Below are 57,671 nucleotides of genomic sequence, written 5' to 3'. Positions count from 1 at the left end.
CATGTTCCACACTCTTTTCTTGGCCTCCAAAAAGGTTCAGAAAACCTAAAGGCTGCTTTTTCATGATTCATCATCATAATAAAAGAATAGACCGATCAGATCGGCCTATTCCATGTTGCCTGAAGAAACTGTATTAGTCTTGGGAAATTCCTTTTTCCTCAAAGTATTTAGCCGCTCCCGGATGCAGTTCGATACCCATTCCTTGAAGTGCATTCTCAGCACTGATCAATTCACCTTTTGCATGGCTGATCTTGTCTGTGTTTTCAAAGATCGCTTTTGTGATCTCATAGACTTGATCTTCGGAAAGGTCAGAGCGTGTAACGAGCATAGCGCGTACAGCTACAGTTTCGATATCGCTGTCAAGCTTGCTGTAAGTACCGCCTGGAATCGTATCTTTCGCATAGTAAGGATACTTTTCGATAAGCTCATCGGCTTTTTCAGAGCTTACAGGGATGATGGTAACATCCTGAGTTGCAGCAAGTCCCTCAACCGCACCTGTTGGTGTACCGGAAGTGATGAAAGCTGCATCGATCGTTCCATCCTGGATCCCTGTAGTGGAATCATCGAATGAAAGATTGCGTGCACTCAGGTCATCAACTGTCAGTCCGTGAACTTCAAGGATCTGTTCGGCATTCAGCAATGTACCGGAGCCGGCTTCCCCGACAGATACCACTTTCCCTTTCAAATCTTCAACAGATTCAATGCCTGAATCCTTTGTTGTAACGATCTGGATCGTTTCAGGATACAGTGTACCGATACCTTGAGCATTTTCAACTTTGTTATCGGAGAACATTTGTGTCCCTTCTGTTGCATAGGATGCAATGTCCGTTTGAGTAAAGGCAACTTCAATATCACCTGATTTAATGCTCGCCATGTTCTCGGCAGAAGCACCAGATGTTGATGCCGAGGATTCTATTCCTGTTTCATCCTGGATGATTTTCGCAAAAGTTCCGCCAAGTGGATAGTATGTACCACCTGTACCACCTGTTGCAATCCCGATGAAGTCTGCTTCTGTTTCTCCGTCTTCACCAGAACCGCCGCCGCTTCCTCCGCCGCAGGCTGCCAATATCATAGCCGCTACAAGAAGCAAAACAGCACTGAATGATAAACTTCTCTTTTTCATGTCATTCACCCCTATAATTTTTTTATTAACAAAGATAGTTTAACACAATTTGTAATAATATTGTAAATAATTTAACTTTTCGAATATTAACCGACATTGGTATTTATGCAAGTTTGAATACCGCTGACCTCTGCACTGTAATCGAGTTCACCGCCGCCGCTTCCAGCAAGTCCGCGTATCATACATATGTATTATCCTTTTGTATTATGAATATTATTACATAAAATGCAAACTCCATGCTCTGCCTAGTACATTCTATCAAACCTTTGCTAATTTTTAAAATTATTACTGCAGAATAGTAGGAGAGACCCCCAAATAACCAGTATTATACTGGTAAAATCCGTAAGAGGAGTGCAGGATTCGCGGGCTCTCCGGTTAGAAGGGACTTTGGCCCCTTTATTGGCTGTGGACGCAAGAGAAGCACTACTAGTGGAAGGATGCGTTGTTCAAACTGAACGCCGCATATCAAAACTAAAGGAAAGACCCGAAAAGTATCGGGCCTTTCTATCACATCACTCTCTTGGGAAACCATCATCCGGACGGTTCGGCTGGTTATCGATCGTTCCATCTTCATTCATGGAAGTGGTCCAGTCGTCTCTTTGGCTTTCCTCAGCCTTTCTCTTCGCCTTTTCTTTATCGACCGAGATATCGGACAGGTTATTTTCCATTTTGCTCAGGTAGTTTGCTGCAAACTCTCTGCCTCCGAGGCCGAAAGACAGGCCAAATGCCAGTGCCAGGCCGCCAAGGACCAGGATGAACGCAGAGTTAACGATGGATTGGGCGATGCCCAGCTGATCAAGCGCCATGAAGAATGCCATGATGATGATCGCATATTTAGCAATTGTGGCAAGTACATTCTTGTTGTTTCCATTCAAAATGCTGGATAAGACTTTCTTGGTGATATTTCCAAGATAGAGTCCGACAGCAAGGATGACGACCGCGGCAATGACGCTAGGGATATAAGCAAAGACTCCTGTTGCCAGGGTCACAAGGAATTCAAGTTCGACGATTTGCAGTGCTTCCACAATGAACAGCAGCGCAACAACGAAATGAACAATGTAACCAAGAATTCTCGTAATGGTAAAGGAATTGGTTGTTTCATCAGGCTTCCAGCTGCCGACCTTCATATTGCTCATTATAGAATTGATGCCCAATTTATTCAGGAAGCTGGTTGTCCACTTCCCTGCCATACGGCCGGCCCATAGACCTACCAAGATCAAGACAACCGCCACGGCAATATTCGGAAGCATCGTAAGAACATCGTTAAGCATGTCGATGGCCGGTGCAGAAATTCCTTCTATATCAAGCTTGTCCAATGCGGCAATCACAGTCGGGATCAAAATCAGGATGAACGCGATATTCCCAACAATGGATGATAGAGATGTACCATTCATTGTCCTTGACAATCCTAGGCGTTCTCCCAGGCGTTCAAGTCCAACTGCATGAAGGAAGTTCGTCACGATGGTGCGGACAAGCTTTGCAACGAAATATCCGACAATTACAATCAGTGCAGCTGCAAGCAGTTTCGGAATGAACGCCAGCATGCTGTTCAGCATATCTGCGAACGGTTCGGAAACCCCTGTTATATCCAATGCTGACAGTACTGCAGGCAGGAACAACAGCAGGACCAGGTAGAACAGGACTTTGGCTGTTTTGTTGATGCCTTCATGAGCATCTTTCTCGGTATCCGCAATATTCCATTTTACCAGCAGGTGATCGAAATTAGCTGCATTTCCAAGCTTTCGCACCCCGTATCTCACAATCAATGCAAGTGCATAAGCAAACAGCAGGATCAGTGCCGCTTTCAGGATGTTATCAATCGCACCGAATATGGAGTTCATTACATTCACTAACGGCTCAGCGATCAAATTCAGGTTCAGAATGTTAAGTACTATGATGAAGACAATCAGCAGTAAAATCCAATAGACGATTTTGCTTATGATCTTTTCAGATGAATATTTTCTATTAGGAAGGTGGGAAAACAACTTGTCATCCACTCCGGATTTATTGAGCAGTTTGTAAACCGCCTTTTCAACCCCTTTGGCGACAAGCCATCCAATAAGAAGAACGACTAATGCAAGAATAAAATCCGGGATTTTCCCTAAGAATCCCTCAAAGTTATACCAGTTCATATTGTTCATTCCTTCAACTCCTTTGTCTTTTTCTACCCTCCTTTTCCCAATCCGATTATTCACTAAACAAAATCCTGTTCCAGTTATATGGGAATAGGAAAAATTTAAATGCCGCTGGGACATCTTTTGAAATTATTGATTCCAGTCGAAATAAACGAAAATAAAACCGCATGGCATCAAGGTTATATACCTGACGTCATGCGGTCCATTCATGTTATTAGGTTCTATTTTCAGCCCCGATCCTTGCGAAGAGAGCTATTCATCAAGGTTTTTCCCCATCTTCCTTTGATTTTCGACCGTTATTCCAATCGTTCATTGACTAATTCGAATTCAGGGATGATGTCCGATAAAGGGACTGCCTTCGCTTCGTCCAAATATAATGGAATATACTCCTTCAGGACATCGACCATCTTATTGCCGGATATTCCGACATGGCCGATCGCTATGATTTCCTTATCGGTTTTCAACCGTCTCATGATTTGGTCTGCTTGCTTCGTGATGTGCTGTGTCGTATAGACATGATCGAAGAACAATTCATTTTCCAGATATGGTACGCCCAATTCCTCTGCCAGTTCAGGCACGACGCTTTTCGGGGTTGTCCGGCTGTCCAGGTAATAGAGCCCGCGCTCCCGGCAGACTGTCAACACCACTCTCATCACCCGCTCATCGGCTGTAGCTTTGGATCCCATATGGTGGTTCATCCCGACAGCAAATGGCACTGAATCGATCGCCTCTTCAACCCTTTTTCTAATTTCTTCGTTACTGAGGCCTGTTGTGACAGCTCCCGGTCCAAGCCAGCTCTGCTTGCCACTGACAGGCTCCATCGGCATATGAACGATCACTTCATGGCCGAGTCTGTGCGCCAGTTCAGCATCTTGTTTTGTGGTTTCCATTAATGGCATCACGGCTACAGTCAACGGGATGGGAAGCTCCAGCATCTCCTTTGTACCCTTCATGTTATTTCCGAAATCATCGATGACAATGGACAGCGAACTAGTTTTCAACCCCGCTGGCGGTGCTGCTTCTTTTGCTGATGCAGCTCCTGAGGTAAACATGGCAGCAAGCAAACTGAATACAATGATTTTTTTCATGATCTCGTCCTTTTTTAGCTTAGTATGGCAAAGACACGGAGGATTTATCAGGTCTTTTAGCATCAGGAAAAAAATGAAAATAAAAGAGACGTTGATTGGAGTCAACGTCTTGATCATATTTCAGCTGTTAAATTGACAGTTAGGGGAACATGGCCTGTTTCCGTACGAATCGCAGCCGCAGTACTTCCCTGCGGTTCATCTCATCTGTCAGCTTTGTCCTGCTCCCGTATCTGGTCAAGCGGAACGAAAACTTCCAGGTGGCGGTATAAATTTTCAAACTCGACCGGAAGCAGCCCGCCGAATTCGCCATCGATATTCAGCTGCACTTTATCCTTGGAGTAAACTTTAATCCTGTTTGCCTGTGTGTAAATGACATTCGGGTCTTTAATATGGTCGCCCCTTACTGCCAGGCTCGCTATCCGGATGAACTCGGCAAGGTTCGTTTTTTTCAAGATCAGCAGAGAGAACATTCCGTCATTGATGGAAGCGTCGGGAGCAAGCTTTTCAAACCCGCCAACTGAATTGGTAAGGCCGATGAGAAACAGCATGGCTTCTCCTTCAAATAGCTTGCCGTCATATTCAATCGTCAGGTCGGTTGCTTTGATGGAAGGAAGCATTTCCATGCCCTTCAAGTAATAAGCGAGCTGTCCAAGCACTGTCTTCAGTTTGCTCGGCACCTCATAAGTCAGCTCGGTGATTCGTCCGCCGCCGGCAATATTGATGAAATACCGTTCACCGTTCATCCGCCCGATATCAACCGGGATGGTATCACCCTTGATTATGATGTCGACCGCAGCCCCTATATCCCTCGGGATATGAAGCGCCCGTGCAAAATCATTCGTCGTGCCCATCGGGACAATTCCCACCCGCGGGCGGTATTCCTGTTCCGCAAGGCCGTTGACGACTTCATTCAATGTCCCGTCGCCGCCTGCGGCTACCACTAAATCATATCTGCGTTCAACTGCTGTGCGGGCTGCTTCCGTCGCATCTCCTTCACAAACAGTCGCATGGCAGGAGGTTTCATAGCCAGCCTGCTCCAATTTAATCAGCACTTCAGCCAGGTGTTTTTTGAAAAGCTCACGTCCTGAAGTCGGATTATATATGATCCTTGCTCTTTTCATTCCCCATCATCCTATCTCGATATTTCAAAAGCTATAGAAGCTCAACATTCTTTCCTCAATTATAACACCTATACTACTACCCCCGGGGCGGAGTTACAAACCGCTCCACGGTACATATGAATTTAATGCGCACGCAACCGAACGCATCTACCGAAAATATCATACCTCTTTTCGGCCAAAAAAGCTAATAGTCCTTTATACTTTTCCTTTCTAACATACGGAGCCTTCACAATGAATAAAATGTCATATGCCATAAGTTACAAAGGAGGTAGCGTATCAATGAAATTTCTTATTCTCCTGCACGTGCTTTCTGCCATCATTGGAGTGGGACCGACGTTCTTTGCGCATGTTCTTGTCAGGAAAAAGCAAACTGCCGAGCACCTGAGACACTCTTTAAAGATGTCCGCGCTCCTTGAGAATTTCCCGAAAATCGGAGGGAGCCTCGCTGTCATTACAGGACTGGTTCTTTACTTTGTCGGGGAATACGGGGCATTCACCCAGGTATGGCTTCTCGGTTCCTTGATTCTTTATGTTCTCATCCAGATTATTGTGATCGGCTTCGTCACCCCTCAAAGCAATAAACTGCAAGAGTGGCTGGACGCCCCGGAAAACAAGGATGTGGCGGGGGAACTGCCGGAGGAAGCCCAAGAATTGTTGAACAGGATGAACAGTTACTTTTATTTCGCCTCCGCCCTCGGTATCACCCTGTTCATCTTCATGATCCTTAAACCTTGAAATTCGTTATTCGCTTTACCGCTTTAAAGCACCGGGGGACAGTCCCCTGTTACTTTAGCGTAACAGGGGACTGTCCCCCGGTGGATTAACGTGTTAATTCACTAAAGTGAATTCCAATCGCCGTCGAATAACATTATTTCTACAATGAATTTAGATATTTCCAGGGAAATTTGTCTATTACTGTCCACTCTCATGTTAATGTTATCTGCAACTACCCTTTCAGCATTATCGACTCCAGCTAATGCACACTCCGAAGCGTCGCCCTTTCCCCTCTTCCTATCTGCTCTCCACTACAGAAAGGCCAAATGCATTCCTGACGACGAGGTCATAGGTGCCGTCTCCAACAGTGTAGGAACCGCTCCTCCCCTCGTCCTCTGAATAAATTTCTTCGGCGGCGTCTGCTTCTCCCGCCTTATCGAACTTCCATTTTTCATCATCTTTAATGTCTGTGATGTTCTCTGCAAGAAGGTGGATGTCACTTCCTTCTGATAACATCACCTTCACGTCAGAGCTGTCTGTCACTGACCAATTGCTCAGCAGCTGCCTCGGCTTCATTGTAATCGCTGCGCTGTTCCCCGAGACCTCAAGCCCTGCTTTTGACGGAACGACCAACGTTGCGTTCATCACGCCGCCGTTTTCGAATGGAGCAGAGGCAGCCGGAAGGCCTTTGAGCGTAATATACAAGCTATCGCCAATTATTTTTTGCTGCAGATAATCATCAGGAGAGCTCAGTTTATTTTTTTGATCCGTAAAGGTAGAGCGATAGGTTCCGAAAAGGCTGATTTCGTCACCGGTCCCTCCTTCAATAGTCAAATCATGGTTGCCCGTATCCACCACAATGCGCTTGATGTCCTTGCCCATGCTTTGCGTGAAGGCTGGAATTTCCATCGTTCTCTCCTCCGCTGTCATGTAGCTCTTCACCGCTCCCAGCATTCCCGTTGCCTGTAAAACGGTCAAACCGATCCCGGCGGTTCCGATTACAGCTGCGAAGATGATACTCAGCAGATCATATTTCACCCTGGCATTCTCCTGCTTGGTGAAAAACAAATAGAACAGCATTTCACCCCCAAGGATCACGAGAATGAACGGCCACCAGCCTGACATGACATACGCTGCGTCCCAATCAAAGATTTGCGTCAGAAGCAGCATCATCCCTAAAATGACCAATGCCGCTCCCATGGATATCGATCCTACTCTCCATACTCTCATTGTGAAGCTTCCCCCTTCTTCTTGCTTCCTGTCAACAGTTTGATTCCCCCTCCGATTAACAGAATGCAGACGATGGCAGTCTGCACATAACGTTCAAACCAGAAATACGCATCCACCTTCATGTATTCATAAATGATCGGCTGAAGGGCAGGAAGGGCGATATTGGTCAGTAAATAATAAACCCCGAGAGCGACAAGGCCGATCCCGACCCATTTCTGATGATTCACAAGATACGAGATGACCGGCACATCCTCGACCGGCTCCCTGCCATAACGGGATGCTTTCTGAAGGCCATCAAAAAAGCTGTAAAACCAGATGATCGGCACGAGGAAAAGAAAGATCCCCAGCCTCATTACATCCATGATGTAAATCGAGAACAGAAAAGCTGCCATCAATTGAATCCCCCTGCGTTGATACCCAAGGTAAAGATGGCCAGCTCCGGGAAAAATCGAGAGCATTGTAGCAAGCGACTTCGATTTCTTCCCTTCTTCCCTGCGGCTTTCGAACTCTTCAAGAATGGATTGGTCGACAAGTGCCTCACCGCGCTGTTTCTTCGCGAGCTGCTGCATGCTGTCAAAGAAACTGTATACCCACAGCACGGGCAGGAATGCCAGGAAGACAAGGAATTCTCCGCGCGATGACAGGACCGTTACGAAGATTACCATGACCGCCATTCCTAGGAAGGCCGCCAGCAGCGTCACTCCCCTGTTCATCAGTCCAAGCTGGAAGTGTCCGAGTCCCGGTACCAGTGACAAGATGATTGTGAAAAAACGCTCGGATTCAGGGGCAGCCTTTTGCTCAATCCCGCCATCAGCACGTTTATACAGCTTGGAAGCGGTGATGGCTGTATCGATCAGGTTGACAAAATAGATAAGCAAACCGCCTAATAAAGGCACAAATTCAAATCCTGATACTGAATAGTAGGAGGTTGCCAAGAACAGGGTCAGCACCGCTGCCCCTATCACACTCCCTGCATAAAACAGTCCCCTGAGCACCTTGCCAAGATAAAGCAAGCCGACTCCCGGGAAAAACGCCAATAAAAACGCAATAAGCGGATTCTTTTTCATCCGTTTCCTTCCTCTCTTGTTTGATTTTCTACATTGTTAATTAAATCTGTTGTTTTGTTCATCAGCTCATTTGTAAAAGATGGGCGAGAAGATCGTTCAAACTCTTCTGCGAAGCCGATGAGCTGCTGAAATATTCCAGTGTACATAAGAACAATCGTCATGGCAGCCGCAACAGAATAATGAAAAGCAGCGTTCTGATAGAATCTTTGTTTTTTACCTGCTCGAGAATCATCCCGCTCTTTATACTGCTCGACCTCATTCATGATGTCCTCTGTGAACCGGGCTTCGTCTGAAAATTCCGGGAAGGAAGTTCCGCCTGCCTCTATAGCTGCCAGATAGATTTCCATGCAATCATCGCAAGAATATAAGTGTTCTTCATACTGCTGCCGGACTTCTTCCGCAAGACCATCCCCAACGTATTTCTGCCATTCTTCATAAGTGACATGCTTCATCGAAAATCTTCCTCCTTCCAATGTTTCCTCATCCAGAGTCTTGCCCTGTAGAGCTTGGTTTCAATTGTCTTCACTTCAACCTGCTGTTCCTCTGCCATTTTCTTATACGATTTCTCCTCTATGTAATAATCATAGATGACCTTTCGATGGCTTTCCGGCAGTTCCCCAAGTCTCCGCCTGACCAGCAGCCGCAGCTGCTTTTCCTCAAACATGGCTTCTACTGATCTCAGGCCTTCCCGCCGGATGCCCGCTTCCGCTGTGTATTCCGGGTTCTCTTCCATTTCTTCATGTCGGCGGGCGGCTTTCCTCTTGCAATCTATCGCATGGTTCACGGCAACTCTGGTAATCCATGTTTTCAACCCTTGATTCTCGTACTGGGAGAGAGAGGTATAGATCTTGACGAACACTTCCTGGGACGCATCCTCTGCGTCCTTCTGATTGCGCAGGATGCTGTATACGGTCTTGAACACGTGGTGTTTGTATTTTTCAATAAGGACCCGGAATGCATGGTCGCTTCCGTTTTTTACTTTTTCAACAAGCGCTTGCTCCAATACTCTCTCCCCCCTTTCGATAGGCTCCATATTAATAGACGAACAAACTCATGCTTTCCCCTACACTTTTATAAAAATATTTTTTATTTATTTTCCAGGCGGGTATGAGCATGATGATGGAGATGCAGGGTGACCATGCTGTGAAGACGCCGGATTGTCTTGATCAGCAGGGAGAGCCCTCCTTTCTTAGCAGGCTTGGCGGTTAAAAAAAGGCCTTTCGGAAACAAAAAAACCTGCCAAAAGGTTTTCCTTTTGACAGGTTCAGGTGAAAATTTTTATGTTGCGCTCCTGCAGGAAGTCGACACTTTCCTGTATGGACTCTTTATCAAAATGATATATTTCATTCACGGTGTTTATCCATTTATCGATATCACGCATTTGATATTCGCGGATATTGCGGTAGGTCATCGCTTTAATCGTACCGTTCCGCAGGAAGTAACAGGTGTTGCCGTGAAAGCGGACAGCTGTGATTCTCCTCATCACGACATTGTCTTCGCGGTCCTGATAGGAAGCCTCGATATCACGGTCAAGATCTTCTTCATCAAGCGGCAGCCAGATGATTTCTTTTTTTACAAACGATTTTCCATTTGATTTACGGTCAATCTCATAAAGGGCCTGATCCTTTTGAGTAAAGGTGATTTCCTCACCGAAACCGTGAAGGACATGCTTTCTTCTCGATTCGAGTTCGACCGGCTTCATGATAGGTGAGCCGTATCCGACATCAGCATAAAGCTTCTTTCCTTCAATGTCCACCATGATTCCGAGGTGTCCCGGCGTCACGCGGACAAAATGGATGGAGAAGCCCAGTTCACGCAAAAGGCGGCCGAAATTGATATTCAGCGTATAACAGGTTCCGCCCCAGCCGCGGTTCGTGAGATTATGTACGAACTGATCCAGGCTGGGCACAAGTTCCCTGCGCTGATTGAAATAATGGAATTTGCTGAACGTTTCATATGGGATCCGGATCAGGTGGTGCTGGATAAGCCTCTGCAAGTAGTTGATGCTCGGCCGTTCAAGTGTCAGGTTTAAATACGAAAGATATTGGTTTTTGATTTCTTCCACATTATCACTCTTTCATTTCCTCGTGTTCTGCACAAGGGGGTTACAAGCTTTTATTTCCCTCTATAACTAGAATTCAATCACAGGTTCTCCGGTCTATGATTATTTCATGCTATTTTACCATTTCATTTTTACACAAGCATTGCTTATGCTTTAAGTTCTTGGTGCAGGGACCAATTCCCTTTATTTGTTTTCTATTTTTGAGGAATTCCCTTTAAGGATTGCTTTCTGTGAAAAATAGCTGTACCGGACTTTTCCTATGGACCTCCCTGAACAGGAAGACCTGCTCGTGCTCAACCCGGAATCTGTAAGTCTCCCTCTATTAAACGGAAGCAATACCCCTTATAAAAGGCTGCTTTCGCATATATCGCTGCTTTTGGAAAATCCCAAGGGCCGGATTTTTTTCCTGTATTTCAAGTTTTACTCTTTAAAAAGAAAGAGCAGCTCTTTTCTTTCCTTATTAACGGGGTTTTTACAGCTATTTACCAGGATATTAATTGAAATTTATATTAAATAGCTACACAGACCTTTATAAAAAGAAAAAACGGCCATATGAGGGCCGTTTGACTATATGGGTATTGTTATTGATTCATGCGCTCGAAGTTTGTCTCTAATGTCTTTTTCATATCGGAAGTGAAGCCTTCTTTCATTTGCAGGCGTTCACTGCGGAAGTAATCTACCACTTCTTCGTCGAACTCGATTTCAATCAATTCGCGCAGATCCCATATCCTGAGGGCCGCCATGATGGAAATCAGGTGAGCGACTGTCAATGACTTCTTTTTGAAGTTAACCAGTTCATTGATCGTCGCGACACGCAGGCCAGTCAGGCGGTGCAGGTCACCTTGTGTCATTCCGCGTTCCTTCAGAATTTTCCCCAGCTTGATATTGACCTTGTGGGGAAACTTATCGAGGGTTTCAATAACAATCGTATTCGTTTTTTGATGGATCATGCCGTTACCCCCTACCAGTATTCTCTACTAGAATACCGCGATTTCCGTAATTCGTGAAGAGGGAAACAGTTCCATTTCGCTGCAGCACTTTACCGCTTTAAAGCACCCGGGGACAGTCCCCGGGTGCTTTAAAGCGGTGACGCACGAAAGGGGACAGTCCCTCTTCGTGCGTCACCGTGTTACTGCGCGAAAGGGCCGTTCCCGGGGGGAACGGCCCTTTCTGCGCTTTACAGATGCACTTGGTTCATCAGTGTCGTTTTGATGCTTTGGAAGACTTCCTGCCAGATGGCTTCATTTTCTATATACTGAGCCGTCAGCCTGCCGATCATTTCTTTCTGCGCGAGCGGGAAGGATTCATGGTCACGAGGCGGCAGTTTCGCTTTTTCCTCGTCCACCAGCTGCTGGACGACAGGAGCCCTCGGACCCCAGACCGCTTCTTCGTTGAAATCGCTGTCCAGAAAGATGAATATTGGAATGGCACGCGATGTTCCATTTGTCAGATACTGATCCATCAATTCCAGATTTTCATCCCGATTCAATGTCCGTACGTCCATATCGGCTGCTTCAGCCATCTTTAATAAGATCGGGAGGTTGACCATTGCATCGCCGCACCAATCCTCGGTCAGAACAATGACCTTCAGTTTCTGGGAAGCAAGCTGCTTCAGGTTCTCCTTTTCACTGTCCGGTACGGAAAATCCATCATAGACCTTCTGCAGATTCTCTTGATGGGTTTCCATTGAATCTATATACTCTTGAGGCGCCTGCCCCTTTTCAAACCATTGCTTAAGTTCCATTGTTTTCCTCCTTGTGACTCATCCTGCTGTGTCCACCCTCTTAGCTTATTTCTCTTTTGCCTTTTTAACAAGAAATAATACTAATTTTTTTCAAGTATTGTTTGTAAAAAATATGCCTGCAAGCATATAATTGAATATAAGAATGAACTACATAAGCCTGACTGCAGCATAGACTGCCAAAGATCATGTTAAGAATCATCGAGCAAGCACCTCGATCAGCTCCGATTCAAAGTGGACAAGCCAGAGGAAGGATGCCATCCAGCCTTTTGGATAAACGGTCTTTCAACTCAGGGTCGCTCCGGCGGGTCATGGATTTCCCGGTTCCCGGCTGCCCGATCACACCCTGGACATCAAAAAAAGAGACTGCAGCAGCGGCAGCCTCCCTGCTATTAACATTTCTGAGAGCTTTCAACAATACTTTTGAATTTTGCGTAATAATACTTCAGCTCGGTTACGCTATCTGCCTCCTTTATTTTTTCCAAGTAGGTCTCTGCTATGGAATATTGCTCCGGGGGCAACTTAACTGTTGTTTTCTTCTCTTTCTTGGACTTCGCCAACAGGTTTCACCTCGTTATTATTCTTTGAAGGTCCTCCTATAGAAGAGGTCGTCTCGAGCTGATATTTTGAAAGCTCTTGAATGTATTCTGATTTTGTCCTTTCCAGGTTTTGCTCGATTTTTCTCGTGATTACCGAACTTCCACCAATGCCAGATAATAAACTGATATAAATCACATACCAGACGGGTACAGTTTCCACGACAGGCAACACGGATAAATAACCGGCCAACACCCCAATGATAATATCCTTTGAGGATCCAAAGACATAGTGCTTCTCTCCATCTTCATCAACGAGAATACGGGGAAATGTAAAGCGGCCACCTTTGAAAACCAAAATATGTCCTAAGCCACCAATACCTCCCATTAACATCGGTAACAGTATCAATTCAATTAAGGACATTACATCCACCCTCTGGAATGATTTACTAATAGTATACATTATTTACAGAATTTTCTGAATAGAGAATTGGACGCAATTTTGTCCCGGACCAAGGAGTGTGCCCTATGCGTAAAATTGTGCTGAAAGTCTCGTCACTCGACAAGCTTCGATTTCAAAATTACCTCGTCTTGATGCAAAAGGCGGAGAGCAGAGCAGAAGCTGACATGTATTTTCGCCTAGCTAAAAAAATCATCCATAAAAACTGGATAAAAAAATTTTAGAATACAACTTTATAACTTTGATACAGCATGAAGAATGCTCCCCCGATCAAGGCAAACATAATAAGCATAAGCAGATGCCTGAATTTGTAAGCAGCTGGATGCCGGTATTCCCGGGGATCTTTCCACTTGGCCATTTCCTTTGGAAAATGCCAGATCAGCAGAATGACAGCCGGTATGGCCCCCATCACAATAAAAGCAGTAAACAGAACCTGGTTGAATACTTCCATACTTCCCTCGCTCCAAAATGACTTCAGGACCTCGCCTATTGAAACGAAGAATAAAAGGATCAGGATACCATTCGAGGTAAAGTGGTCAGTGAATGATCTTCCCTCTTTGATGCCCTTGATGATAAAGAACGGGACAAGAAACAGGAGCAATACGGCAAACAGCATATAGATCAGCACTTCCCCTGTCATTCCTTATCCCCCTAACCGGTATTTCTTTTCACGCGGACGCAGTGCTCATCTTCCCTGTCATTTCTTCCAGCTTCCGGATGATTGCCTCTTCGCAATCCCCCTGCAGCGCGATCGTTTCAGCTGCATGCTCTGACAGCTCCTCATGATAGCCTATCATGACCGCATGGCTTGCATGCTGAAACAACGAAATATCATTGGCGTCATTGCCAAAAGCGATATAATCAAATTCCCCGATTCCCATGGCTTTCAATGCGCTCCACTTATCGATATCCCTTGGAGAAATATCGATCACTCTTTCGTTCCGATGCTTATGGAGGGTGACATCCAGCTCCGAAAGTTCTTCGGCCATTTTTTCAAAATCTGACGCTGTCAGGATCAGTACCTTCATAACCGCATACAAACTTTCAAGTGACACGGAATCAGCGAGGTTTGCCTGGTCGAGATTGGCGAGTATTGGATGATTTGCGGGTCCTGTGTAGCAATAATCCCAATCCCCATCTATCAAGAATGTCGCTTCGTACTTTTCAATCAACCCGGTAATCTGTTTGACCTGCTCTGTTGGAAAAGCCTGCGAATAAATTAGTTCACCATCACGGTAAATCATCGAACCGTTCCCGCCGATAAGCATGTGCGTATGAAAGCGGGGATGCAGGACCGGCAGCATGTCGCGGATCGGCCTTGCAGACGCAAAGATGACCTCATGCCCGCCTTCCGTTAATTGTTCCAATGCGTCCATAAGGGGCTCCGTCACCGGCTGTCCTTTAAAACAAATCGTCCCATCCAAATCAAACACGAATCTCATTGAGTAATCTCCTTTGTGCAATTATTATCTGTAAGTATTTTGAGTTTTTGCTGATGAGGCTTCAAAATCTCAAGGATTTCGGGCTTACTGCTTTTCTCAAATTGGTAATTCCACTGGTACATCTTCTTCAGCATGCTCCATGTTTGTTTGTAATTCCCTTGTTCAAACCCAAGCTTCTGAACCGTGAACCGTTTAAGGATACGCCAGTTCCTGACAGCCATCGGTGTGTCCAGAAAAATGATGAGATCGGCTTCCTGAAACCCCCTCGTTGTCCAGGTATGGTGAACCCCTTCAACAATCCAATTTTCCTTAAAGATGATCCTGTTAAACTCTTTGTCCCTGACTTCCGGTTTGTTGCGAATGTCCCCGTTTTCATGCCTATGCCAGACTACATTGTCCAATTCATAAACAGGGATGCCCAATTGTAAGGACAACCTTTTTCCGAGCGTCGACTTTCCGCTTCCAACCGAGCCGATGATATGTATTTTCATTAATTCTCCTGTTTCTTTATTTTATAAAAATTACTTTCTCTTATATTTCGAGTTCATTCTGAATAATTCCTTCTTTAAATTTATGTTAACCATTTTATATAATTAGGTTGACACAAAACGCTATTTTACTATATTCTATTTTCAGAAAACAAATAGGAGGATACATACTATGAAACTCAAAGCAATCGACATCACCATGGCTGCCATGTTTGCCGCACTCATGGCAATCGGCGCCAATCTGACTTCCATGCTTGTCATCGGGGGAGTGCCGATCACATTGCAGACATTCTTCTGCGTTCTGGCCGGTTTGATCCTCGGCAGCAGGCTAGGAGCGATTTCCATGACGGTATATGCTCTTGTCGGATTAGTCGGCGCACCGGTATTTGCAGGATTCTCCGGTGGTCCCGGGGTTCTATTAAAGCCCACTTTCGGATTCATTCTCTCTTATATTCTGGTAGCCTATCTTGTCGGTAAAATGGCAGAAGCAAAGCCGGGTAAAAAAACCTATATCCTAGCTGCCCTAGTCGGGATGGCGGTCAACTACATTCTCGGCACAAACTGGATGTATGCAGCCTACATCTTCTGGGCTGGTGCACCTGAAGGATTTTCCTACGGAATGGCTTGGGCCTGGATGCTTGCCCCTCTGCCTAAAGATATCATTTTATCTGCTTTTGCAGGGGCTGTCGCTCCGCGTTTCATTTCAGCCATACGGAAAAATACCAGTACAGTGAATAGTAGAGCTGCATAATCCATTATCCGGAAATCATTTTCCGGATTTTTTTATAAAGAGAGTTTTTTTAAAAAGGATGTTTTCGTCTCTATTGTTGCTTTCGGATAAATCCCAGTGCAGGATTTTTTCCCCTGTATTCAAAGGTTTTACTCTCGAAAAAGAACCAGCCGCTTTTTTCTTTCCAGCTTATCGGGGTTTTTTACGGCGATTTACCAGGACATCATTTGAAATTTATATTGAATAGCAACAAAGTTTACGAAAAGAGCACTTAAAAAAGCACCCTCGTTCACTTAGGCCCAGCGGCTCTCGGTGCCCCGGTGGTGCGGTTTTTCCGAAAGCATCAGCTGATGAGATTATAAAAAGGGAGTGGGAATGTATGGTGAATTGGAATGAACTTGCTGAACGTGTGATAAATGGATATGAGTTGACTGATGAGGAAGCTTTATCGATTTTGGAATGCCCTGATGATGACCTGCTTCTTCTGCTTCATGGAGCATTTCAAATCCGCAAGCACTACTATGGTAATAAAGTGAAGCTGAATATGATCATGAATGCCAAATCCGGCCTTTGTCCCGAGAACTGCGGCTATTGTGCCCAGTCTTCTATCTCCACTGCCCCTATCGACTCATACAGAATGGTCAATAAAGAGACATTGGTTCAGGGGGCAGAACAGGCTCACAAGATGAATGTCGGGACCTACTGCATTGTGGCAAGCGGCCGCGGGCCCAGCAGCCGTGATGTGAATACAGTCATCAGTGCAGTCGAGGAAATCAAGCAAACCTACGACCTCAAGATCTGTGCCTGCCTGGGCATCTTGAAGCCGGAACAAGCCAGACGGTTAAAAGAAGCGGGAGTTGACCGCTATAACCATAATCTCAATACCTCCAAAGGCCATCATGCCGCCATCACGACCTCCCATACATATGATGACAGGGTCTCTACTGTCAATACAGCAAAAGAAGCAGGCATTTCCCCATGTTCCGGCGTCATTATCGGTATGAAGGAAACGAAGGAAAATGTCATTGATATGGCGAGAAGCTTGAAAGCCCTGGACGCGGACTCCATTCCAGTCAACTTCCTTCATGCTATCGATGGAACACCGCTTGAAGGGACGGATGAACTCGACCCAAGATACTGCCTGAAAGTATTGGCACTCTTCCGTTATATCAATCCCTCCAAAGAAATCCGGATATCCGGCGGCCGTGAAGTCAATCTGCGCAGCCTCCAGCCGCTTGGTTTGTATGCCGCCAACTCCATCTTTGTCGGCGACTACCTGACAACAGCCGGCCAGGAAAGTACAAAAGACCACGAAATGCTAGAAGATCTTGGATTCGAAATCGATTACTCGATGGTGGAGGAACCCCAGGAAGCACTTTAACGCTTTAAAGCACCCGGGGACAGTCCCCTGTTACTTTAAAGTGGTAAAGCTTCACCGCAATAAAAAGTGCTTGGCAGAATGCTCCTGCATTTTCTGCCAAGCGCTTTGTTTATTTCGGGAGTGTCATCTGCCAGGATACACCATATTTATCATTGATCCACCCGAACTTCTTGCTGAAACCATAGTCCCCGATCGGCATCAGGGCAGTTCCACCTTCTGACAGCTGACCATACAGCCGGTCGATTTCCTCTTCTGAATCGCATTCCAAAAAGAAAGAAAACGAAGGTGTGAAGCTGAATTCATGCTGAATGTTACTGTCTATGCACATAATGTCCTGTCCATTCAAATTGAACACAGCTTGCATGACGCTTCCTTCTTCACCCGGTCCATCCGGTCCATAACGGCTAATGCTCTTTATTTCAGAACCCTCCACCAGTGATATGTAGTAATTCATCGCTTCTTCAGCATTTCCCTGGAACATCAAAAACGGTGTCACCTTTGGCATTATTTCCAGCTCCTTCTCTATTTTTCCAGATGGCGCTCGTATCGAAAGTAAGAAAACAGTCTGTAAACAACCGGTATCAAAGCTAATAATGAGACCCATCTCATCGCATCTTCTGTAAAAACGGCCCAAAGGATGGCAATGATGACTGAAAACACGGTAAATGCGGACCCTGCAAATCCATTGATAGGCTCATTGCTGATGAACAATGTCTTTGCACCCTTAATGCTGGTTCCATAACAATTCTCATGAAACGGAGCGACCTCAAACATTATGGTTGCAGTAATCAAATCATCCCGGACCTTTATCTGTTTCTGGCAGGCGTCACAGTAAATCTCTTTAGACAAAACAGGTTCACCTCTGTTGGTTGTTCAAAATCAGGCAGACGCACTATCTGCCCGGCTATTATCATTATTCGATAAACAGGATGAGGATTCCTGCTTTTGCGCTTTACCGCTTCACCGCAGCCGGGGACTGTCCCCCAGTGCGGTGAAGCGGTAAAGTGCTGTTTGCTGTTGAAGCAGACGCATATCAACTAGATTTGTTGATCTATCACCTGCTTTGACCATCCTATCGACGACTACATTCCCTCTATCAACGACTTTCTCCTCCTGTTGATTATTCGACAAAAACCGGGGCGTGCCTGTCACTTCCCGCCCTTCCTTTACCACCTGCAAACATAAAAAAACCCCGTCCGGCAAGTGCCGGACAGGGGCCAAATTTATCAACGTTTGTTCATTTCCTGGATCAGAAGTTTGTTGACCATTGGCGGGTTTGCCTGGCCTTTGGTCTTCTTCATGATCTGGCCGACGAGGAATCCAAGGGCGCGGTCTTTACCGTTCTTGAAGTCTTCAATGGATTGCGGGTTGTCGTCAAGGGTGGCTGTGACGATTTTCAGCAATTCGCCTTCGTCGGAAATCTGGACAAGTCCTTTTTCCTTAACGATCTGCTCAGGGTCGCCGCCTTTTTCAACAAGCTCCTTGAAGACTTTCTTCGCCATCTTGGATGATAACGTTCCGTCCTGGGTCAGCTTGATCATGCCGGCAAGCGCTTCCGGTGTCATCGGCAGATCTTCGAGTTCTTTCTGCTCTGCATTCATGTAAGCAGACACTTCACCCATCAGCCAGTTGGATGCTTGCTTGATATCCGCTCCGGCAGCAACGGTCGCTTCGAAGTAATCGGACATTTCTTTTGTCAGCGTCAGGACCATTGCGTCATACGCAGGCAGTCCCATATCTTCTACATAGCGCTTTTGACGGGCATCCGGAAGTTCTGGGATTTCCGCGCGTACACGCTCTTTCCACTCTTCATCAATGTGAAGTTGTACAAGGTCAGGCTCAGGGAAGTAACGATAATCGTCAGATCCTTCTTTTACACGCATCAGGAGTGTTTTTCCTGTCGCTTCATCAAAGCGGCGTGTTTCCTGCTCGATGATGCCTCCAGAAAGCAATACTTTTTCCTGGCGGATCTGCTCGTGCTCAAGCCCTTTGCGCACGAAGTTGAAAGAGTTCAGGTTCTTCAATTCTGCTTTTGTCCCGAACTTTTCCTGGCCGATTGGACGCAGGGAGATGTTGGCGTCACAGCGAAGGGATCCTTCTTCCATTTTACAGTCGGATACGCCTGTGTATTGGATGATCGATTTTAATTTTTCCAGATAAGCATAGGCTTCATTCGGCGTACGGAGATCCGGCTCCGATACGATTTCAATCAGCGGTGTACCCTGGCGGTTGTAGTCGACAAGGGAGTAACCGTCGCCTGAGTGGTTCAATTTACCGGCATCTTCTTCAAGGTGCAGGCGCGTAATGCCGATGCGTTTTTTATAACCGTCAACCTCGATTTCGATCCAGCCATTTTCACCGATCGGCTGGTCGAATTGGGAGATCTGGTATGCTTTCGGGTTATCAGGATAGAAATAGTTTTTGCGGTCAAACTTCGTGTCGACTGCGATTTCACAGTTCAGGGCCATAGCCGCTTTCATGCCGAAGTCGATTGCGCGTTTGTTGACCACTGGAAGTACCCCAGGGTATCCAAGGTCGATGACGTTTGTGTTCGTATTTGGCTCTGCACCGAAATGGTTCGGGGCAGGAGAAAACATTTTCGAATCCGTTTTTAGCTCAACATGGACTTCAAGTCCGATAATCGTTTCAAAGTTCATTGATTTCACCCCTTACAATTGTGGTTTCTGTTTATGGAAGTCTGTAGCCTGTTCATACGCATGTGCTACGCGATAAATTGTGCTCTCATCAAAGTGCTTGCCGATGATTTGCAGACCAAGCGGAAGGCCGTCCTTTGAGAATCCGCAAGGGACTGAAATCCCTGGTACGCCCGCAAGGTTTACCGGGATGGTTAAAATATCATTCGCATACATTGTAAGCGGGTCATCGATCTTTTCACCGATTTTAAAAGCCGGCGTCGGAGTTGTCGGTCCGATGATGACATCATAATTTTCGAATACGTCTTCGAAATCTTTTTTAATCAGTGTACGGGCCTGCTGGCCTTTTTTATAATAAGCATCATAGAATCCGGAGCTCAATGCAAAGGTTCCAAGCATGATACGGCGTTTCACTTCATCACCGAATCCTTCTGCACGGGTCTTTTTATAAAGATCCAGAAGATTTTCAGCGTTAGGCGTGCGGTAGCCGTAACGGATGCCGTCAAAGCGGCTCAGGTTGGATGAAGCTTCAGAGGAAGCAAGGATATAGTATGTAGCTACACCATATTTTGAATGCGGAAGGGAAACTTCATCGACTGTCGCCCCCATGCTCTCCAAGAGTTTCAAGGCAGCCATGACGGACTGGCGTGCATCTTCACCGACACCTTCTGCAAGGTATTCCTTCGGCACAGCGATTCTCAAGCCTTTTACATCCCCAGTCAAGGCAGAAGCGTAGTCTGGCACTTCTACATCAGCGGATGTCGTATCATTCGCATCCACTCCTGCGATGGCTTGTAAAAGATAGGCGTTGTCTTCCACATTGCGGGTGATCGGTCCGATCTGGTCAAGAGAAGAACCGAATGCGACAAGGCCGAAACGGGAAACGCGTCCGTATGTAGGTTTCAAACCGACTGTTCCTGTGAATGCTGCAGGCTGACGGATCGATCCGCCTGTATCGGAACCAAGTGAGAATGGAACTTCACCTGCTGCAACAGAAGCTGCGGAACCGCCTGAGGAACCGCCTGGAACGGTATCTAGATTCCATGGGTTGCTTGTTTTTTGGAAACCGGAATTTTCAGTGGAAGAACCCATCGCGAATTCATCCATGTTCAGTTTTCCGATTGTGACGGTTTCAGCGTCACGCAGTTTATTAATGACGGTTGCATCATAAATCGGATCGAAATTCTCAAGGATTTTACTCGCACACGTCGTGCGGAGTCCTTTTGTGACGATATTGTCCTTGATTCCGATCGGCATACCGAACAGAAGGCCTTTTGCTTCGTCTGTCCCGATTTTGCTGTCCAATTCTTTTGCTTTTGCGTGTGCATTTTCTTCATCAAGCGTTAAGAATGCTTTGACTTTCCCTTCAACCGCGTCGATCCTTTTGTAAGATTCCTCGACAAGGTCTGTGACAGATACTTCTTTCTTCTGCATCAGTTCATGAAGTTCTGCTAATTTATGGTCGAATAATGACATCGTGTTTCCCTCCTATTCTAAAACAGATGGTACGCGGACTTGTCCATCCTGGTGGTCTGGTGCGTTTTTCAATACTTCTTCCTGCGGCAAACCTTTGACAGGCTTATCTTCACGCATGATATTCTTCATTTCCAATACGTGAGAGGTAGGATCGACATTCTTTGTATCGAGCTCGTTCAGCTGCTCTGCAAAGCCGATGATAGCATCCAATTGGCTTGTGAATTTTTGTGCTTCTTCTTCCGTTATCGCAAGACGGGCAAGATGGGCCACGTGTTTGACTTGATCTTCTGAAATTCTTGACATACTCTTTCACCTCCGCAAAATTTCGAACACTAGCAATACTATTGATAATATCAAAATTCCAGCCGAAATGGCAACTAAGTCCCGCCATTTCGCAGTTAAATCTATTTGGGGTTGACGCAGGCCGCTTTAGCGGAACAACGCGTCACCGTGTGTGGGGACTGTCCCTTTCAGCGCATTAACGCGGTGTCGTATCCGGGGACTGTCCCCACGTGCGGTGATGCGCTAAAGTGCTTCATCTTACCATGATGTTCTTTTTTGATGAAAAGTATAAGCTGCTGGTAAGTTTCTTCATTAATATAGAAGGAATTGGATGAATCTTGTCGAAATCGAATTTGAGGTGATTACTAGTGAAGATCTTTACATACTATCAACAGGACGGAAGAGTGATCGACCGCTTTGAAAGCAGGGGCGCAGTCATTCATCCTCTTGTCAAGTCGGAAAAGCCCTTCCAGATCGGCTGTATGTACCTTGGCCAGGACAGTGTCCTTGGAATGCATAAAGCCATGTGTCCTCAGCTTTTCATCGTGACGGATGGCAGCGGATGGGTAAGGGTTGAAGGCGGCGAAAAGATCCCTGTCGAAAAAGGGACAGCCGTGTTCTGGAATACCGGGGAAAACCATGAATCCGGATCTGACACCGGGATGACCGCAATTGTGGCTGAAGGCGAGGAATTTGATCCCGAAAGATTTTTAGAATTGAAATAAGCCGATGAGACTGTCTGCCTGGACTTTCAGGCAGACAGTTTCTTCTTTCGAGTGGGAATATGGTAAGCTTAACTCCATCAAAGCGCTGCTTATCAAAGAAGGGATTCTATGTTTTTAAAATTTTTATATACCATTCTCATCGGGGCGGCCGGCGGGTTGGTTTTCAGCCTCCTGCATATTCCGCTGGCATGGATGCTGGGCTCCATGACGGCTGTGTTCTTCATTGAAAAACTGACTTCTTTAAAAATATACTGGCCGCCCGTGTTCCGGAATATCGGGCTGATCATTGTCGGGTACACAATCGGACAGTCATTTTCAAGGGATACCGCAATAGAAATTTTTCATCAGCTGCCCTGGATGTTCTTTCTCACTATCCTGCTGCTGTTTTTCAGCAGTGTATTAGCCCTTTTGATCACCAAACTGACAGGGGTGAATTTGAAATCGACCATAACCGGCTGCATTCCCGGCGGATTATCCCAAATGGTTGTGCTTGGAGAAGAGCTCGAGGATATTGATGTAACCGTCGTGACGATCATCCAGGTCATCCGTCTGCTGTCCGTAATATTCATCGTGCCGTTCATGGCCTTCAGCCCAGTCTTCCAAGGGCCCAAGGATGGGGCTGTCACTGGTTCTGCAGCAGTGGATCTTTATCTGAGCTGGCCGCTGCTGGTGCTGTTCGGAGCTGCCGTCGCCTCTGCTCTGCTGGCAGTGAAGTTCAAACTGCCTACACCTACTTTATTGGGGCCGATCCTCGGCGTCGGTGTATTGTCCACAGCAGGTTTGACAGTGCCTCATATGCCGGATGCCGCTATCATCGTGGCCCAGATCTTCCTTGGCATCTACTTCAGTAAGATGATGAAGTTCGAGAATTCCGGTTCACTATCTAGATTCATCGGATTGACTGTGGTCACTTCCGTTATCCTGATCGCGTTCACCTTTGGGCTGGCCGCAATCCTGATGGCGTCCCACCATATCTCTTTCATCACTTCATTCTTGAGCATGGCCCCGGGAGGTATGGCAGAAATGGCACTTGTCGGCCAGGCACTTCATGCCGAGCTGTCCATCATCACCGGATATCATTTATTCCGGATCCTATTTATCCTGTTTGCCGTACCGGTTTTTCTCAAATGGCTCTTCAAGCAGAAGATGTTTTCCGGGGAATCGACAAAATCCGGGGCGTGACTGTCACGACCCGGACGGTGATGACACTGACCACTGAAAATCTCTAATTTTCGAGAACTTTATAGTGATTATTAAAGGAAAAGCCGATACTCGTTTCTAAAAGAAAGGAGTGTCGGCTTTTTTTCTGCAAAAATCATTATATCCGTGTCTAAAGAGGAACAATGATAAGACACAGTCCTATATGCGTACTGTACATCATTGTTTGTTAAGGTTGAATAATCGGAAACCATTGATTTTTTTATAATTCTATTACAAAGTAAGTCCTTGTTAGTGAATAGTATCTTTTTTCCACATTGATTGAAGTGGAAGGTGTGCGACCTCCTGCGGGATTAGCGGGACAGGTGAGACCCCTAATCCAGTTGCAGCGCCCAGCCCCTCGGGGGTCGAATAACCCTCAGAGAATAAAAGGGAAAACCGCCTTTTTTTCTCTGAGGAACATTTGCCTGTCGGGGCTGACCAGGGCGCTTCCACTTTTTATACAAGCGCAGCTGAGGAGGCCAATCCAGCTACAGCGCCTAGCCCCTCGGGGTCATAAGCCAATCCGTCAAGAAGGTTAAAGGGCAACATTCCCGCCGGCTCGTCTTATGCCTGTCGGGGCTGATCAAGGCGCTTCCGCTTTTTAATACACCGCCCGGTTTTTTCATTTAAACAATTTCGCAAAGAAAGATTTCTTCTTGACCTTAGGTTCCACAGGTTTGCTCACCTGATTTTCATCGATGTAAATTTCTTCTTTATCAATGGCATGGCTATAAGCAAGCACCAGCCCGATATCTGTATCGTGTTCTTTGTTCGTCACCATGGTATAGTGGATATCATATTTCCCCGCCAGCTTGATGTATTTTGAAAGATAGGTATAGCTCATATTGCCATTCAAGTAGAGGTGAGCTCCTTTATTTTCTTTCATCAAGGCTTCCGCTTGAAACAATATCCCCTTTTTCCTGACCTGTCTCTGCGTCAGGGCAAATACAATTCGTTCCCTGATGGTCCCTAAGAACTTCCGCCGTTCATCCGGCTTTGTCTGCTTCTGTCCGTAAATTCCCTGCTGTAAATAGTCATCTACGCCGGGTCTTTCCACTTCCATGCACCTCCGTGTCATCCTCTTGAATTCCCTACACTATATGTCAGGCTTTTAAAAAATGCAATCATAACGGGTTTCTCTGAACCATTAGTATCTCCTCTGTCCTGGAAATAATCTCATCCCCTATCCGTTCATATCCTTCATCATTCGGGTGAAAGAGATCTTCGGACAAATAAAGGCTCGCATCCTTTTCAAATAGGTGCTGAACGGGAACAAATGTCGTATTGGGATACATTTCAAGCAGATCTTTCGTGGATCCATTCCAGGAAGTGATGATCTCATTGAATTCCTTGATTTCTCCCAGGGATTCATATACCGGATTGAAAATGCCGATGAAATAGACAGGGGCATCTTCATTAAGAAGCCTGACGGTGGACATTATTTTTCGGAGGTCCGCTTTAAAGCTTTCTTCCCCTTTGGTAAAATCACCTATCGTCAAATGTGTAAAATTATGATTGAATACGGAAACCAGGTCATTTCCGCCAAGTGTCATAAAAAGGACATCGGCTCTTCTGATATCGCTTTCCATATTGGAGTCATTTAGTTTGTTCAACAGATGATGGGCCTGTGCCCCATATTCACCATGATTGACCACAACCACATCATCATTCGTTTTCTCATAGTATCTTTTAACAGAGTTCAAATACCCATTTGCGTCCTTTCCGCCTGTCCCAAGGGTCAAAGAGTCCCCGATCCCGACAATCGCAAAACTATCATCATTTATATCAACTGCAGCGGGGTCTATTTCAGGTTCTATATATTCAAAGGCTACTGTTTCCAGGTAGCGGGCTGCTTCATCGGGGAACAATTTTTTTTCAGCTTCAATGGCATCAGAGAAAACCTCCGCTCCTTCAATGAATTGCTCCTCTTCTTCAACGGGAGCAGGGGAATTGATTTCCGATGGATGCGCGCTGTACAGGATGAGTGTCACCGCCACTGCAGTGATGAGAAAAATAAATACCTTTTTCATGCTGATTCCGTCCTTCTTCATTTTTGACAGGAAAACTTCCATCTGACAGTAGCAGTATCGGCATGAGGGTAACCCTTAATACGTACAAATTGAAAATGCGCCTGCCGGATGGCAGACGCTTTCACTGAAGCCTTAGTTTATTCTTGTTCATTAATTTCCTTTTCTACTTCATCCAATGCTTCGTCAGCTTCTTCTTCCAATTCTTTCTCTGCAGATTCAGCAGCATCTTCTGCAGCTTGTCCTGCATCCTCTGCGCCTTGTTCGATATCTTCGCCAGCTTCTTCCGCATCCTGTTCTATATCATTTGCCTCTTCTTCCGTTTCATCGACGCCTTCTTCAGCTTCCTGTCCAGCTTCGTCAGTGCCTTCTTCTGTATTCTGTTCTGTCTCTTCTACTTCTTCAAAGTTATCAGAGGTCCCATCATCGGAACAACCTGCAAGAAAAATGCCGGCTGCCATTGGGACTGCTGCTAGTAAATTTCGCTTTTTCACTTTGCATACCTCCTAATCTTTGGTGTTTCCTATTTTATACCCCGCCTCAAAACACCAAAACATTTCAGTTCTTTAAAGCGGTAGGGGACTGTCCCCCGCCGCTTTAAAGCACTAAAGTGACAACCCGCAAAAAAACCGCCGGCCGGTATACGGCTGGCGGTTTTGAAAACTTGAATACAATTATTTCACGTCATTTGCTGCAGCTTCATTAAATTCAGATTGAATTTGTTCGCTTGGCTGCGGCCCGATCTTAGAGAAGATGACTATCGCCAAGATTGCCAATATGAAACCTGGTACGATTTCATACAGGGAAAATGGAATAACCGCTTCTTGTACAACTTCTCCTGCTGCATTCAATTCAGGAGTGGAAAGCAGCTTCCAGGCAACCACTGTTACTGCACCAACGATCATACCTGCAAGGGCACCATTGCGTGTCATGCCTTTCCAGAAGAGGGAAAGAAGGATTACCGGTCCGAAAGCAGCTCCGAATCCAGCCCAGGCATAACTTACAAGGTCCAGGATGCTTGAAGAATTTTCGTTGGCAGGATTTCCGCCCAATGCCAGAAGGATGGCAATGACAGCAATCAGGACAACCCCCAGACGGCCAACCCATACAAGTTCCTTGTCTGAAGCGTTCTTGCGGATGATTGCTTTGTAGAAATCCTCTGCAAGTGCACTTGATGAAACAAGAAGCTGGGAGTCGATTGTACTCATGATGGCAGACAGGATTGCCGCCAACAGAATACCTGATACCCAAGGGTTGAACAGCACATCAGTGAACAAAATGAACACTTTTTCCGAATTATCCGCCGCATCTGTGATCAACGGCGCATCGGCAAAGTACGCGATACCGGAAATCCCGACAAGTACAGCACCGATGATAGCAAGTATCATCCATGTCATACCAATCCAACGTGCTTTTGGAACATCCTTCGTGGATCTAAGAGCCATGAAACGCGTGATGATATGAGGCTGTCCAAAGTAGCCAAGGCCCCATGCCAACAGCGAGATGATTCCGATGGCAGAAGTTCCGGCGAAAGCGTCAAGATAAACCGGGTCAACGGCCTCGACTCTATCCATCGTGCTTCCCCATCCTCCAAGTTCAGTGATTGCCACAATCGGCGCTACAATCAAAGCAAGGAACATCAGGATGCCCTGGATGAAGTCGGTCCAGCTGACAGCAAGGAATCCGCCAAGGAATGTATAGGAAATGATAACGATCGCACCGATAAGCAATGCTGTGTTATAACCCATATCAAATGATTCCTGGAAAAGGATCGCTCCACCAACAAGACCTGATGAAGTATAGAAAGTAAAGAAAACCAAGATTACAAGTGCAGATATTACCCTGAGCATACGGGATCCGTCTTTAAAACGGTTTTCAAAGAAATCCGGGACCGTAATGGAATCGTTCGCGACCTCTGTATAAGAGCGCAGTCTGGAAGCAACGAATTTCCAGTTCAGGTAAGCACCGATCGTAAGTCCGACCGCAAGCCAGATAGACCCGCCAAGACCAGCTGCATACGCGGCACCAGGCAGTCCCAATAGCAGCCATGAACTCATGTCGGATGCGCCGGCACTAAGTGCTGCAACACCCGGACCCAGGCTGCGTCCTCCTAAAACGTAATCAGATAAATTGCTTGTTAATCTGTAAGAAATAATACCAATTGCTAACATACCGACCAAATAAACTATAAACGTAATTAAAGTAGCCGTATCCATGTTTAGTCTACATTCTCCTTTCGATTTTTGAATAATTTCATTATAAAAACTCTAAGATGCCTATTGCTGCTTTCACTCTGACGCTCTTTTTTACCCTATGCATTACATTTGTAAACTTATTCATAGGGGTTTCTTCCCGCTGATGACCCGAATAAGCCCGATGAGCCAGGAGCACTCTACAACATTAACAAGCGTAACATAAATAAATCACACTCTCATGCGGAATATTCTGAATATAACTGTACAACTGATTATTTATGCAAAATTAATGCATATAACCTCTTGTGAAAGCGCTTTAACAATAATATATATTCAGAAAAATTCATAAAATTAAATTCATAATTTGTTCAAATAAAGCTATTGCAAACTCAGCGAATTGTTAAACCGGACTCCTTACTTTCACACTTATCAGCTGATAAAGCAGCAAAAGAATTATTCTTGTAAAATGAATAGGCTGTTTTTATTAGATGTTTCTTTCAAAACGATCAGCCGGCTGGTATTCATTTTCTTTTGAAGCTGGTGGTGACGAGCTTATTTTTCCCATTTCATGCTGCTATATGCATGCATTTACTTTCAGTGAAGTCCTTCTGCATCATTTTTTTCCGCTTTGGCCAGGCTCTCCGCTGACCTGCATTTTAAAATTAACAGGAACCGCTCGGCCATCGTAAAACCCGAAGACCCGGCTTTCCCCCTGGATTTCAAGTTTTTTCGAAATAAAGCAGCCGTTTTCTTCTCTGTTTACGGGGTGTGTATTTGGTGGATTATCGGGATATCAGTTGAACCTTATATCCACAGCAGTAAAGCTTGCGAAAAGAACCATAGATCGTTTTAAAAAAACAAAAAAACTGACCCGGATACAGGTCAGTTAACTATTATTCGTAGATATGCACAAACGGTTCCGCCTTATCGCCAAGGACAATCAAGGCTTCTGCTCCGTCTGCTGAAGTGATTTCAATTTCCACGTTCATGGCTTTTGGAAAAAGCTTATCGGCAAGCTCGGCTGTGTACTGCGTAAAGCCGATGGTCTCAGCTTTTCCATTGAATTGAATCGGAATATCGATTTCCAGGCTCTCCATCTTTCCTTCTTTATAGAAAGCATAACCGACGACACCTACATAGTTTGGAAAGTAGCTTTCTATTTTCCCTTTAAAATCATTGAACACTTTCAGATCCTTAGGATGCGCATCTTCTGCCTGTACAGACGGAAAGAAGTAATGCTCTTCATTTACGGCCTTCCAATCACCAATCGAGGCACTGTCTGCGTTGACTGTCGAGTAAGCAAAGTAATTCCCGGGAGTGACCTCATCCCTGCTCGATTGCTCGTAAAGGGCAATGGTGATCGGGATGCCGTCAAGCTCCGGTTTCTGCCTCATCCTTTTGATCACTTCCTGAGCGATTTGCACACCTTGCTGCTGAACTTCCTCATGACTGATGTTTGTCTGGCGTGTTTCACCTGTATTCTGGTCCTGATAATAAGAAACAGAGTTCAAAGCAAGGCCGACAACGACACCAGACAACTGGATCTTGCTGTCTTCGACTTTTTCCAAATAATTATGTTCGATCACATGCGCAAGATAAATGGGTGTATCCTTTCCTTCACCGGGAGTTTCCTCGACAGGATTAAGGCCGATATTCTGCTCTTCCTTCAACCCTTTTTCTTCCAGTTGTTTGCTGGTATACTTCCTGTTCAGCCAGGATTGGATTGTTTCTTTATCCAGAATCTGGCCTTCTTTGAATAGGTATTTGTCACTTGAATAGACGTTTTTCGCCACACGGACAAGCCCGGACTCAAACACATCTATATCGTAACGGGAACGCAGGTTGTTTACGACCATGCCTCTTGTATCCGTCGATTCATATGGCAGCAATGTTTTATAATATTCATCAGAAATCTGGTAATTCGGAATGATTGCCTTTTCCGATTGCTGATTTTCATCTTCTTCTACCACTTGTTCCTGTTTTTCTATTTCAAAAGCAGGAGTACAGCCGCCGAGCAAAAGCGCAGCAGCGGCTGCCGCCAACCATTTCCTCATGTATTTTCTCCACCTTTAACGGTTAAGTTCTCCAAGCAGCTTCTCTTCGTCCCATACTTCTATTTCAAGTTCTTCTGCTTTCGCGAGTTTTGAACCTGCGTCCTCACCGGCAATGAGGAGGTCTGTCTTCTTACTGACAGAACCGGTCACTTTCCCGCCGAGCTCTTCTATCTTCTGTTTTGCTTCGTTCCGGCCAAGCTTTTCAAGCTTTCCGGTAAGGACAATCGTTTTTCCTGCAAAATAGGAATCAATATCTTCCGCTTTCACAGGTCTCGGTCCTTTATATTCCGTATTGACTCCCGCTGATTTCAGTTCTTCGATCAGCTCAGCCACTTCTTCTTTTTCAAAGTAGGCAACAACAGCGTCGGCCATTTTATCGCCGATTTCATTGATGGCGGTCAGCGCTTCCTTGGAAGCATCCCTTAAATGATCGATATTTCCGAATTCCTGAGAGAGCGTCTTGGCTGCTTTGGCCCCGACATGGCGGATCCCCAAGCCGAAAAGGAGTCTTTCCAGAGAATTGGATTTCGAAGCTTCAATCGCTTTCAGCAGATTATCGACCGATTTCTCGCCCATTCTCTCCAGCTGCAGAAGCTGTTCCTTTTCAAGACGGTAAATATCGGCGACATCGACGATCAAACCCTCTTTGAACAGCTGGCTGATGACTTTTTCACCCAGTCCATCAATGTTCATCGCATTTCGGGAGACAAAATGGATCAGCCCTTCCCTGATCTGCGCCGGACATTTGGGATTGATACAGCGAAGAGCAACTTCTTCTTCAAGCCTTACAAGTTCGCTGCCGCATTCAGGGCAATCTTCAGGCATGCGGAAATCCTGCTCGTCCCCTGTGCGGCGGTCTTCAAGGACATTCACCACTTCAGGAATGATGTCCCCTGCCTTCTTGACGACCACGTAGTCACCGATCTTGATATCCTTTTCCCTGATCAGGTCTTCATTATGCAGGGAGGCCCGCTGCACTGTCGTACCGGCAACCCTTACTGGTTCGAGGATGGCAGTTGGTGTCACCACACCCGTTCTTCCGACACTAAGTTCGATATCCTTCAGCAATGTGACGACTTCTTCTGCAGGAAACTTATAAGCGACCGCCCATCTCGGACTCTTGGCCGTCGTACCAAGCTCCTCCTGCAATTCAAGGGAATCGACCTTGATGACGATGCCATCGATGTCATACGGAAGGTCAGGACGCCTCTCGACCCATCCTTCCACGTATTGAATGACTTCCTCGATGTCCTTGCATCTTTTTCTCTCTTTATTGGTCTTGAAGCCCAGTCTATCCAAAAGGTCCAGGCCTTCACTGTGTGAAATGACACCCGTTCCGCCTGTATCAGCGATCGAATAGAGGAAAATGTCCAGATTTCGTGAAGCAGCAATGCGAGGATCGAGCTGGCGCAATGATCCCGCCGCAGCATTGCGGGGATTCGCGAATGGTTCCTCTTCCCGTTCTTCCTTGGCGCTGTTCAATGCTTCAAAGGATTTCTTCGGCATGAAGGCTTCCCCTCTTACCTCCATTGTTAACGGCTCAGGAATCCGGAGCGGAATCGATTTGATCGTCTTCAGATTGGCTGTGATATCTTCACCAATCGTTCCATCTCCCCTTGTGGCTCCCTGGCTGAAGAGGCCGTCTTCATAGCGGAGGGAAACGGCAAGCCCGTCGATCTTCAACTCGCAGACGTAGGAATAATCCTCTCCGGCAGCCTGGCTGATCTTGCGGTCGAAATCCCTCAGATCATCCTCATTAAAGGCATTTCCGAGACTGAGCATCGGTGTCCTGTGCTCAACCTTTTGGAAAGCCTCCAGAATGCTTCCGCCAACCCTTTGCGTCGGGGAGTCAGGAGTCTTCAACTCAGGAAATTCATTCTCAATATCAATCAGTTCATTCAACAACCGGTCATATTCGGCATCCGGCACCGAAGGCTTGTCCAGTACATGGTATTCATAACTATATTGATTTAAAAGATTATGAAGGTCGCTTACTTTCTGTTCTGCGCTCTTGATATCCACAATAACAGCCCTTTCTCACATGGAAATTATACTTTTTCGACAGGAGCAAACTTCGCCAATAGGCGCTTAATGCCTGTAGGACTTGGAAAGGCGATATCAAGCTCCATTCCGTCTCCGCTGCCTTTCACACTGACAACCGTGCCTGTTCCCCACTTTTTATGCGCAGCCCTGTCACCGACCTGCCAGGAGATCCCTTCACCGCCGGTTGTCGTCGGAACAGGACGGGATACGGGCTTCCTCCTTGCAGGCTGCTGTGTCCTTGCTGATGCTGCTTTGCCGCCGGATGAGAACGGGCTTCTCTTTTCCGGCTCGAAATTATCAATGAGGTCTTCAGGTATTTCGGCAATGAATCTGGAGACCGGATTCATTTTCGTCTGCCCGTATAAGGTCCTCATCTGGGCATTGGTCATGAAGAGTTCCTCTTCCGCCCTTGTGATCCCTACATAGGCAAGACGGCGCTCTTCTTCCATCTCCTCTTCATCCATAAGCGACCTGCTGTGAGGGAAGACGCCTTCTTCAAGCCCCATCAGGAAGACAACAGGAAACTCAAGCCCTTTTGCCGCGTGAAGCGTCATCAGGATGACTGCATCTTTCGGCTGTTCATCATCATCAAGTTTATCGATATCCGCCACAAGAGCAAGGTCTGTCAGGAAGGCAACCAAAGATTTATCATCGTTGCTTTCTTCAAAGCTCTTCGTAACAGATAAGAACTCATCGATATTTTCCAGGCGGCTTTGCGCTTCGATGGACTTTTCAGCTTTCAGCATTTCCCTGTAACCGGATTTTTCAAGGATTTCTTCCACCAGTTCCGTTACAGAAAGATACTCCTGCATTTGGGTATAGCCTTTCACAAGATCCTTGAATTCAATGACGGACTTAGTGATCTTCGGGCTGAGTCCGATAAAATCCGCTTCCTCCAGGGCCTGCATCATGGATAAATCATTCATAGCCGCATAGTTGGCAACCTTATCAAGTGATGTCGAACCGATCCCGCGTTTCGGGACATTGATGACACGGCGCAGGCTGATGTCATCATCAGGATTTGCGATCAGCCTTAAATAAGCCAGGATATCCTTTATCTCTTTACGGTCGTAGAACTTTACGCCTCCTACGATGCTGTACTCAATATTGGATTTCAGCAGGATTTCCTCCATTACACGTGACTGTGCATTGGTACGGTAAAGGATGGCAAACTCGGAAAACTTCCTTTTGCCGCTGTCCGTCATCTCTTTGATTTTGCCGGCAACGAACTGGGCTTCGGACTGCTCGCTGTCCCCCCTGTAATAGGTGATCTTTTCGCCCTGGTCATTTTCTGTCCAGAGATTCTTCGGCTTGCGGTTCATGTTCTTCTGGATGACATCATTGGCCGCATCCAGGATCGTCTTCGTCGAACGATAATTCTGTTCAAGCAAGATCACGGTTGCTCTGGGGTAGTCTTTTTCAAAAGAAAGGATATTCGCAATATCCGCTCCGCGCCAGCGGTAAATCGACTGGTCGGAATCCCCTACAACACAGAGGTTCTGAAAACGGGACGCCATCATCTTCACAAGCATATATTGCGCCCTGTTGGTATCCTGATACTCATCAACGTGGATATATTGGAATTTCCTCTGATAAAACTCGAGCACTTCCGGAACACGCTGAAACAAATGAATTGTCGTCATGATCAGGTCATCGAAATCAAGTGCCTGATTTTTGCGCAGGCGCTTCTGGTATTCTTCATAGACATCGGAAGTCACATTGTCATAATAGCTTCCGGCTTCTTTTGAAAACTCTTCAGGGGTCTTCAGTTCATTCTTTGCTGAAGAAATCGAACCGAGGATGGACCTTGGATCAAATTTCTTCGGGTCGATATTTTTATCCTTCAAAATCGACTTGATGACGGAGAGCTGGTCCGTTGTATCAAGGATCGTGAAGTTCCGGTTAAAGCCGATCCGGTCGATGTCGCGCCTCAGGATGCGGACACACATGGAGTGAAAGGTGGAGATCCAGATTTCTTCTCCCACCCCTCCAAGGATGTTTCCGATCCTGTCCTTCATTTCCCGCGCCGCTTTATTAGTGAAGGTGATCGCCAGGATGTTGTATGGGTTTACCCCTTTTTCAACCATCAGGTAGGCGATTCGGTGCGTCAGCACACGGGTTTTCCCGGAGCCGGCACCTGCCATGATCAAGAGCGGGCCTTCTGTTGCTTTCACCGCTTCTGCCTGCTGCGGATTCATTCCATTCAATAATCGATCTGTTAAAAATTGCATGTTATTTTCCACCACCATAACGAACATTTGTTCTTATTATATCAAGTTTTGTTTTTTATATGAAGGGCTGTTTATTCATCCTGCTATTTGATTTTGCCTGAGGATCATCAATATATTTTATACCGACTTAACGGCCTCTACAGTTTTCAAGGCTGTTTTTATGTCCTCATAGAGGACATTCCCGACAACGATGACGTCTGCGTGCCCGGCCATCTCTTTTGCCTGCTCCGGGGTTTTAATTCCGCCGCCGTAGAAGAATGTTGTGTTCTCAAGCACTCTGGCTGTTTCCTGGACATATTCAATATCCCCGTATGTTCCGCTGTATTCCAGATAGAAAATCGGCAAATGAAACATTTTTTCAGCCATCATTGCATAGGCGGACACGTCTTCTTTCGTCAAATCAGTTTTGGCCCCTGTCAATTTTGCTGCTTTGCAGTCACCGTTCAGTATACAGTAGCCTTCCACCAGAATCTCATCCCAGTTCATGATTTCCCCGTATTCTTTAACCGCCTGATGATGAAGGCCTTTCAGCCACATCGGATCATCGCTGTTCAAAACAGTCGGGATGAAATAAAAATCAAATCCGGGTGTCAAAGATTCCATGTTGCTGACCTCAAGGGCGCACGGCACCGTATACCTTCTGACTCTCGCCATCAGGTCCAGGACCCCTTCAAGGGTGACATCATCGGTCCCGCCGATCATCACCGCATCCGTTTCCGATTCGCAGATTTTCTCCAGGTCTTCATCGCTGATTTCCTTGGCCGGGTCAAGCTTAAATACATGGCGCCACTCTCTGACATCGTACATCCATACTTCCTCCAATTCTTTCAATTCCATTTAAACATTATATCATTCCTGAAGCCAATTAACGAGGGAGCCATGACGGGTTGATGTGGTTTCTTCTGGCAATTGGAGTGTGTCGCTTTAGCACTTTAAAGCAGCCGGGGACAGTCCCCGGACGCTTTAAAGTGCTAAAGCATTACAATAAAAAAAGGACTGCCCGGCTTTGTTGCGCTGCGGCAGTCCTTTATCGTTTCTTATTCTTCTTCCTTTTGGCTGTCGACACGGTCCAGAACCATTTGATAGGCGTCGTTTCCGTAGTTGAGGCAGCGTTTCACGCGGGAAATGGTTGCTGTGCTGGCACCTGTTTCCGCTTCGATCTTGTGATAGGTTTTTCCTTCTTCCAGCATCCTCGCAACTTCCAGACGCTGTGCAAGGGATTGAATTTCGTTGATTGTCGCTAGATCATCAAAGAAACGATAGCATTCATCGATATCTTGCAGGGATAGGATTGCATTGAATAGCTGGTCCAGTTCTTTACCTTTTATTTTATTGATTTGCATGATCATTTCTCCTTTTATTCTATTATTGTACTGTGACAAATCCGTCTAATCCCGGATTATCAGGTATGATGTTGATCCATGTTTTTCCTGGAGCGAAGGCTGCATCCCCGGCAGGGACGATTCTTCCGTCCTTATTTTCCCACTGGACCTTCACCAATTTCCCGCGCTGCAGAAGGTACGCATTTCCGCCTGACTCAAGGTCGATGATTCTGCGTCCGTAATCATCGATGATTCTATGAGGGGCTTCCACAATGAAAACATTGTCCAGCTGGACGAGGTCGCCTGTTTCATAATCCGCCATGGGCTCTCCATCGGAGATCCGGCTGTACTTCCCTGTTTCCTGGTCGTATTCATAAACCGGGGAAAATGATGGATTATCAAAGTACGAAACCTTTACAGAAGCTGCGTCTTCTCCGGATACCTCTTCCGATTTAACAAAATCAAACGAGGCTGGAGGCGTATCCATTTCAGCACCGACCTGGTCTGCCCCTTTTTCGATGTTCTCAAATGAAATATAGGAATTATGAGGGGCGACACGGAAGTCTGCCCGTTTGAACAACGATCCGTCATATTCCATTCCATTGATATTATCGATCGATCCGTTTGTCAGCAGTTCCTTCGCATCCGGGCTGTAGCCGTGTGCGACAAAGAAGCTGTCATACCCCTGTGCCAATTGAATGAAGTAATCCCTGGCGCTTCTCACCGGCCCGACTTTCTCCGGCTCTTCGCTTTGGAAAATCGCGACCAGACGCGTAATGTCGCCTTCTGCCAGGACTTCATGAATCACATCTGCTTTATGAAGTCCTGACTGCGGACGGGCCTTGGGATGGTTATTGACCACTACCGCCACTGCCCTCTGCATGGACTCTTTTTCCGCATCGATTCCTGTCAGCGGATATTGAAATGATGATTGTTCTGCTTCTTCTTTCTGTCCATTGGCAGCATCATTTTGTTCTGTATTATTCTTTGCCGTGTTATCATTAGTCTCGGTTGTTTCGTTATCAGAACTGCATGCTGTCAACAGTAAAACGGCGATGGCCGCTATTGCAGTTTTTTTCCACATGTAAAAAATACACCCCTAAGCCAATCTATAATCCTTACTTTAACATTTTAACGCATTATCGTGGGAAAGAGTACAGTTTTCTTCATAACATCATAGATTCCCCTCTGTGTCACCCTGATATATGGAAGGTGCGTAGACTGCAGGAACAAAAGGGTATAGACAGGATCATTGAAAGAGTATCCTCTTGAGAATAGAAGTTCTTTCATCTTCTTCTCTTCTTCAATTAGTTCTTCCATTTTTTTATCAGACATGATGCCTCCCACGGTCAATGGAATTTCGTGCAGGATTTCCTGGTTTTCACTTAAGGCGATTCCACCGCCGATCTCCTTCATCCTTTGGAAAGCATGCATCATATCTCTTTTGTCTTTACCGATCAAAATAATATCGCCTGTATTGGAAAACGAAGACGCGAAGCCTTGCACCCTGGCTGCAAAACCCTTCAGCATCGTGCTGATCCTCCACTTGCCGTTTCGGTCGATAAGCATCAGGAAGCTTTCGTCATGGCTTTCAGACAGGGCTATTTCCGATGCATCGATGCCGACAGAATACGGCTTGGTTATGACTTCATTGACCATTTCAATCCCAAATGGCATGGAAAATTGGAGGTCATCATAAGTTAAGTCCCACTGCATCTTCAGTGGGCCGAGACCGTATCTTCCCCAGTCCGGTGATGGAACTTCAGCCTGCACGCCTTGAAGGTTTTTTGCCCACTCCCCTTTGGCCATGACGCCTGCAGGGGAAGGATGTTCTTTGCTTTCAAGGAAGTTGATATTTGCGACCCTACCGGCGGCGATCATCCCATGATGATGGGAAATGCGGTAATGCCTTGCAACATTGTAGCTTGCCATATGATAGGCATCGATCACCGGAATGCCGCTGTCGATTGCTTTCGCGATGAGAACATCAAGCACCCCGCCCTCATAGAAACCAGGGGTCGAACCATCTGTCGTCAACATCATCTCACCGTAGTTATCTATGTCATATTCCTTGATTTCGTCAAGCAGTTTATCAAGGTCCGGCCTGATCGATGAATTCCTCAAGGTCACGGCCAATCCCTGCATAAGCCTCATATAGACATCTTTTCCGGTCATCGCTTCGTGGTCGCCGTCAACACCAAGCAGCGCAAGCTTTGCGAGCGTTTTTTCCGAAGCCCCCGGCAGATGGCCCTCCACTACTTTATTCAGCCTCTTAGCTTCCTGCATCAGGTGAAGGATCATATCATCTCCATCAAGCAGTCTCGGCCAGGAGGTAAGTTCCCCTCCCTGGACAACATCTTCATGATTCAGCCACGATTTCACTTCATTATGGGAGAATACCGTCTCTTCCCTCTGCATCTCCGTCTGGGAATCGAATCTCGCCCACCAGTACATTGAAAATGGCAGCTGCTTCAGGTCTTCCAGCAAAGAAAACGCTTTCTTTTTATTCATCAATAAAAACAGCATAAGATTGTCATTGATGAATGTCGTTGTTCCGGTTTGGGATGCATAATGGGCAAAAGAATGGGGATTATAAAGTTGAAACGGGTGAACATGAGGCTCAATATATCCCGGGACCAGGTAGTAGCGGCTGCAGTCCGTCACTTCACACCCATCCAGGGTTTCTGGAAGCTGATCTCCACAGTAAATGATACGGTCCTGATGAATCCAGATATGGGCCTGAACCCATTTTTTCAAGACGGAATGCAGGTAGACGGCATTTTTCAAGATCTTCGTCGGCCTGAGTCTGCCGTCAAGGACATCTATATGTTCACGCAGTTCTTTGTTTTTCCATCTGTATCGCTGTGCCAACTAAGAACACTCCTCTATGTAGAAACTTAAATCGTGATTGAGTATAGGTAAAAGTTATTAGTACCTAATGTAACATATTTTGGACTTTAACGCATTAAAGGTTTACAGAAAACATATGTAAATATTTTGTAAGGAGGATATGTCATGAAAGTTAAGCAAAATATCGGCATCGTCAATGCTTTAATCAGGATCACAGCAGGATTTACCGTTCTTTCATGGGCTACGGCAAAGCTTGTCAAAATGCCTTGGAGGGATTCTTATTTATGGATGGCAATGCTTGGAGGAATGAAAATCGGAGAAGGCATTCTCCGCTTCTGTCCGATCACAGCCTTGTTTGAAAACCAGCAATCAAATTCCGAAGGCGGCAAAGAAGGCAAAAGCATGCTCAACATCGGCTCCATGCTGAAGGGAAATCATAACAATTCAGAAAAGAAAACGACTGACATCGACAGCGACGAAAAAAGAAAAGACCTTCCTGACATGCCGGATCTTCCATATAATCCTTCATGACGACGTCGCTTTAACGCACCACCGCAAGTGGGGACAGTCCCCGGCTGCGTTAACGTGTTAAAGCAGCATAGGGAACTTCCATTTATCTGCATTCAAAACAACAGGGTGCCCGCCGAGGGCACCCTGTTGTTCCAAATCTTTATAGACTGGAGTGATTGATATGTTTTGGGAATATGTTATGGATATGTCTTACGTCCTGATTTCCGTCATTGGCGGAATTATCGCCATCCTGTACGTGTTTATTCGGAAAGGGAGGAAGAGGCGCGTCCGATAGCCCTCTGCCCGATATCCTTCCGGTAGAACAAGCCTTTGACATCAAGGGTCTCAATGGCACTGTACACCTGCTCGAGAGCTTCTTCCAGCCTTTCCTGTTTGGCTGCAACCAGCAGGACACGGCCTCCATTTGAAACCAGTCTGCCTTCAGCATCCATTGCAGTCCCGGCGTGGTAAACAAGCGTATCTTCCTGAAGTTCCTCTAACCCGCCAATTGGAATATTTTTTTCATAAGCCTCGGGATACCCCTCGGCAGCGAGCACCACACCTGCAACACCACGTTCATCCCACTCAAGCGAAACATCCCTGCCTTCACAAATATTATAAAGGACTTCCCCAAGGTCGGATCGGAGCCTCGGCAGAATCACTTGTGTTTCAGGGTCGCCGAAGCGGGCATTGAACTCAATGACTTTTGGCCCCTGTGAGGTCAAAATCAATCCGGCGTAAAGCACGCCTTTGAAGGATCTTCCCTCCGCAGCCATCGCACGCGCAGTCGGAACCAGGATGGTCCGCACCGCTTCGCTTATAGTATCGGCGCTGATATGGGGCACTGGGGAGTACGCACCCATCCCGCCTGTATTCGGGCCTTGATCACCATCAAAAGCCCGTTTGTGGTCCTGCGCCGCTTCCATTGGATAAACATTCTCGCCGTCAACAAATGCCATCAGTGAGAACTCTTCACCTTCCAAAAATTCTTCTACGACCACCTTCGCAGATGCCTCCCCGAACTTAGCCCCCAGCAGCATTTCTTCCAGGGCAGCCATCGCTTCAGCTTCCGTAAAAGCGACTACGACACCTTTTCCCGCTGCAAGGCCATCCGCTTTGATGACAATCGGAGCCCCTGTTTGTAAAACATATTCCCTCGCGCTTTCAAAATCGGTGAACGTCTCGTAAGCAGCGGTCGGGATGCTGTATTTTTTCATCAGTTCTTTCGCGAATGACTTGCTTCCTTCAATGACTGCAGCCTTTTTGTCTGGCCCAAATACTCTCAGCCCCTCATGCCGGAAAGCATCGACGATACCGTCAAAGAGCGGGACTTCCGGACCGACGACAGTCATATCAATGCCGTTTCCCTTCGCAAACTCAATGAAACCGGTAAAATCGGATTCCTCTATGCTGACTGTCTCTGCAGCCTGTGCAATCCCGGCATTTCCCGGTGCACAATACACCTTTTGGACACTTGGACTATTTTGTAAGGCATCGCATAGCGCATGCTCCCTACCGCCCCTGCCGATAACAAGTACGTTCATTCAGACACCCCTTTTTTTATGTATAGGTGCAGCGAGTGCACCCTTTTGATTATTTTTCAAGTCGTTAAAAATGGGCATTGAGCAGGTTTCGTTGTGGTGAAATTTGTCGGTTGGTTGATAAATCGTCAGAAACGCCGATAAAATTGAAAAATCGCTGATAAAGAGGCTATTATCGCCGATAAATTCTAAAAATCGCTGATAAACTCCCTATAATCGCCGATAAACCTCAACAAACGAACAATCATCCATCAATGTTTAAAATGACGCACTCCCGTCATCACCATTGTAATGCCATATTCATCCGCTTTCTTGATTGAATCCTCATCGCGGATGGATCCGCCCGGCTGGATGATGGCTGTGATTCCTGCTTTTGCAGCTGCTTCGACTGTGTCATCCATTGGGAAGAAGGCATCTGATGCCATGGCGGCTCCTTCTGCTTTGGCTCCCGCTTGTTCAAGGGCGATGTTGGCAGCGCCGACGCGGTTCATCTGGCCTGCACCGATACCGAGCGTCATATCTTTATCGGCTACGACAATCGCATTGGATTTTACGTGCTTGACGACTTTCCAGCCAAGCTTCATGGCTTCCCACTCGCTTTCAGTCGGCTCGCGTTTTGTCGCTACCTTCAGGTCTGCATCTTCAAGAGTGAACGTATCATCTTCCTGGACAAGGAGACCGCCTTCGATCGAAACAAGTTTGTCTTCCACTTTTTTCACTGTATCAAAAGGAACCGTCAACAGGCGGATATTCTTTTTGCCTGTCAGGATTTCCATTGCTCTGTCAGTAAATGACGGGGCAATGATGATTTCAAGGAAGATTTCATGCAGGCGCTGAGCTGTATCTTCATCAACCACCCGGTTCAAGGCAACGATTCCGCCAAAGATGGAAGTGGAATCCGCTTCGTATGCTTTTGCAAAAGCTTCTTCAATGGTTTTACCCGTCCCGACTCCGCAGGGATTCATATGCTTGACCGCTACTGATGCAGGCTCATCGAATTCTTTGATGATCTGCAGTGCCGCATTCGCGTCGTTGATGTTGTTATAAGATAATTCTTTTCCATGGAGCTGCCTTGCCTGTGCCACTGAGTACTCTGAACCAAGCGGCTGCTTGTAGAAAGCGGCTTTCTGGTGTGGATTCTCGCCGTATCTCAATGTCTGCTTCAATTCGTATGTCACTGTCATGGCTTCTGGATTTTCTTCACCAGCAAGATCTGTCATGAACTGGGATATATAAGCATCATAAGCTGCTGTATGGCGGAATACCTTAGCCGCAAGCTTCTTTCTCAGCAGTTCCGGCGCCTCGCCGTTTGCCTTGATTTCATTGATGATCATGTCGTAATCCTGGGAATCGACGACAACCGTTACATACTTATGGTTTTTAGCTGCTGCGCGGAGCATTGTCGGTCCGCCGATATCGATATTTTCAATCGCATCTTCTTCGGTAACATTCGGTTTGGCGATTGTTTGCTGAAATGGGTAGAGGTTAACACAAACGAGGTCGATCGGGAAGATTTCCTGCTCTTCCATCTGACGGCGGTGTTCTTCAACATCACGTTTCGCAAGCAGGCCGCCGTGGATTTTCGGATGAAGGGTCTTCACTCTGCCTTCCATGATTTCCGGAAAACCGGTCACTTCTTCAACTCCGGTAACGAAAATGCCGTTATCAAGAAGGATGTTCTTGGTCCCGCCGGTTGAAATGATGTCATATCCAAGCTCCTGAAGCTCGCGGGCAAATTCTACAATTCCGCTTTTATCTGATACGCTGATCAGTGCTCTTTTTTTCATAATGTATTCCTCCCTTTGTTGCAGTATCATCATTGGACTTTGTGCATCGATGTCATGAATAGATGCGTCAGCGTTTCCGGGTAAATCGTATGCTCGACATCCTGGATCTTCTGCTGAAGCGTTGTTCTGTTATCGAACGGTGAGATGCGGACGATTTCCTGAGCGATGATTGGGCCAGTATCCATGCCTTCATCAACGAAGTGGACGGTCACGCCTGTCACTTTCACACCGGCTTCGATAGCCTGGCCGATGGCATCCTTCCCGGGAAAAGAAGGCAGCAGCGAAGGGTGAATGTTCACAATTCTGCCAGGAAAATGTTCCAGCAGGACATTACCAATCAGCCTCATGTAGCCCGCCAGGACAAGGAAGTCCACTCCGCGGTTCCGAAGTTCCTCTGCAATTTCCCTTTCAAAATCCGGTTTTGACTTATATTCTTTTGGGTTAAACACAAAGGTCGCCACACCTGCCGCCTTCGCCCTTTCTATGACGAATGCATCCGGCTTGTCACAAACAAGCAGCTCCACCTTCGCCTGCAGTTTTCCGCTATGTACCGAGTCCACAATCGATTGAAAATTTGTCCCGCTTCCGGAAGCAAATACTGCGATTTTTTTCATATTTCCGTCCCCATTTCCGCCGAAGCTTTTTTTAAAAGGCTCTTTTCTTACCTATGGTTGCCAGTCTTATGAGACACTTGCGAAGACAGCCTTTTGAAAAGCCTGTTTCCATATATATTGTTGCTTTTGAAAAATCCCAAGTGCCGGATTTCCCCCTGTATTCCCAGGTTTCTCTCTCAAAAAAACGAGCAGCTACTGTCTTTCCTGCTTCCAGGGATTTTAACGGTGATTTACCAGGATATTATTTCAAATTAATATTGAATAGCAACAAAGTTTACGAAAAGAGCATTTGAAAAAGAAAGCAAAATGGGCGACGTCCCCTTTTGGTCAAAAGTGCCTTTTCACCCATTTTAATCCTCTTGCCGGTCTCCTTCAATGATTCGGACTCCATCCCCTGCAGTCACTTCTCCAATCAAATAGGCTTCTTCACCGATTTCATTAAAAAAGTTCACTGCTTCCTCCGCTTCTGAAGCATCAACAGCAATGACAAATCCGATTCCCATATTAAAGATGTTGTACATTTCCTGATGAGGGATGCTTCCCAGTTCCTCCATGATGCTGAACAACCGGGGCTGCTTCCACTTCGTTGAATCGATATCCGCTCCCAGTCCTTCCGGCAGCATCCTTGGAATGTTTTCGATGAATCCTCCGCCGGTTATATGGGACATGCCTTTGATGGAGAATTTCTTTAACGCTTCCAAAACAGGCTTCACATAAATCCTGGTCGGTGTCAGCAAAGCATCTCCAAGTGTTGATTCCAGCTGAGGCAAGTAGGTGCCCAATTCGTAGGAGTGATCTTCAAAAAATAGTTTCCTCACAAGAGAGTATCCATTACTGTGTATACCACTGGAAGCAAGGCCGACTAACCTGTTTCCTTCAGAAATTTCGTCCCCCGTAATGATTTTACTTTTTTCACAGGCACCGACAGCAAACCCGGCGATGTCATATTCATCCGCCTCGTACAGCCCGGGCATTTCCGCTGTCTCACCGCCTGTCAGTCCGGCCCCTGCCATTTCGCATCCGTCGGCGACCCCTTTGACGATGCTCTCGATTTTTTCAGGGACAGCTTTCCCGCAAGCGATATAGTCGAGGAAGTATAGGGGCTCTGCACCCTGTACGATAATATCGTTCACACACATGGCAACACAGTCGATGCCGATCGTGTCATGCTTATCAGCCATGAAGGCAAGCTTCAGTTTTGTCCCGACCCCATCCGTTCCGGACACGAGTACAGGTTCTTTCAACCCAAGCTCGGAAAGATCGAACATCCCGCCAAATCCGCCAAGCGATCCAAGCATACCTTTTCGCTTGGTGCGTTCGACGTGCTTCTTTATCCGGTTTACCGATTCATAGCCGGCATCGATATCGACACCAGCATTTTTATAAGCATTAGCCATATTCTTTCCTCCTAGCGTACTAGCTCTTTTTCATATGGATGAAGGGTGTCCGGGTAGATTTCGGTCGGGTATTTCCCTGTAAAGCAGGCAAGGCAGTGCCCCCTGTTTTCGGACTTGTCATCCCGGCCGACTGCATCCACCATTCCTTCCGGGCTTAAAAAGGTCAGTGAATCCGCTCCGATGATTTCCCTGATTTCCTCCACTGAACGGGTTCCCGCGATCAGCTCTTCATGTGTACTCGTGTCAATTCCGTAGTAACACGGATTTTTGATCGGAGGTGAACTGATGACGACGTGGACCTCTGTCGCACCTGCTTCCTTCAGCATGTTGACAATCCGTTTGCTTGTTGTACCGCGCACAATGGAATCATCAACCATGACAACCCGTTTGCCTTCCACTACCCCTCTGACCGGCGAAAGCTTCATCTTCACGCCCTGCTCCCTCAATGACTGGGAAGGCTGTATGAAGGTCCTGCCGACATAACGGTTCTTGATCAAGCCCATCTCATATGGAATCCCTGATGCTTCTGCATACCCGATGGCACTGGATATACTGGAGTCCGGCACACCTGTGACGACATCCGCTTCAATCGGTGCTTCCTTTGCCAACTGCATGCCCATCCGCTTCCTCGCGCTGTGGACATTGATGCCATGGATGTTGCTGTCAGGTCTTGAAAAATAAACATATTCCATCGTACAGACAGAGGTACCGCAGGAGATCGTGAACTTCTCGGATGTGATCCCCTCGTCATTGATGATCAGCAATTCACCAGGTTCCACATCCCTCACAAACTCAGCACCTGTTATATCAAAAGCACACGTCTCCGAAGCGACGCAATATGAATCCCCAATCCGTCCAAGCGACAGCGGCCTCAGACCGTTCGGATCAAGAGCGACCATCATTTCCGTTTCGGTCATGATGATAAAAGCATAAGCTCCTTTCAGCATCGTCAGGGCATTCTTGACGCGGTCCTTCAACGTCGGAAAACCGCTTCTCTTGATCAAATGGGCCAGGACCTCCGTATCCGAACTTGTTTGAAAAATACTGCCCTGGCTTTCAAGCTGGTGCTTAAGGGCATTGGCATTCACCAGGTTTCCGTTATGGGCAAGCGCCAGGCTGCCATTCCCTGAGTGGAAGAGAAGTGGCTGGACATTTTCATACCCGCCGCCTCCTGCCGTCGCATAACGCACATGGCCGACAGCGGCTTTCCCGGTGAGGCCGTCAATGGCCCCTTGCTGAAAAACCTCCGTAACAAGGCCTTCGCCTTTGATGCCTGTCAATTTTTCACCGTCCGATACAACGATGCCGGCGCCTTCCTGCCCCCGGTGCTGGAGGCTGTGCAGACCATAATAAGCCAATTGTGCTGCACTGCTGTTTCCCCAGATCCCGAACACACCGCACTCTTCATTTAAGCCTTTGATTTCAGCAAGCATGGGATCGCTCCTTTCCAAGCTGATTCCAGTTCTTCCACAGTTGCAAGAAGGACGACCTTCCCGTCCCCATCGACAAATTTCAGATAGCCTGACTCGTTGACTTCACCGACAAGCTGTGCATCCGTGACTGTTTGTTCAAACTGTTCCTGGAATTCTTTTTTAACAGAAACGACAAAACGGGACTGTGTCTCACTGAACAATTCAGCTGTAAAGTCTCCTTTGATCCTGACGGTAGCACCCAGTCCTCCTGCAGCGAACGCCGACTCGGCAAGCGCAACTGAAAGACCGCCTTCTGCAATATCATGGGCCGATGAAACAAAGCCTCCGCGTATGGCATCCAAAAGGCTCCCCTGCCTTTGTTGCTCGATGGAAAGATCGAGTTCCGGTGATTTGCCGAATATCTTTCCATGAAGCATTTTTTGAAGCTCGCTGCCGCCGAATTCTTCACGTGCTTCCCCGATTACATAAATCAGGTCTCCTGCAGCCTTGAACTGCTGGGTCGTGATATGGGAAAGATCCTCGACCAGTCCGACCATGCCGACAACCGGTGTCGGGTATACGGCTTTGCCTTTTGATTCATTGTAAAGTGACACATTCCCGCCAATGACCGGTGTTGAAAGTCTGCGGCACGCTTCGCTCATACCATCAACCGCTTTCTCGATCTGCCAGAAGATCTCCGGCTTCTCAGGGTTCCCAAAGTTCAGGCAGTCTGTAATGGCAAGAGGCACACCGCCCGAGCAGACGATATTCCGGGCTGCTTCAGCTACGGCAATCTTACCCCCGGTTTCAGGGTCAAGGTAGAGATAGCGCGAGTTGCAGTCTGTTGTCATTGCCAGCGCTTTCTGTGTTCCCCTGATCCGGATGACGGCAGCATCAGATCCCGGGCAGACCACTGTGTTTGTGCGGACCTGGTGGTCATATTGATCGTACACCCATTCTTTGCTCGCAATTGTCGGCTGCGACAGCAGTTTTTTCAATGTCTCTTTATAATCAAGAACCCTCGGGGTTTCAACACTCATTTCCTGGAACTCCCTATAATAAACCGGCTCCCGGGAAGGCTTGTGATAGACCGGAGCATCTTCAGCAAGTGCATCAACCGGTACATCCGCAACGACTTCACCTTTATGAAGAAGCCTCAAGGTTTGATCATCCGTCACACGGCCGATTGCCACGGCATCCAAGTCGTATTTCGAAACGATTTCTTCAATTTCGGCTTCACGCCCTTTTTCCACGACGATCAGCATTCTTTCCTGAGACTCGGAAAGCATCATTTCATATGGAGTCATATCTTGTTCCCGCTGAGGGACAAGGTCAAGATTCATTTCAATTCCTGATCCTGCTTTGCTTGCCATTTCAGCTGATGAACTCGTCAGCCCTGCAGCACCCATATCCTGGATACCGACTAAGGCATCTGATTTGATCAGTTCAAGGCATGCTTCCAAAAGAAGCTTTTCCATGAACGGATCGCCGACCTGGACAGCAGGGCGCTTCTCCTCTGATTCTTCACCAAGCTCTTCAGAAGCAAATGTAGCACCGTGAATGCCATCACGACCTGTCTTGGCACCTATATACATGACCGTGTTCCCAGTCCCCTGGGCAATGCCTTTTTGAATATCCTCATGGTTGATTAATCCGACACACATCGCATTGACAAGAGGGTTGCCTTCATATGCGGCATCGAATTGAACCTCACCGCCGACCGTCGGGATGCCTATGCAGTTTCCATAGCCCGCAATCCCTGCGACTACCTCTTCAAAAAGGTACCGAACACGAGGAGAATCCAGTTCTCCAAAGCGTAAAGAGTTGAGTAACGCGACAGGCCTTGCTCCCATCGAAAATACATCGCGTATAATTCCGCCGACACCTGTTGCCGCCCCTTGATAAGGCTCGATTGCTGATGGATGGTTATGGCTTTCAATTTTGAAAACAACCGCTTGCTGGTCTCCGATATCAACAATACCCGCTCCTTCCCCGGGCCCCTGAAGAACCCTTTCGCCAGTCACGGGGAATTTCTTCAGAACCGGTTTTGAGTTTTTGTAGCTGCAATGCTCTGACCACATAACCGAGAAAAGTCCTGTCTCGGTATAGTTAGGTGTCCGCCCAAGGATGTTCTCCACCATTGTGAACTCTTCATCCGTCAGGCCCATCTCGCGGTAGATTTTCTCAGTCTTGATTCTGGTTTCATTCGGTTCAAGCATTAACGGCATGTTGTTCCCTCCAGTGCTTTACAATTGATTGAAAAAGTTTTCGTCCATCGGCGCTTCCCAGCAGTTCATCCATCGCCCTTTCCGGGTGGGGCATCATCCCAAGGACATTTCCTGCTTTATTGGTAATTCCGGCAATATCGGAAATGCTTCCGTTCGGATTATTCCCTTCATAAGTGAAAACGATCTGATTATGATTCTTCAAATCTTCCAAAACCGCTTCATCACAGTAATAGTTTCCTTCACCGTGGGCAACCGGGATGTTTAAAATTTCGCCTTCTCCATAACCGCCAGTGAACATCGTAGTGTTGTTCTCCACTTTCAACGGGGCAGTGCGGCAGATGAATTTCAAGCCTTCGTTTCTTAGAAGAGCTCCCGGCAGAAGTCCTGCTTCCAATAGAATCTGGAATCCGTTGCATACACCAAGCACTGGCTTTCCGGCTTCCGCAGCTTTTACCACTTCAGCCATTACATTTGAGAAGCGGGCAATGGAACCGCAGCGCAGATAGTCTCCGTAAGAGAATCCGCCCGGCAGCAGGATGGCATCATAGCCTTCCAGATTATCGGCGTCATGCCAAACATACTCCACTTCTTCACCGATTTCGTCCTTGATGGCATGGTACATATCGATATCACAGTTCGATCCCGGGAATACGATCACAGCGAACTTCATTGGCCGACCAACTCCTCGATTTCATAGCGGTAATCCTCGATGACCGGATTCGCCAATAGTTTGCTGCACATTTCGTCGACGGTTTCCTCTACACTCTTGTCAGAGGGGGAGATGGTCAGTTCCATGTATTTACCGATGCGCACATCCTCCACCTGGTTATAATCCATGCTGTGAAGCGAATTTTGCACTGCCTTGCCCTGAGGGTCCAATACACTCTCTCTTAATGTGATGAATACCTTTACTTTGTACATGCTTCTTTTCCTCCCAGTCTCTCAAGAATAATAGAATATACGTCTGTCAGATTTCCCAGGTCCCTGCGGAATACATCTTTATCAAGCTTCTGGTTGGTTTCGATATCCCATAGCCTGCATGTATCAGGGGAAATTTCATCAGCGAGCATGATATTCCCCTCGCTGTCCTTACCGAATTCCAATTTAAAATCGATCAGCTTGATCCCTGCTTCTTCAAAAATCTCTGTCAAAACAGAATCGACTTTCAATCCCTGGATCTTCAAGAGCTCAACCTCTTCCCGGCTGGCAAGCTCCAGCAGTTCGATGTGGGCATCCGTCAGCAGCGGATCGCCGAGATCATCATCCTTATAATAAAACTCAACGATACTGTGCCTTAATGCTGTTCCTTCTTCCAAACCAAGTCTCTTCGCTAAACTTCCGGCCGCAACATTCCTGACCACAACCTCAAGAGGGATGATGTCCACCTTTTTCACAAGCTGCTCATGCGCTGAAATCCTCTTGATGAAATGACTCTCAATCCCCTTTTCTTTCAACCTTGAAAACAGAAGACTGCTAATCTCGTTATTCAAGACCCCTTTGCCGCCAATCTCCGCTTTTTTCTCCCCGTTAAAAGCAGTGGCTGAATCCTTGTATTCCACCCATACCTCTTCGTTGTTTTCCGTACTGTAGATCCTCTTTGCTTTCCCCTCGTATAAAAGACCCTGTTTTTCCATCCCGAGATCCCCCTTTATAAACCTGAACATTTGCACTTTACCGCTTTAAAGCACAGCGGGACTGTCCCTCTTAGCGCTTTAAAGCACTAAAACAAAATTGAATATTGGCAATCTTCAGTCTGTGTTTTATAAAAAAAGGAAGAGATCCCTCTCTTCCTTTATAAATTTCCTACTTCAATCCGCAGCGTTCGAAGATGGTATTGACGTGCTTCAGATGATGGTTGTAGTCGAAGCAGTCATCGATTTCCGCTGGCGACAGCTTCGATGTGATGGCTTCTTCCTCTTCTATCAACTGACGGAAAGGGACTTGCTTCTCCCATGCTTCCATCGCTTTTGGCTGGACCGTATCATAAGCAGCTTCACGGGCCATCCCTTTATCGATAAGGGCCAGCAGGACACGTTGAGAATAAATCAGGCCGAGTGTACGGTCCATGTTGCGTTTCATATTCTCAGGATATACTGTCAGGTTCTTCACGATATTGCTGAAGCGGTTCAGCATATAATTAAGCGCGATGGTAGCATCCGGCAAAATCACTCTCTCTGCTGAAGAGTGGGAAATATCGCGTTCATGCCAAAGCGGCACGTTCTCATAAGCTGTCAACATATAGCCGCGGATAACGCGCGCCATTCCTGTCATGTTTTCAGAGCCGATCGGATTGCGCTTGTGCGGCATGGCCGAAGACCCCTTTTGTCCTTTGGCAAAAAACTCTTCCACTTCGCGCGTTTCACTCTTTTGCAGGCCGCGGATCTCCACAGCAAACTTTTCAATTGATGTAGCGATCAAGGCGATGGTGCTCATGTAGTGTGCATGGCGGTCTCGCTGAAGCGTCTGTGTTGATACAGGAGCCGGTGACAATCCAAGCTTTTCACAAACATAGGACTCCACGAAAGGATCGATGTTAGCATAAGTACCGACAGCGCCTGAAATCTTTCCGAATTCGACGCCTGCAGCAGCTGCCTTGAAACGATCCAGGTTCCGTTTCATCTCTTCATACCAGAGGGCAAGCTTTAAGCCGAAAGTCGTCGGCTCTGCATGAACGCCATGTGTCCTGCCCATCATGACGGTATCCTTATGTTCAATCGCCTTATTTTTCAGGATTTCAATAAAGTTTTCCAAGTCCTTGATGATGATTTCATTAGCCTGGCGCAGAATGTAGGATAGCGCCGTATCTACCACGTCCGTGGAAGTCAGGCCGTAGTGGACCCATTTGCGTTCTTCCCCAAGTGTCTCGGAAACCGCTCTTGTGAACGCAACAACATCATGGCGCGTCTCTTCTTCGATTTCTTTGATGCGGTCTACATCAAAGCCGGCGTTCTCCCTTATCTTCACTGTATCTTCCTTAGGGATATCCCCCAGTTCAGCCCAGGCTTCACATGCTAAAATCTCTACCTCAAGCCATGCCTGGAAGCGGTTCTCTTCTGTCCAGATCGCTCCCATCTCCGGGCGTGTATAACGTTCAATCATGATTGTTTTCCTCCGATCATTTCTTTGCTGTTCCATATGTTTGTTTCATTCAATTCAAGCAGTGTGGCCTCAATATCATTCGTCAGCGCTGTCACATGCCCCATCTTCCGTTTGGCCTTTGCTTCATCTTTCCCATAAAGGTGGATGGACCAATTTGGCTGCAAAGGGATGTTTTGGATTACTTCATCCAGGTGTTCCCCTAAGATATTGACCATGACAGCCGGCTTGATGATCTCCGTGCTTTTCAGAGGCCAGTTACAAACGGCGCGGATATGCTGGGCAAACTGTGATGTCTCGCAGGCTTCGATTGAAAAATGGCCGGAATTGTGAGGGCGTGGCGCCAGTTCATTCACATATATATCCCCGGCTTCGGTCAGGAACATTTCAACTGCCAGGGTACCCACCATATCGAGTGTCTCTGCGACTCTTTTCGCTGTATTAACAGCCTTCTCATTGTCAGCATCGCTTATTCTCGCCGGAGCAATCGTCAGGTGGAGAATGTTTTCACTGTGGATGTTTTCCACGGCTGGAAACACACTCAATTCTCCTGAAGGATTCCGGGTCACAATGACGGACACCTCTTTTTCAAAGGACATCCATTTTTCCAACACACAAGGGCCGTCAGCAAGCAAACCTGCCGCTTTTTCAATGTCTGCCGCTTCATAGAGCACGACCTGTCCTTTTCCATCATAACCGCCGGTAGCTGTCTTCAGCACAACAGGATAGCCAAGTGCTTCCGCTTTTCCGCCGATCTCTTGTTCACTTTCGATGACTTCATATGGAGCAACCTCCACACCGCCATAAACAAGGGCTTCTTTTTCAGCAATCCGGTTTTGGGTGATGCGGATCAGTTCGGCACCCTGCGGGACATACGCGCTCTCGGCCAGGCCTTTCAGTGCTTCATAATCAATATTTTCAAACTCATATGTAATGACATCGCTTAGCTCTGCCAGTCTTTGCAGCGCTTCACGGTCTTCGTAATCCGCAATGATCACCTCATCGGCAACCTGCGCACAAGGTCCATCGGTTCCCGGATCCAGAACCGCGATTCTAAAACCCGCTTCCTTTGCAGCAAGAGCCATCATACGTCCAAGCTGTCCGCCGCCGATAATTCCGATTGTCTGTCCAGGATAAATCACTTGTTTATTCAAGTTCATCACCGCTTTCCAATACTTTTTGTCTCAGCGCTTCCCTGCTGTCATCCAGCTTTCTTGCCAATTCCCCATCTTGTGTCGAAAGGATCTGTGCTGCCAGCAGCCCGGCATTCTTCGCTCCCGCTTCCCCGATTGCCACCGTGGCAACCGGCACACCTCCAGGCATTTGGACGATGGAAAGAAGTGAATCCAATCCGTTCAATGCCCGCGATTGGACAGGTACGCCGATGACAGGAAGAGTCGTCTTGGCGGCAACCATTCCCGGAAGATGAGCTGCCCCTCCTGCTCCGGCAATAATCACCTTCAATCCTCTTTCCCTGGCACTCTCAGCATAGTCAAACATCAAGTCAGGCGTCCTGTGAGCAGAAACCACTTTATTCTCATAAGGGATGTCATACTCTTCAAGAATATCACATGCAAGCTTCATCGTTTTCCAATCAGAAGTACTTCCCATTACAACTCCTACTTTAAGCTGCATATCACTGCCTCCTGGAATCTATTTTTCCTTTAGCGCTTTAAAGCAGCCGGGACAGTCCCCTGGTGCTTTAAAGCGTTAAAGGTATCTGCATCTTGCAACAAATACAAAAGCCCGGATTAACGCTTCTCATGAGAGAAAGCAGTTAACCCGGGCCCAACAGCCGGGACCCCTCCAAAAATGGATAGACCCTGCCTGTTCTCCAGACAGCTACTTTCCCTCATAGTCCGGTCATTTACGGTAACCGGGTAGATACTTATGGGCCCTATTCCCAAGATTATATGAGGGTGTTTACTTGTTATTTTCATCATAACAACACTTCAACGCAGCTGTCAACGAAAAATCGAACAATAATAAATTTCAGAAAATTAACGTTCGTGTTTTAATCGATTTTTCTTCCTTCGAATAGAATCTTCTGTCTGACAGGCACATATTCAACCTGTCCATTCTTCTTTTCTTCATTGAATACCGGCTTCTCCAGCCTTTTCACAGGAGTGTAGCCTTCCTGCTTCATTCTATCCAGGCAGGAGGCAATACTTTCGTTTTCTTCCACTTCGAACATCTTTTTAGCTTTACTCATTGGCAGGCAGATTTTCCTTTCTGATTTTTCTTACGGTCTTCACCCAGAAGCCGCCGTGGATCGTCTTCGGTTCATAGGCAATGATGAAGGCTTTTGGATCCAGTTCCTTAATGGTCTGGTACAACTTCACTTCATTCTTGCGCGGTGTCAGGATCTGCATCGCCATCCGGTCGCCTTCCAGGCCATGGGCAGCCCAGTTCGTCACTCCATACCCGTTCGTCCTTAATTTATCAGGGAGCGACTGATCATAGTCAGCCGTGATTACATTCACCGTAATATATCCAAGGGCAAGCTTCTCCTCGATCTTCATGCCAGCAATGACACCAAGTCCATACCCTACAGCATATGCAACGAGATTTTGGATCTGGTCCAGGTTATCAAGCACAAGCCCGAGCCCCACCACGTAAATAACGACCTCAAACATGCTGACAAACGCAGCAATATACCGGTAACCCTTTAATGTAAGAATCATCCGGATGGTAAAAAAAGAAACGTACACTATATTAATGACCAGAATAATCGCGACCATGATCAAACTGTTTTCCAGCATCCAGTTTTCCTCCCATCAGATTCAGACAGCGGCTGTAAATAAACAGCTCATCCATGATTTCTACTTACTCTACTAGAATTTTCCCTTTTTGTGAACCGTTAATCCGTTATTCTTCAATTAAATAAAGCTCTTTTTTAACCTTGCTGCAAAAGGGCAGCTCTTCAGCCCTCTTGAAAGTTGAGCTAACAGCCAAAAAAAATAAGAGAATGGTTTCCCATTCCCTTAATGCTTCTTCTCTCCTACCGGCAAGGTGACCTCGACCAATGTGCCTTTGCCCACAACACTTTTGATGACAAGATTCCCGTTATGTTCATGGACGATCTTTTTACAGAGCAGGAGGCCGAACCCAGTCCCCTTCTCTTTAATAGAATAAAAAGGCTCTCCCAGAAACTTCAGTCGTTCGGGGGGGATCCCTGTTCCTTCATCTTTAATACTGACAACAATATACTTATCTTCCCGCATCATTGATATATCTATATTTCCGCCAGCAGGCATCGCTTCCATACTATTCCTGAGGATGTTAAGGAAAAGCTGTGTCACCTGCTCCTTTACTCCATGCAAGATCTGGTCCGAGGGGTGATAAAGGTTGATCTTCGTCCCTCTCTCGATAAGCTGCTCCTTCATATGTTCAATCAAGGGCAGGATGATATCATCGATAATACATATTTTTTCTCTTTGGAGGGACTGCGGTTCTGCCAGAGTCAAAAATTCACTTGTTACCGCATTGATGCTTTCCAGCTCCCTTGACACAATATCAAGGTAATTGAAGTCGACCTCTTTCTGATCCTTCATAAACTTGATGAACCCCAGGCTGCTTGTCAACGGATTCTTGATTTCATGAGCGACCCCGGCTGCGAGCTTACCAGCCAAGGCAAGCTTTTCCTTCTCTTTCATGAATTTATCAAGCTGTACTTTTGCAGTGATATCATGAAAGGTTGTGATCACCTTTTCAAGTGAGTCTTCCTCGTCTTCAAAAACGTTCCGGGTATTTACCAGGACCCACCTCACTTCCTTTGACCGGGGATGATAAAAGCCCATGACAAAGTTTTTGATCTCCTGCTGGGTCCTGATTGCTTTCCTCCAGGGGTGTTCCCTTAAATGGAGACTTTCCCCATTCTCATCAACCAGCTGCCAATCATGATCTTTAAGGTGAATCTCCCTGATTTCATCCTTATCCACCCCAATAATTTCAGCAGCGTTCGGGTTTGCGTATAGGATCCTTCCTCTTACATCCTGTACAGTGATTCCACATGCAATGGCATCATAATATCTCTCCCGCTGCCTGTTCAGTAAAATCCTGTCTGTAATATCGTACATCGTAATCAACGCGCCCTCTTCAAAACCCAGCGGCAAAATCTTAACCTCAAAGTACTTCTTGACTCCCTTAACAATCAAAAGTACTTCTGCGGAGCCGGATTTCAACAGTTCAGCCAATTCAATCGGTACCAGCCCCTCTTTTAAAGAAGAAATCAAATCGAACAGTTCTTGCCATGCAAACCGACTAAACCGGATTGTTCATGCCCAAGCAGCCGCACCAGGGATTGGTTCACAAATGTAACCCTCATATCCTTGCATAAGCCAATGATGATTTCATCGGTGGAACTCAACACATTCTCCATCTGGCGGTTCACTTTCACCAGATTGCTCTCTGCCTGCTTCTGCAAGCTTACATCCCTTATAACAAGATGTATGAAATTCATTTTCCCGACCATGTTCGTTATTCCCTTTATTTCCACAGTAACCCTGCTGGAATCTGGCCTGATGACCTCAAGGTCGATGATATGGTGGGAGTAGTTCCCCACGTTCCTCAGCCCCTTGAAATAGCTGACAGCCTTTTCTCTATCAAAACGGTGAATCCTTGAAAACAATGAGATTTTATTTGCAGTTTCACCTGGATATCCTAATATCTTCTGGGCCTCTTTATTAAGATAGATCATATTTTCTTCCTCAAATACCACGATGCCATCCGGATTATCCTCCACCAGGCTCCTGTATTTTTGAGTGCTCACAAGCAAAGTCTTCTCGTAATCCTTCCTCTGTGAAATATCAATTCCAGTACCTATGATATATCCCTTATCAAAATCATCCTCGTTCAGATAGGAAACAGACCACTGAATAAAAAGACTTTCCCCCCTTATTGAGACCCAGCAGCTTTCATAGGTTTGATCAGGCATCAAACCGCACTGGCAGTTATTCAAAAAAGTCTTCTTTTGCTCGTCACCCAAAAGCAGATCCCAGATTGCCATTCCCTGAAGTTCGTCCGAAGAGTAACCTGTCTTGTCTTCACAATACTTATTGATACTGATGATATGCCCGCTTCTATCCATGATGATGATATGGGACTGAACACCATTCAGCAGCTCCAACGTTCTATTTTTATCAGCAAGCCACTCATCCTGCAATTCCTTTTTCATCTCAATGTTCTTGATTGCACTCAAAACGTAATAGAATCCATTCCACTCCAGCAACGAGGATTTTAATTCAACGACTGCTGTTTCATCATTTTTCGTGGTAAGCTCCATTTCAAGCGAGCCCTGCTTATTCTTTATTAGCTGATCTTTAATGAAATTAAAAAGCTTGCAGCTTATATTCGAAAATAACACCCGCTCCGGATCCATTGTAAGCAGTTCTTCTTTATCATATCCGAGCAGCTCACAAGCTGCCGGATTGGCATCAACCAGTGAACAGGAATTGAAATGATTATCAAACCGGGAAATCAACACGGCTTCATCCATATGGTCATAGAAGGCAGAAAGTAGAATAGAAATCTCGTTACTTGCTGCGACCGGGGTCTTCATGCCTCCCACCCTTTCTATTTACTAAACAGTTATTTTGATAATAGAGCACGCGGTAAAAGAAAAGTCTTTGACGGAGTGATGTAAGGGGCGTCAGCAGATAAATCAGGGGTTTCCATCTTGCACTGAAAGACTACTATTTCGAACTCTGAATTATACGATAAAGTTATGATAAAAAGACAGAAAAGTCAATCATATTTTTCCGCTTTCGCACTTCTTCTCCGATTATTTACAGCCGGAGCCTGCATTCATCCTATAATTTCAATGTCATGAACCTGCTGTTACTATCTTCTATATAATCAGAAAATGGACCGCAGTACTGAAATCCAAAGCCTTCATATAGTTTCCTAGCAGGCTCAAAAGCCCCCATTGACCCCGTTTCCAAGCTTAGCCTCGTATAGCCCCGCCTCTTTGCCTCTTCAATAATATGCTGAAGCATTCTCTTAGAAACACCTTTCCTCAGATGGCGGGACGCCGTTTTCATGGATTTAATCTCACCATGCCGCAAATCCAGTTCCTTAAGAGCGCCGCAGCCGACCAACTCTTCATCTATCCAGGCACTCCAAAAGGTAATCTCCGGCTTCCTCAATCCATCCAGATTCAAAGCATGCCTGCTCTCCTCGGGAGAATGCATAGCCATACCCTGAAGGTGATCCATAATCAGTTCCTCTACTTCATGTCTTGTTAAATCATCTATTCTAATCTCCATTAATTTTTCTCCTTCAAAAAAGAAACAGTATAAACAATTCATATTCGAGAAAACAATGGATTTTCCTCTATATTTTTTCAAATATGTGGAATTTACTTTAATTCAGTAAAAAATTTCAAGTCGATGGTTGCACTCTTTAATTGCCTGGCGGGGTTCGTCAATGGCAATCCCCAACTACCATCGGCACTGAAGGCTCGGACGGCGATGAGCGGCGAATCTCTTCGTCCGCTTCGCTCGTTCACATCCTCATGGGCAGAGCCCACTCCGGTGCTCTCTCCCTCTCGTCCTTGACCTTCTTGCTCCTCCCCATCCTCGCTGTGCTTCCGAAAAGGCTTAGAGAACTAAACAATCTATATAAGTATTTTTTTCTACACTACAAGAAAAGAGCACCCCTTGGGTACTCTTTTGGTTGCCTGGCGACGTCCTACTCTCACAGGGGGAGC

Annotated in this window: 58 protein-coding genes and 1 riboswitch (1 of these 59 running past the window's edge); of the genes, 7 read left to right on the top strand and 51 right to left on the bottom strand. The window is 46.5% G+C overall.

All coding sequences use genetic code 11. The annotated features are described in order from the left end of the window. The 5 genes from D3H55_RS10380 to D3H55_RS10360 all read right to left on the bottom strand — a co-directional run. Positions 1-3, bottom strand: the 5' end (the start) of a protein-coding gene (locus D3H55_RS10380; RefSeq protein WP_119546905.1) for a DUF1850 domain-containing protein. The gene continues 510 nt to the left of window position 1, outside the view; only the first 3 of its 513 coding nucleotides appear in the window; it begins with the start codon at positions 1-3; the stop codon falls past the left edge of the window. A 130-nt stretch (positions 4-133) separates the two neighbouring features. Beyond that, positions 134-1,123, bottom strand: a complete 990-nt coding sequence (locus D3H55_RS10375; RefSeq protein ID WP_119546840.1) for a TAXI family TRAP transporter solute-binding subunit — start codon at positions 1,121-1,123, stop codon at positions 134-136. Positions 1,124-1,635: 512 nt separating this feature from the next. Next, positions 1,636-3,264, bottom strand: coding sequence for a mechanosensitive ion channel (locus D3H55_RS10370; RefSeq protein WP_240628548.1), 1,629 nt, complete (start codon positions 3,262-3,264; stop codon positions 1,636-1,638). Between the two features lie 290 nt (positions 3,265-3,554). Next, positions 3,555-4,346, bottom strand: a complete 792-nt coding sequence (locus D3H55_RS10365; protein ID WP_119546839.1) for a divergent polysaccharide deacetylase family protein — start codon at positions 4,344-4,346, stop codon at positions 3,555-3,557. A 200-nt stretch (positions 4,347-4,546) separates the two neighbouring features. Next, complete coding sequence (locus D3H55_RS10360) at positions 4,547-5,467, bottom strand: diacylglycerol kinase (RefSeq protein WP_119546838.1); 921 nt, start codon at positions 5,465-5,467, stop codon at positions 4,547-4,549. Positions 5,468-5,746: 279 nt separating this feature from the next. Between D3H55_RS10360 and D3H55_RS10355 the strand changes: the two genes are divergently transcribed. Beyond that, on the top strand, positions 5,747-6,202 hold the full coding sequence (locus tag D3H55_RS10355) for a DUF2269 family protein (RefSeq protein WP_119546837.1): 456 nt from the start codon (positions 5,747-5,749) through the stop codon (positions 6,200-6,202). 276 nt (positions 6,203-6,478) lie between these two features. Here D3H55_RS10355 and D3H55_RS10350 read toward each other — a convergent pair whose 3' ends face one another. From D3H55_RS10350 to D3H55_RS10290, 12 genes are all read right to left on the bottom strand, one after another. After that, positions 6,479-7,411 carry a hypothetical protein gene (locus D3H55_RS10350; protein WP_119546836.1) on the bottom strand — a complete coding sequence of 311 codons (933 nt, stop codon included), beginning with the start codon at positions 7,409-7,411 and terminating at the stop codon, positions 6,479-6,481. Beyond that, a complete protein-coding gene (locus D3H55_RS10345; RefSeq protein WP_119546835.1) occupies positions 7,408-8,478 on the bottom strand; it encodes a hypothetical protein in 1,071 nt (356 codons plus the stop codon). Before D3H55_RS10345 ends, D3H55_RS10350 begins: the two co-directional genes overlap by 4 nt. Then, the gene (locus tag D3H55_RS10340) at positions 8,475-8,930 is read right to left on the bottom strand and encodes an anti-sigma factor (RefSeq protein WP_119546834.1); all 456 of its coding nucleotides are present in this window, start codon (positions 8,928-8,930) and stop codon (positions 8,475-8,477) included. The genes D3H55_RS10345 and D3H55_RS10340 overlap by 4 nt, the downstream gene beginning before the upstream one ends. Then, positions 8,927-9,481 (bottom strand): RNA polymerase sigma factor, encoded by a 555-nt coding sequence (locus D3H55_RS10335; protein WP_119546833.1) that lies wholly within the window; start codon positions 9,479-9,481, stop codon positions 8,927-8,929. The genes D3H55_RS10340 and D3H55_RS10335 overlap by 4 nt, the downstream gene beginning before the upstream one ends. 261 nt (positions 9,482-9,742) lie before the next feature. Beyond that, positions 9,743-10,543: an arylamine N-acetyltransferase gene (locus D3H55_RS10330; protein WP_168413035.1), complete on the bottom strand. Its 801-nt coding sequence runs from the start codon at positions 10,541-10,543 to the stop codon at positions 9,743-9,745. Between the two features lie 578 nt (positions 10,544-11,121). Beyond that, on the bottom strand, positions 11,122-11,490 hold the full coding sequence (locus D3H55_RS10320) for a helix-turn-helix domain-containing protein (protein WP_119546831.1): 369 nt from the start codon (positions 11,488-11,490) through the stop codon (positions 11,122-11,124). A gap of 227 nt (positions 11,491-11,717) precedes the next feature. Further along, positions 11,718-12,284 carry a thioredoxin family protein gene (locus D3H55_RS10315; protein WP_119546830.1) on the bottom strand — a complete coding sequence of 189 codons (567 nt, stop codon included), beginning with the start codon at positions 12,282-12,284 and terminating at the stop codon, positions 11,718-11,720. A 226-nt stretch (positions 12,285-12,510) separates the two neighbouring features. Then, complete coding sequence (locus D3H55_RS10310) at positions 12,511-12,699, bottom strand: hypothetical protein (RefSeq protein WP_168413034.1); 189 nt, start codon at positions 12,697-12,699, stop codon at positions 12,511-12,513. A 104-nt stretch (positions 12,700-12,803) separates the two neighbouring features. Next, positions 12,804-13,241, bottom strand: a complete 438-nt coding sequence (locus tag D3H55_RS10305; RefSeq protein WP_119546828.1) for a DUF4257 domain-containing protein — start codon at positions 13,239-13,241, stop codon at positions 12,804-12,806. 256 nt (positions 13,242-13,497) lie between these two features. Beyond that, positions 13,498-13,917, bottom strand: a complete 420-nt coding sequence (locus tag D3H55_RS10300; RefSeq protein WP_119546827.1) for a hypothetical protein — start codon at positions 13,915-13,917, stop codon at positions 13,498-13,500. Positions 13,918-13,945: 28 nt separating this feature from the next. Beyond that, positions 13,946-14,719: an HAD-IIB family hydrolase gene (locus D3H55_RS10295; RefSeq protein ID WP_119546826.1), complete on the bottom strand. Its 774-nt coding sequence runs from the start codon at positions 14,717-14,719 to the stop codon at positions 13,946-13,948. Further along, on the bottom strand, positions 14,716-15,210 hold the full coding sequence (locus D3H55_RS10290) for a shikimate kinase (protein ID WP_119546825.1): 495 nt from the start codon (positions 15,208-15,210) through the stop codon (positions 14,716-14,718). Before D3H55_RS10290 ends, D3H55_RS10295 begins: the two co-directional genes overlap by 4 nt. Before the next feature lie 169 nt (positions 15,211-15,379). On the opposite strand from D3H55_RS10290, the gene D3H55_RS10285 reads away from it, so the two are divergent. Further along, entirely contained in the window at positions 15,380-15,958 is a 579-nt protein-coding gene (locus D3H55_RS10285; protein ID WP_119546824.1) for a biotin transporter BioY, read from the top strand. Between the two features lie 358 nt (positions 15,959-16,316). Further along, a complete protein-coding gene (gene bioB / locus D3H55_RS10280; RefSeq protein ID WP_119546823.1) occupies positions 16,317-17,318 on the top strand; it encodes a biotin synthase BioB in 1,002 nt (333 codons plus the stop codon). A gap of 109 nt (positions 17,319-17,427) precedes the next feature. Here the strand turns inward: bioB and D3H55_RS10275 are convergent, their stop codons facing one another. From D3H55_RS10275 to gatC, 6 genes are all read right to left on the bottom strand, one after another. Then, a complete protein-coding gene (locus tag D3H55_RS10275) occupies positions 17,428-17,823 on the bottom strand; it encodes a VOC family protein (protein WP_119546822.1) in 396 nt (131 codons plus the stop codon). A gap of 17 nt (positions 17,824-17,840) precedes the next feature. Continuing rightward, entirely contained in the window at positions 17,841-18,167 is a 327-nt protein-coding gene (locus D3H55_RS10270; RefSeq protein WP_119546821.1) for a hypothetical protein, read from the bottom strand. A gap of 111 nt (positions 18,168-18,278) precedes the next feature. Next, entirely contained in the window at positions 18,279-18,449 is a 171-nt protein-coding gene (locus tag D3H55_RS10265) for a hypothetical protein (RefSeq protein WP_168413033.1), read from the bottom strand. Positions 18,450-18,544: 95 nt separating this feature from the next. Continuing rightward, positions 18,545-19,975 carry an Asp-tRNA(Asn)/Glu-tRNA(Gln) amidotransferase subunit GatB gene (gene gatB / locus D3H55_RS10260; protein ID WP_119546819.1) on the bottom strand — a complete coding sequence of 477 codons (1,431 nt, stop codon included), beginning with the start codon at positions 19,973-19,975 and terminating at the stop codon, positions 18,545-18,547. Between the two features lie 12 nt (positions 19,976-19,987). Then, the gene (gene gatA / locus D3H55_RS10255) at positions 19,988-21,448 is read right to left on the bottom strand and encodes an Asp-tRNA(Asn)/Glu-tRNA(Gln) amidotransferase subunit GatA (RefSeq protein WP_119546818.1); all 1,461 of its coding nucleotides are present in this window, start codon (positions 21,446-21,448) and stop codon (positions 19,988-19,990) included. A gap of 12 nt (positions 21,449-21,460) precedes the next feature. Continuing rightward, positions 21,461-21,751 carry an Asp-tRNA(Asn)/Glu-tRNA(Gln) amidotransferase subunit GatC gene (gene gatC, locus D3H55_RS10250; protein WP_119546817.1) on the bottom strand — a complete coding sequence of 97 codons (291 nt, stop codon included), beginning with the start codon at positions 21,749-21,751 and terminating at the stop codon, positions 21,461-21,463. 347 nt (positions 21,752-22,098) lie between these two features. On the opposite strand from gatC, the gene D3H55_RS10245 reads away from it, so the two are divergent. Together D3H55_RS10245 and D3H55_RS10240 are read left to right on the top strand one after the other, a co-directional pair. Further along, positions 22,099-22,455: a cupin domain-containing protein gene (locus D3H55_RS10245; protein ID WP_119546816.1), complete on the top strand. Its 357-nt coding sequence runs from the start codon at positions 22,099-22,101 to the stop codon at positions 22,453-22,455. A 108-nt stretch (positions 22,456-22,563) separates the two neighbouring features. Then, positions 22,564-23,637, top strand: a complete 1,074-nt coding sequence (locus tag D3H55_RS10240; protein ID WP_119546815.1) for an AbrB family transcriptional regulator — start codon at positions 22,564-22,566, stop codon at positions 23,635-23,637. A gap of 640 nt (positions 23,638-24,277) precedes the next feature. Here D3H55_RS10240 and D3H55_RS10235 read toward each other — a convergent pair. The 11 genes from D3H55_RS10235 to D3H55_RS10185 all read right to left on the bottom strand — a co-directional run bounded on the left by D3H55_RS10235 (position 24,278) and on the right by D3H55_RS10185 (position 38,398). After that, complete coding sequence (locus D3H55_RS10235; protein ID WP_119546814.1) at positions 24,278-24,718, bottom strand: YueI family protein; 441 nt, start codon at positions 24,716-24,718, stop codon at positions 24,278-24,280. 61 nt (positions 24,719-24,779) lie between these two features. Next, entirely contained in the window at positions 24,780-25,685 is a 906-nt protein-coding gene (locus tag D3H55_RS10230; protein ID WP_168413032.1) for a GDSL-type esterase/lipase family protein, read from the bottom strand. A gap of 137 nt (positions 25,686-25,822) precedes the next feature. Continuing rightward, positions 25,823-26,176 carry a hypothetical protein gene (locus D3H55_RS10225; RefSeq protein WP_119546812.1) on the bottom strand — a complete coding sequence of 118 codons (354 nt, stop codon included), beginning with the start codon at positions 26,174-26,176 and terminating at the stop codon, positions 25,823-25,825. 180 nt (positions 26,177-26,356) lie between these two features. Further along, positions 26,357-27,898 (bottom strand): sodium/proline symporter PutP, encoded by a 1,542-nt coding sequence (gene putP / locus D3H55_RS10220; protein ID WP_119546811.1) that lies wholly within the window; start codon positions 27,896-27,898, stop codon positions 26,357-26,359. An 872-nt stretch (positions 27,899-28,770) separates the two neighbouring features. Then, complete coding sequence (locus D3H55_RS10215; protein WP_119546810.1) at positions 28,771-29,931, bottom strand: CamS family sex pheromone protein; 1,161 nt, start codon at positions 29,929-29,931, stop codon at positions 28,771-28,773. Positions 29,932-29,946: 15 nt separating this feature from the next. Then, positions 29,947-31,953 (bottom strand): NAD-dependent DNA ligase LigA, encoded by a 2,007-nt coding sequence (gene ligA, locus D3H55_RS10210; protein WP_119546809.1) that lies wholly within the window; start codon positions 31,951-31,953, stop codon positions 29,947-29,949. 26 nt (positions 31,954-31,979) lie between these two features. Then, a complete protein-coding gene (gene pcrA / locus D3H55_RS10205; RefSeq protein ID WP_119546808.1) occupies positions 31,980-34,205 on the bottom strand; it encodes a DNA helicase PcrA in 2,226 nt (741 codons plus the stop codon). A gap of 117 nt (positions 34,206-34,322) precedes the next feature. Then, positions 34,323-35,012, bottom strand: coding sequence for a heptaprenylglyceryl phosphate synthase (gene pcrB / locus D3H55_RS10200; protein WP_119546807.1), 690 nt, complete (start codon positions 35,010-35,012; stop codon positions 34,323-34,325). Positions 35,013-35,242: 230 nt separating this feature from the next. Continuing rightward, positions 35,243-35,548, bottom strand: coding sequence for a YerC/YecD family TrpR-related protein (locus D3H55_RS10195; RefSeq protein ID WP_119546806.1), 306 nt, complete (start codon positions 35,546-35,548; stop codon positions 35,243-35,245). 22 nt (positions 35,549-35,570) lie between these two features. Then, positions 35,571-36,611: a DUF3048 domain-containing protein gene (locus D3H55_RS10190; RefSeq protein WP_119546805.1), complete on the bottom strand. Its 1,041-nt coding sequence runs from the start codon at positions 36,609-36,611 to the stop codon at positions 35,571-35,573. Positions 36,612-36,658: 47 nt separating this feature from the next. Beyond that, positions 36,659-38,398, bottom strand: a complete 1,740-nt coding sequence (locus tag D3H55_RS10185; protein WP_119546804.1) for an adenine deaminase C-terminal domain-containing protein — start codon at positions 38,396-38,398, stop codon at positions 36,659-36,661. Between the two features lie 144 nt (positions 38,399-38,542). Between D3H55_RS10185 and D3H55_RS10180 the strand changes: the two genes are divergently transcribed. Together D3H55_RS10180 and D3H55_RS25375 are read left to right on the top strand one after the other, a co-directional pair. Next, the gene (locus D3H55_RS10180) at positions 38,543-38,908 is read left to right on the top strand and encodes a YgaP family membrane protein (protein WP_119546803.1); all 366 of its coding nucleotides are present in this window, start codon (positions 38,543-38,545) and stop codon (positions 38,906-38,908) included. Between the two features lie 160 nt (positions 38,909-39,068). Next, the gene (locus D3H55_RS25375) at positions 39,069-39,182 is read left to right on the top strand and encodes an EYxxD motif small membrane protein (protein WP_338067930.1); all 114 of its coding nucleotides are present in this window, start codon (positions 39,069-39,071) and stop codon (positions 39,180-39,182) included. Here D3H55_RS25375 and purD read toward each other — a convergent pair. The 17 genes from purD to D3H55_RS10090 form a co-directional block, all read right to left on the bottom strand. Continuing rightward, entirely contained in the window at positions 39,148-40,431 is a 1,284-nt protein-coding gene (gene purD / locus D3H55_RS10175) for a phosphoribosylamine--glycine ligase (protein ID WP_119546802.1), read from the bottom strand. The genes D3H55_RS25375 and purD overlap by 35 nt on opposite strands. A gap of 248 nt (positions 40,432-40,679) precedes the next feature. Next, positions 40,680-42,215: a bifunctional phosphoribosylaminoimidazolecarboxamide formyltransferase/IMP cyclohydrolase gene (gene purH, locus D3H55_RS10170; protein ID WP_119546801.1), complete on the bottom strand. Its 1,536-nt coding sequence runs from the start codon at positions 42,213-42,215 to the stop codon at positions 40,680-40,682. A gap of 29 nt (positions 42,216-42,244) precedes the next feature. Then, positions 42,245-42,829, bottom strand: coding sequence for a phosphoribosylglycinamide formyltransferase (gene purN, locus D3H55_RS10165; protein ID WP_119546800.1), 585 nt, complete (start codon positions 42,827-42,829; stop codon positions 42,245-42,247). A gap of 350 nt (positions 42,830-43,179) precedes the next feature. Beyond that, positions 43,180-44,226 (bottom strand): phosphoribosylformylglycinamidine cyclo-ligase, encoded by a 1,047-nt coding sequence (gene purM / locus D3H55_RS10155; protein ID WP_119546798.1) that lies wholly within the window; start codon positions 44,224-44,226, stop codon positions 43,180-43,182. A gap of 11 nt (positions 44,227-44,237) precedes the next feature. Continuing rightward, positions 44,238-45,659: an amidophosphoribosyltransferase gene (purF, locus tag D3H55_RS10150; protein ID WP_119546902.1), complete on the bottom strand. Its 1,422-nt coding sequence runs from the start codon at positions 45,657-45,659 to the stop codon at positions 44,238-44,240. After that, positions 45,635-47,866: a phosphoribosylformylglycinamidine synthase subunit PurL gene (gene purL, locus D3H55_RS10145; protein WP_119546797.1), complete on the bottom strand. Its 2,232-nt coding sequence runs from the start codon at positions 47,864-47,866 to the stop codon at positions 45,635-45,637. The genes purF and purL overlap by 25 nt, the downstream gene beginning before the upstream one ends. Continuing rightward, complete coding sequence (gene purQ, locus D3H55_RS10140) at positions 47,850-48,536, bottom strand: phosphoribosylformylglycinamidine synthase subunit PurQ (protein ID WP_119546796.1); 687 nt, start codon at positions 48,534-48,536, stop codon at positions 47,850-47,852. The genes purL and purQ overlap by 17 nt, the downstream gene beginning before the upstream one ends. Further along, positions 48,533-48,787 (bottom strand): phosphoribosylformylglycinamidine synthase subunit PurS, encoded by a 255-nt coding sequence (gene purS / locus D3H55_RS10135; RefSeq protein ID WP_119546795.1) that lies wholly within the window; start codon positions 48,785-48,787, stop codon positions 48,533-48,535. Before purS ends, purQ begins: the two co-directional genes overlap by 4 nt. Then, entirely contained in the window at positions 48,775-49,500 is a 726-nt protein-coding gene (gene purC, locus D3H55_RS10130; RefSeq protein ID WP_119546794.1) for a phosphoribosylaminoimidazolesuccinocarboxamide synthase, read from the bottom strand. The genes purS and purC overlap by 13 nt, the downstream gene beginning before the upstream one ends. A 169-nt stretch (positions 49,501-49,669) precedes the next feature. Further along, positions 49,670-50,965, bottom strand: coding sequence for an adenylosuccinate lyase (gene purB, locus D3H55_RS10125; protein ID WP_119546793.1), 1,296 nt, complete (start codon positions 50,963-50,965; stop codon positions 49,670-49,672). Further along, positions 50,962-52,122 carry a 5-(carboxyamino)imidazole ribonucleotide synthase gene (gene purK / locus D3H55_RS10120; protein ID WP_205685466.1) on the bottom strand — a complete coding sequence of 387 codons (1,161 nt, stop codon included), beginning with the start codon at positions 52,120-52,122 and terminating at the stop codon, positions 50,962-50,964. Before purK ends, purB begins: the two co-directional genes overlap by 4 nt. Continuing rightward, positions 52,109-52,597, bottom strand: coding sequence for a 5-(carboxyamino)imidazole ribonucleotide mutase (gene purE / locus D3H55_RS10115; protein ID WP_119546792.1), 489 nt, complete (start codon positions 52,595-52,597; stop codon positions 52,109-52,111). Before purE ends, purK begins: the two co-directional genes overlap by 14 nt. A 200-nt stretch (positions 52,598-52,797) precedes the next feature. Beyond that, a riboswitch (purine riboswitch) is annotated at positions 52,798-52,899 on the bottom strand. 77 nt (positions 52,900-52,976) lie between these two features. Next, positions 52,977-53,174 carry an NETI motif-containing protein gene (locus D3H55_RS10110; RefSeq protein WP_119546791.1) on the bottom strand — a complete coding sequence of 66 codons (198 nt, stop codon included), beginning with the start codon at positions 53,172-53,174 and terminating at the stop codon, positions 52,977-52,979. After that, complete coding sequence (locus D3H55_RS10105; protein ID WP_119546790.1) at positions 53,167-53,724, bottom strand: DUF2179 domain-containing protein; 558 nt, start codon at positions 53,722-53,724, stop codon at positions 53,167-53,169. The genes D3H55_RS10110 and D3H55_RS10105 overlap by 8 nt, the downstream gene beginning before the upstream one ends. A gap of 222 nt (positions 53,725-53,946) precedes the next feature. Next, positions 53,947-55,197 carry an ATP-binding protein gene (locus tag D3H55_RS10100; RefSeq protein ID WP_119546789.1) on the bottom strand — a complete coding sequence of 417 codons (1,251 nt, stop codon included), beginning with the start codon at positions 55,195-55,197 and terminating at the stop codon, positions 53,947-53,949. Beyond that, positions 55,194-56,522 (bottom strand): PAS domain-containing protein, encoded by a 1,329-nt coding sequence (locus D3H55_RS10095; protein WP_119546788.1) that lies wholly within the window; start codon positions 56,520-56,522, stop codon positions 55,194-55,196. The genes D3H55_RS10100 and D3H55_RS10095 overlap by 4 nt, the downstream gene beginning before the upstream one ends. A gap of 250 nt (positions 56,523-56,772) precedes the next feature. Next, complete coding sequence (locus D3H55_RS10090) at positions 56,773-57,228, bottom strand: GNAT family N-acetyltransferase (protein ID WP_119546787.1); 456 nt, start codon at positions 57,226-57,228, stop codon at positions 56,773-56,775. Positions 57,229-57,671 lie beyond the last annotated feature (443 nt).

The organism is Bacillus salacetis, from assembly GCF_003581585.1.
In the GTDB taxonomy this organism is placed as follows: Bacteria; Bacillota; Bacilli; order Bacillales; family Bacillaceae_B; genus Rossellomorea; species Rossellomorea salacetis.
The sequence above is the reverse complement of the archived record's forward strand: the minus strand, read 5'-3'. Positions and strand labels throughout refer to the sequence as shown.

What these genes read in the sequence shown, in the direction of transcription:
- D3H55_RS10375 (WP_119546840.1), bottom strand. Translation starts at nt 1,123, where the DNA reads ATGAAAAAGAGAAGTTTATCATTCAGTGCTGTTTTGCTTCTTGTAGCG.
- D3H55_RS10370 (WP_240628548.1), bottom strand. Translation starts at nt 3,264, where the DNA reads ATGAACAATATGAACTGGTATAACTTTGAGGGATTCTTAGGGAAAATC.
- D3H55_RS10365 (WP_119546839.1), bottom strand. Translation starts at nt 4,346, where the DNA reads ATGAAAAAAATCATTGTATTCAGTTTGCTTGCTGCCATGTTTACCTCA.
- D3H55_RS10360 (WP_119546838.1), bottom strand. Translation starts at nt 5,467, where the DNA reads ATGAAAAGAGCAAGGATCATATATAATCCGACTTCAGGACGTGAGCTT.
- D3H55_RS10355 (WP_119546837.1), top strand. Translation starts at nt 5,747, where the DNA reads ATGAAATTTCTTATTCTCCTGCACGTGCTTTCTGCCATCATTGGAGTG.
- D3H55_RS10350 (WP_119546836.1), bottom strand. Translation starts at nt 7,411, where the DNA reads ATGAGAGTATGGAGAGTAGGATCGATATCCATGGGAGCGGCATTGGTC.
- D3H55_RS10345 (WP_119546835.1), bottom strand. Translation starts at nt 8,478, where the DNA reads ATGAAAAAGAATCCGCTTATTGCGTTTTTATTGGCGTTTTTCCCGGGA.
- D3H55_RS10340 (WP_119546834.1), bottom strand. Translation starts at nt 8,930, where the DNA reads ATGAAGCATGTCACTTATGAAGAATGGCAGAAATACGTTGGGGATGGT.
- D3H55_RS10320 (WP_119546831.1), bottom strand. Translation starts at nt 11,490, where the DNA reads ATGATCCATCAAAAAACGAATACGATTGTTATTGAAACCCTCGATAAG.
- D3H55_RS10315 (WP_119546830.1), bottom strand. Translation starts at nt 12,284, where the DNA reads ATGGAACTTAAGCAATGGTTTGAAAAGGGGCAGGCGCCTCAAGAGTAT.
- D3H55_RS10305 (WP_119546828.1), bottom strand. Translation starts at nt 13,241, where the DNA reads ATGTCCTTAATTGAATTGATACTGTTACCGATGTTAATGGGAGGTATT.
- D3H55_RS10300 (WP_119546827.1), bottom strand. Translation starts at nt 13,917, where the DNA reads ATGACAGGGGAAGTGCTGATCTATATGCTGTTTGCCGTATTGCTCCTG.
- D3H55_RS10295 (WP_119546826.1), bottom strand. Translation starts at nt 14,719, where the DNA reads ATGAGATTCGTGTTTGATTTGGATGGGACGATTTGTTTTAAAGGACAG.
- D3H55_RS10290 (WP_119546825.1), bottom strand. Translation starts at nt 15,210, where the DNA reads ATGAAAATACATATCATCGGCTCGGTTGGAAGCGGAAAGTCGACGCTC.
- D3H55_RS10285 (WP_119546824.1), top strand. Translation starts at nt 15,380, where the DNA reads ATGAAACTCAAAGCAATCGACATCACCATGGCTGCCATGTTTGCCGCA.
- bioB (WP_119546823.1), top strand. Translation starts at nt 16,317, where the DNA reads ATGGTGAATTGGAATGAACTTGCTGAACGTGTGATAAATGGATATGAG.
- D3H55_RS10275 (WP_119546822.1), bottom strand. Translation starts at nt 17,823, where the DNA reads ATGCCAAAGGTGACACCGTTTTTGATGTTCCAGGGAAATGCTGAAGAA.
- gatB (WP_119546819.1), bottom strand. Translation starts at nt 19,975, where the DNA reads ATGAACTTTGAAACGATTATCGGACTTGAAGTCCATGTTGAGCTAAAA.
- gatA (WP_119546818.1), bottom strand. Translation starts at nt 21,448, where the DNA reads ATGTCATTATTCGACCATAAATTAGCAGAACTTCATGAACTGATGCAG.
- gatC (WP_119546817.1), bottom strand. Translation starts at nt 21,751, where the DNA reads ATGTCAAGAATTTCAGAAGATCAAGTCAAACACGTGGCCCATCTTGCC.
- D3H55_RS10240 (WP_119546815.1), top strand. Translation starts at nt 22,564, where the DNA reads ATGTTTTTAAAATTTTTATATACCATTCTCATCGGGGCGGCCGGCGGG.
- D3H55_RS10235 (WP_119546814.1), bottom strand. Translation starts at nt 24,718, where the DNA reads ATGGAAGTGGAAAGACCCGGCGTAGATGACTATTTACAGCAGGGAATT.
- D3H55_RS10230 (WP_168413032.1), bottom strand. Translation starts at nt 25,685, where the DNA reads ATGAAAAAGGTATTTATTTTTCTCATCACTGCAGTGGCGGTGACACTC.
- putP (WP_119546811.1), bottom strand. Translation starts at nt 27,898, where the DNA reads ATGGATACGGCTACTTTAATTACGTTTATAGTTTATTTGGTCGGTATG.
- D3H55_RS10215 (WP_119546810.1), bottom strand. Translation starts at nt 29,931, where the DNA reads ATGAGGAAATGGTTGGCGGCAGCCGCTGCTGCGCTTTTGCTCGGCGGC.
- pcrA (WP_119546808.1), bottom strand. Translation starts at nt 34,205, where the DNA reads ATGCAATTTTTAACAGATCGATTATTGAATGGAATGAATCCGCAGCAG.
- pcrB (WP_119546807.1), bottom strand. Translation starts at nt 35,012, where the DNA reads ATGTACGATGTCAGAGAGTGGCGCCATGTATTTAAGCTTGACCCGGCC.
- D3H55_RS10195 (WP_119546806.1), bottom strand. Translation starts at nt 35,548, where the DNA reads ATGCAAATCAATAAAATAAAAGGTAAAGAACTGGACCAGCTATTCAAT.
- D3H55_RS10190 (WP_119546805.1), bottom strand. Translation starts at nt 36,611, where the DNA reads ATGTGGAAAAAAACTGCAATAGCGGCCATCGCCGTTTTACTGTTGACA.
- D3H55_RS10180 (WP_119546803.1), top strand. Translation starts at nt 38,543, where the DNA reads ATGAAAGTTAAGCAAAATATCGGCATCGTCAATGCTTTAATCAGGATC.
- D3H55_RS25375 (WP_338067930.1), top strand. Translation starts at nt 39,069, where the DNA reads ATGTTTTGGGAATATGTTATGGATATGTCTTACGTCCTGATTTCCGTC.
- purD (WP_119546802.1), bottom strand. Translation starts at nt 40,431, where the DNA reads ATGAACGTACTTGTTATCGGCAGGGGCGGTAGGGAGCATGCGCTATGC.
- purH (WP_119546801.1), bottom strand. Translation starts at nt 42,215, where the DNA reads ATGAAAAAAAGAGCACTGATCAGCGTATCAGATAAAAGCGGAATTGTA.
- purN (WP_119546800.1), bottom strand. Translation starts at nt 42,829, where the DNA reads ATGAAAAAAATCGCAGTATTTGCTTCCGGAAGCGGGACAAATTTTCAA.
- purM (WP_119546798.1), bottom strand. Translation starts at nt 44,226, where the DNA reads ATGGCTAATGCTTATAAAAATGCTGGTGTCGATATCGATGCCGGCTAT.
- purF (WP_119546902.1), bottom strand. Translation starts at nt 45,659, where the DNA reads ATGCTTGCTGAAATCAAAGGCTTAAATGAAGAGTGCGGTGTGTTCGGG.
- purL (WP_119546797.1), bottom strand. Translation starts at nt 47,866, where the DNA reads ATGCCGTTAATGCTTGAACCGAATGAAACCAGAATCAAGACTGAGAAA.
- purQ (WP_119546796.1), bottom strand. Translation starts at nt 48,536, where the DNA reads ATGAAGTTCGCTGTGATCGTATTCCCGGGATCGAACTGTGATATCGAT.
- purS (WP_119546795.1), bottom strand. Translation starts at nt 48,787, where the DNA reads ATGTACAAAGTAAAGGTATTCATCACATTAAGAGAGAGTGTATTGGAC.
- purC (WP_119546794.1), bottom strand. Translation starts at nt 49,500, where the DNA reads ATGGAAAAACAGGGTCTTTTATACGAGGGGAAAGCAAAGAGGATCTAC.
- purB (WP_119546793.1), bottom strand. Translation starts at nt 50,965, where the DNA reads ATGATTGAACGTTATACACGCCCGGAGATGGGAGCGATCTGGACAGAA.
- purK (WP_205685466.1), bottom strand. Translation starts at nt 52,122, where the DNA reads ATGAACTTGAATAAACAAGTGATTTATCCTGGACAGACAATCGGAATT.
- purE (WP_119546792.1), bottom strand. Translation starts at nt 52,597, where the DNA reads ATGCAGCTTAAAGTAGGAGTTGTAATGGGAAGTACTTCTGATTGGAAA.
- D3H55_RS10110 (WP_119546791.1), bottom strand. Translation starts at nt 53,174, where the DNA reads ATGAGTAAAGCTAAAAAGATGTTCGAAGTGGAAGAAAACGAAAGTATT.
- D3H55_RS10105 (WP_119546790.1), bottom strand. Translation starts at nt 53,724, where the DNA reads ATGCTGGAAAACAGTTTGATCATGGTCGCGATTATTCTGGTCATTAAT.
- D3H55_RS10095 (WP_119546788.1), bottom strand. Translation starts at nt 56,522, where the DNA reads ATGAAGACCCCGGTCGCAGCAAGTAACGAGATTTCTATTCTACTTTCT.
- D3H55_RS10090 (WP_119546787.1), bottom strand. Translation starts at nt 57,228, where the DNA reads ATGGAGATTAGAATAGATGATTTAACAAGACATGAAGTAGAGGAACTG.